This is a genomic window from Robertmurraya massiliosenegalensis JC6 (genome assembly GCF_000311725.1).
In the GTDB taxonomy this organism is placed as follows: Bacteria; Bacillota; Bacilli; order Bacillales; family Cytobacillaceae; genus Robertmurraya; species Robertmurraya massiliosenegalensis.
This window is the reverse complement of sequence record NZ_HE978511.1, coordinates 927,868-985,538: the sequence shown is the minus strand read 5'-3', so window position 1 is coordinate 985,538 and position 57,671 is coordinate 927,868. Positions and strand designations below refer to the sequence as shown.

General features: G+C 38.3%; 51 protein-coding genes (1 of these 51 running past the window's edge). 34 read left to right on the top strand and 17 right to left on the bottom strand.

What is annotated here, in order from left to right:
• The 4 genes from BMSHG_RS04980 to BMSHG_RS04965 all read right to left on the bottom strand — a co-directional run.
• Positions 1–66, bottom strand: partial view of a M20 family metallopeptidase gene (locus BMSHG_RS04980; protein ID WP_019153343.1) — the start only. 1,128 nt of this gene lie to the left of the window's left edge; 66 of the gene's 1,194 nt are visible here — the first part of the coding sequence; its start codon is at positions 64–66; its stop codon lies off the left edge, out of view.
• 119 nt (positions 67–185) lie between these two features.
• Positions 186–647: a hypothetical protein gene (locus tag BMSHG_RS04975; RefSeq protein ID WP_019153342.1), complete on the bottom strand. Its 462-nt coding sequence runs from the start codon at positions 645–647 to the stop codon at positions 186–188.
• 269 nt (positions 648–916) lie between these two features.
• Complete coding sequence (locus BMSHG_RS04970; protein ID WP_019153341.1) at positions 917–1,969, bottom strand: lactonase family protein; 1,053 nt, start codon at positions 1,967–1,969, stop codon at positions 917–919.
• A 147-nt stretch (positions 1,970–2,116) separates the two neighbouring features.
• On the bottom strand, positions 2,117–3,514 hold the full coding sequence (locus tag BMSHG_RS04965; RefSeq protein ID WP_019153340.1) for a hypothetical protein: 1,398 nt from the start codon (positions 3,512–3,514) through the stop codon (positions 2,117–2,119).
• A gap of 380 nt (positions 3,515–3,894) precedes the next feature.
• On the opposite strand from BMSHG_RS04965, the gene liaF reads away from it, so the two are divergent.
• From liaF to BMSHG_RS04905, 11 genes are all read left to right on the top strand, one after another.
• On the top strand, positions 3,895–4,680 hold the full coding sequence (liaF, locus tag BMSHG_RS04960; RefSeq protein WP_019153339.1) for a cell wall-active antibiotics response protein LiaF: 786 nt from the start codon (positions 3,895–3,897) through the stop codon (positions 4,678–4,680).
• A gap of 11 nt (positions 4,681–4,691) precedes the next feature.
• A complete protein-coding gene (locus BMSHG_RS04955) occupies positions 4,692–5,738 on the top strand; it encodes a sensor histidine kinase (protein WP_019153338.1) in 1,047 nt (348 codons plus the stop codon).
• Between the two features lie 3 nt (positions 5,739–5,741).
• Positions 5,742–6,380, top strand: a complete 639-nt coding sequence (locus tag BMSHG_RS04950; RefSeq protein WP_019153337.1) for a response regulator — start codon at positions 5,742–5,744, stop codon at positions 6,378–6,380.
• 525 nt (positions 6,381–6,905) lie between these two features.
• The gene (locus tag BMSHG_RS04940; RefSeq protein WP_019153335.1) at positions 6,906–8,657 is read left to right on the top strand and encodes an ABC transporter ATP-binding protein; all 1,752 of its coding nucleotides are present in this window, start codon (positions 6,906–6,908) and stop codon (positions 8,655–8,657) included.
• The gene (locus BMSHG_RS04935; RefSeq protein ID WP_019153334.1) at positions 8,638–10,452 is read left to right on the top strand and encodes an ABC transporter ATP-binding protein; all 1,815 of its coding nucleotides are present in this window, start codon (positions 8,638–8,640) and stop codon (positions 10,450–10,452) included. The genes BMSHG_RS04940 and BMSHG_RS04935 overlap by 20 nt, the downstream gene beginning before the upstream one ends.
• A gap of 136 nt (positions 10,453–10,588) precedes the next feature.
• Positions 10,589–11,635, top strand: a complete 1,047-nt coding sequence (gene hemE, locus BMSHG_RS04930; protein WP_019153333.1) for a uroporphyrinogen decarboxylase — start codon at positions 10,589–10,591, stop codon at positions 11,633–11,635.
• A gap of 36 nt (positions 11,636–11,671) precedes the next feature.
• Complete coding sequence (gene hemH, locus BMSHG_RS04925) at positions 11,672–12,604, top strand: ferrochelatase (RefSeq protein WP_019153332.1); 933 nt, start codon at positions 11,672–11,674, stop codon at positions 12,602–12,604.
• A gap of 61 nt (positions 12,605–12,665) precedes the next feature.
• Positions 12,666–14,078: a protoporphyrinogen oxidase gene (hemY, locus tag BMSHG_RS04920; protein ID WP_019153331.1), complete on the top strand. Its 1,413-nt coding sequence runs from the start codon at positions 12,666–12,668 to the stop codon at positions 14,076–14,078.
• A 264-nt stretch (positions 14,079–14,342) separates the two neighbouring features.
• A complete protein-coding gene (locus BMSHG_RS04915; RefSeq protein WP_019153330.1) occupies positions 14,343–15,545 on the top strand; it encodes an MDR family MFS transporter in 1,203 nt (400 codons plus the stop codon).
• Positions 15,546–15,622: 77 nt separating this feature from the next.
• Positions 15,623–16,195 (top strand): TetR/AcrR family transcriptional regulator, encoded by a 573-nt coding sequence (locus BMSHG_RS04910; RefSeq protein WP_019153329.1) that lies wholly within the window; start codon positions 15,623–15,625, stop codon positions 16,193–16,195.
• Positions 16,196–16,262: 67 nt separating this feature from the next.
• Positions 16,263–18,419: a YhgE/Pip domain-containing protein gene (locus tag BMSHG_RS04905; RefSeq protein ID WP_019153328.1), complete on the top strand. Its 2,157-nt coding sequence runs from the start codon at positions 16,263–16,265 to the stop codon at positions 18,417–18,419.
• Positions 18,420–18,507: 88 nt separating this feature from the next.
• On the opposite strand, the gene yhfH is transcribed toward BMSHG_RS04905, so the two are convergent.
• Positions 18,508–18,642: a protein YhfH gene (gene yhfH, locus BMSHG_RS27375; protein ID WP_019153327.1), complete on the bottom strand. Its 135-nt coding sequence runs from the start codon at positions 18,640–18,642 to the stop codon at positions 18,508–18,510.
• Between the two features lie 142 nt (positions 18,643–18,784).
• Between yhfH and BMSHG_RS04895 the strand changes: the two genes are divergently transcribed.
• The 6 genes from BMSHG_RS04895 (at position 18,785) to BMSHG_RS04870 (ending at position 25,479) form a co-directional block, all read left to right on the top strand.
• Positions 18,785–19,519, top strand: coding sequence for an MBL fold metallo-hydrolase (locus tag BMSHG_RS04895; RefSeq protein WP_019153326.1), 735 nt, complete (start codon positions 18,785–18,787; stop codon positions 19,517–19,519).
• A gap of 15 nt (positions 19,520–19,534) precedes the next feature.
• Positions 19,535–20,524, top strand: a complete 990-nt coding sequence (locus tag BMSHG_RS04890; RefSeq protein WP_019153325.1) for a lipoate--protein ligase — start codon at positions 19,535–19,537, stop codon at positions 20,522–20,524.
• Positions 20,525–20,825: 301 nt separating this feature from the next.
• Positions 20,826–22,379, top strand: coding sequence for a fatty acid--CoA ligase family protein (locus BMSHG_RS04885; protein WP_019153324.1), 1,554 nt, complete (start codon positions 20,826–20,828; stop codon positions 22,377–22,379).
• Between the two features lie 215 nt (positions 22,380–22,594).
• Positions 22,595–23,596, top strand: coding sequence for an ABC transporter substrate-binding protein (locus tag BMSHG_RS04880; RefSeq protein ID WP_019153323.1), 1,002 nt, complete (start codon positions 22,595–22,597; stop codon positions 23,594–23,596).
• 85 nt (positions 23,597–23,681) lie between these two features.
• Complete coding sequence (locus BMSHG_RS04875; RefSeq protein WP_019153322.1) at positions 23,682–24,710, top strand: ABC transporter permease; 1,029 nt, start codon at positions 23,682–23,684, stop codon at positions 24,708–24,710.
• Positions 24,685–25,479 carry an ABC transporter ATP-binding protein gene (locus tag BMSHG_RS04870; protein ID WP_026073332.1) on the top strand — a complete coding sequence of 265 codons (795 nt, stop codon included), beginning with the start codon at positions 24,685–24,687 and terminating at the stop codon, positions 25,477–25,479. Before BMSHG_RS04875 ends, BMSHG_RS04870 begins: the two co-directional genes overlap by 26 nt.
• 50 nt (positions 25,480–25,529) lie before the next feature.
• Here BMSHG_RS04870 and BMSHG_RS04865 read toward each other — a convergent pair whose 3' ends face one another.
• Positions 25,530–26,081 (bottom strand): helix-turn-helix domain-containing protein, encoded by a 552-nt coding sequence (locus tag BMSHG_RS04865; RefSeq protein WP_019153320.1) that lies wholly within the window; start codon positions 26,079–26,081, stop codon positions 25,530–25,532.
• A gap of 104 nt (positions 26,082–26,185) precedes the next feature.
• Here BMSHG_RS04865 and BMSHG_RS04860 point away from each other — a divergent pair, with 104 nt between their 5' ends.
• From BMSHG_RS04860 to BMSHG_RS04850, 3 genes are all read left to right on the top strand, one after another.
• Positions 26,186–26,917, top strand: a complete 732-nt coding sequence (locus BMSHG_RS04860) for an AzlC family ABC transporter permease (protein WP_019153319.1) — start codon at positions 26,186–26,188, stop codon at positions 26,915–26,917.
• Entirely contained in the window at positions 26,907–27,212 is a 306-nt protein-coding gene (locus tag BMSHG_RS04855) for an AzlD domain-containing protein (protein ID WP_019153318.1), read from the top strand. The genes BMSHG_RS04860 and BMSHG_RS04855 overlap by 11 nt, the downstream gene beginning before the upstream one ends.
• A gap of 158 nt (positions 27,213–27,370) precedes the next feature.
• On the top strand, positions 27,371–28,651 hold the full coding sequence (locus BMSHG_RS04850) for a M48 family metallopeptidase (RefSeq protein WP_019153317.1): 1,281 nt from the start codon (positions 27,371–27,373) through the stop codon (positions 28,649–28,651).
• A gap of 222 nt (positions 28,652–28,873) precedes the next feature.
• Here BMSHG_RS04850 and BMSHG_RS04845 read toward each other — a convergent pair whose 3' ends face one another.
• Positions 28,874–29,110, bottom strand: a complete 237-nt coding sequence (locus BMSHG_RS04845) for an IDEAL domain-containing protein (RefSeq protein WP_019153316.1) — start codon at positions 29,108–29,110, stop codon at positions 28,874–28,876.
• 275 nt (positions 29,111–29,385) lie between these two features.
• On the opposite strand from BMSHG_RS04845, the gene BMSHG_RS04840 reads away from it, so the two are divergent.
• Entirely contained in the window at positions 29,386–29,940 is a 555-nt protein-coding gene (locus BMSHG_RS04840) for a competence protein ComK (protein ID WP_019153315.1), read from the top strand.
• Positions 29,941–29,953: 13 nt separating this feature from the next.
• On the opposite strand, the gene BMSHG_RS04835 is transcribed toward BMSHG_RS04840, so the two are convergent.
• Entirely contained in the window at positions 29,954–30,313 is a 360-nt protein-coding gene (locus BMSHG_RS04835) for a hypothetical protein (RefSeq protein WP_019153314.1), read from the bottom strand.
• Between the two features lie 183 nt (positions 30,314–30,496).
• Between BMSHG_RS04835 and BMSHG_RS04830 the strand changes: the two genes are divergently transcribed.
• From BMSHG_RS04830 to lepB, 4 genes are all read left to right on the top strand, one after another.
• Positions 30,497–32,476 carry a S9 family peptidase gene (locus tag BMSHG_RS04830; protein ID WP_019153313.1) on the top strand — a complete coding sequence of 660 codons (1,980 nt, stop codon included), beginning with the start codon at positions 30,497–30,499 and terminating at the stop codon, positions 32,474–32,476.
• A 337-nt stretch (positions 32,477–32,813) separates the two neighbouring features.
• Entirely contained in the window at positions 32,814–33,749 is a 936-nt protein-coding gene (locus tag BMSHG_RS04825) for an LCP family protein (protein WP_019153312.1), read from the top strand.
• A gap of 15 nt (positions 33,750–33,764) precedes the next feature.
• Complete coding sequence (locus BMSHG_RS04820; RefSeq protein ID WP_019153311.1) at positions 33,765–34,382, top strand: TVP38/TMEM64 family protein; 618 nt, start codon at positions 33,765–33,767, stop codon at positions 34,380–34,382.
• Positions 34,383–34,420: 38 nt separating this feature from the next.
• Entirely contained in the window at positions 34,421–34,975 is a 555-nt protein-coding gene (gene lepB, locus BMSHG_RS04815) for a signal peptidase I (RefSeq protein ID WP_019153310.1), read from the top strand.
• A gap of 47 nt (positions 34,976–35,022) precedes the next feature.
• Here lepB and BMSHG_RS25715 read toward each other — a convergent pair whose 3' ends face one another.
• Together BMSHG_RS25715 and BMSHG_RS04805 are read right to left on the bottom strand one after the other, a co-directional pair.
• Positions 35,023–36,183, bottom strand: coding sequence for an MFS transporter (locus tag BMSHG_RS25715; RefSeq protein ID WP_019153309.1), 1,161 nt, complete (start codon positions 36,181–36,183; stop codon positions 35,023–35,025).
• A 69-nt stretch (positions 36,184–36,252) separates the two neighbouring features.
• Entirely contained in the window at positions 36,253–36,726 is a 474-nt protein-coding gene (locus tag BMSHG_RS04805) for a hypothetical protein (RefSeq protein WP_019153308.1), read from the bottom strand.
• A gap of 91 nt (positions 36,727–36,817) precedes the next feature.
• Between BMSHG_RS04805 and BMSHG_RS04800 the strand changes: the two genes are divergently transcribed.
• From BMSHG_RS04800 to addA, 3 genes are all read left to right on the top strand, one after another.
• Positions 36,818–37,012, top strand: coding sequence for a YwbE family protein (locus BMSHG_RS04800; RefSeq protein ID WP_019153307.1), 195 nt, complete (start codon positions 36,818–36,820; stop codon positions 37,010–37,012).
• Between the two features lie 501 nt (positions 37,013–37,513).
• On the top strand, positions 37,514–41,005 hold the full coding sequence (gene addB / locus BMSHG_RS04795) for a helicase-exonuclease AddAB subunit AddB (RefSeq protein WP_019153306.1): 3,492 nt from the start codon (positions 37,514–37,516) through the stop codon (positions 41,003–41,005).
• A complete protein-coding gene (gene addA / locus BMSHG_RS04790) occupies positions 40,989–44,729 on the top strand; it encodes a helicase-exonuclease AddAB subunit AddA (protein WP_019153305.1) in 3,741 nt (1,246 codons plus the stop codon). Before addB ends, addA begins: the two co-directional genes overlap by 17 nt.
• 87 nt (positions 44,730–44,816) lie before the next feature.
• On the opposite strand, the gene BMSHG_RS04785 is transcribed toward addA, so the two are convergent.
• The 6 genes from BMSHG_RS04785 to BMSHG_RS04760 all read right to left on the bottom strand — a co-directional run bounded on the left by BMSHG_RS04785 (position 44,817) and on the right by BMSHG_RS04760 (position 46,924).
• On the bottom strand, positions 44,817–45,035 hold the full coding sequence (locus BMSHG_RS04785; RefSeq protein ID WP_019153304.1) for a spore germination protein: 219 nt from the start codon (positions 45,033–45,035) through the stop codon (positions 44,817–44,819).
• A gap of 219 nt (positions 45,036–45,254) precedes the next feature.
• Positions 45,255–45,632 carry a spore germination protein GerPE gene (locus BMSHG_RS04780; RefSeq protein ID WP_019153303.1) on the bottom strand — a complete coding sequence of 126 codons (378 nt, stop codon included), beginning with the start codon at positions 45,630–45,632 and terminating at the stop codon, positions 45,255–45,257.
• Between the two features lie 7 nt (positions 45,633–45,639).
• Complete coding sequence (locus BMSHG_RS04775) at positions 45,640–45,819, bottom strand: hypothetical protein (protein ID WP_019153302.1); 180 nt, start codon at positions 45,817–45,819, stop codon at positions 45,640–45,642.
• Positions 45,820–45,823: 4 nt separating this feature from the next.
• A complete protein-coding gene (gene gerPC / locus BMSHG_RS04770) occupies positions 45,824–46,438 on the bottom strand; it encodes a spore germination protein GerPC (RefSeq protein WP_019153301.1) in 615 nt (204 codons plus the stop codon).
• Positions 46,435–46,677 (bottom strand): spore germination protein GerPB, encoded by a 243-nt coding sequence (locus tag BMSHG_RS04765; RefSeq protein WP_019153300.1) that lies wholly within the window; start codon positions 46,675–46,677, stop codon positions 46,435–46,437. Before BMSHG_RS04765 ends, gerPC begins: the two co-directional genes overlap by 4 nt.
• A gap of 25 nt (positions 46,678–46,702) precedes the next feature.
• Positions 46,703–46,924 (bottom strand): spore germination protein, encoded by a 222-nt coding sequence (locus BMSHG_RS04760; protein ID WP_019153299.1) that lies wholly within the window; start codon positions 46,922–46,924, stop codon positions 46,703–46,705.
• 162 nt (positions 46,925–47,086) lie between these two features.
• Between BMSHG_RS04760 and BMSHG_RS04755 the strand changes: the two genes are divergently transcribed.
• The 5 genes from BMSHG_RS04755 to BMSHG_RS04735 all read left to right on the top strand — a co-directional run bounded on the left by BMSHG_RS04755 (position 47,087) and on the right by BMSHG_RS04735 (position 54,330).
• Positions 47,087–48,679 (top strand): long-chain-fatty-acid--CoA ligase, encoded by a 1,593-nt coding sequence (locus tag BMSHG_RS04755; protein ID WP_019153298.1) that lies wholly within the window; start codon positions 47,087–47,089, stop codon positions 48,677–48,679.
• Positions 48,680–48,792: 113 nt separating this feature from the next.
• A complete protein-coding gene (locus tag BMSHG_RS04750) occupies positions 48,793–49,965 on the top strand; it encodes a DUF418 domain-containing protein (protein WP_019153297.1) in 1,173 nt (390 codons plus the stop codon).
• A 17-nt stretch (positions 49,966–49,982) separates the two neighbouring features.
• Positions 49,983–50,843 carry a fumarylacetoacetate hydrolase family protein gene (locus tag BMSHG_RS04745; protein WP_019153296.1) on the top strand — a complete coding sequence of 287 codons (861 nt, stop codon included), beginning with the start codon at positions 49,983–49,985 and terminating at the stop codon, positions 50,841–50,843.
• Between the two features lie 81 nt (positions 50,844–50,924).
• Positions 50,925–51,272 (top strand): YisL family protein, encoded by a 348-nt coding sequence (locus BMSHG_RS04740; protein ID WP_019153295.1) that lies wholly within the window; start codon positions 50,925–50,927, stop codon positions 51,270–51,272.
• Between the two features lie 157 nt (positions 51,273–51,429).
• Positions 51,430–54,330 (top strand): bifunctional diguanylate cyclase/phosphodiesterase, encoded by a 2,901-nt coding sequence (locus BMSHG_RS04735; RefSeq protein ID WP_019153294.1) that lies wholly within the window; start codon positions 51,430–51,432, stop codon positions 54,328–54,330.
• A gap of 33 nt (positions 54,331–54,363) precedes the next feature.
• On the opposite strand, the gene BMSHG_RS04730 is transcribed toward BMSHG_RS04735, so the two are convergent.
• Positions 54,364–54,927, bottom strand: coding sequence for a DUF2777 domain-containing protein (locus tag BMSHG_RS04730; RefSeq protein WP_019153293.1), 564 nt, complete (start codon positions 54,925–54,927; stop codon positions 54,364–54,366).
• Between the two features lie 269 nt (positions 54,928–55,196).
• Here BMSHG_RS04730 and asnB point away from each other — a divergent pair, with 269 nt between their 5' ends.
• Entirely contained in the window at positions 55,197–57,047 is a 1,851-nt protein-coding gene (asnB, locus tag BMSHG_RS04725) for an asparagine synthase (glutamine-hydrolyzing) (RefSeq protein WP_019153292.1), read from the top strand.
• Positions 57,048–57,671 lie beyond the last annotated feature (624 nt).

Below are 57,671 nucleotides of genomic sequence, written 5' to 3'. Positions count from 1 at the left end.
ATAGCGTCTAATCGAGACCATTTCGTCATAATAACCTTCTAGCTTTGAAAATAACTCATTGATCATTCTCAACACTCCTTGTTAAATAAAAATTTTGTCTATTTTGATAATTATAACAGAAGTTTTCAAAGAAGGCTTACGATTTATTTTGGGGCACGAAAAAAAGGAAGCGTAGCTTTGCTTCCTTATCTATTTCTCCATTTATCAACGAAGTACTGCACTAAATATAAGATATAAACTTTGTAGTGTAAGTAGAGAAAGAATTGAGTGCGGCTAAAGTGATAGAGACCGACAATTTTAAACTTTTTTAACAAGCCCATACCGACAAACGCAAAAAGAGCATTTGCTACCGCATTAATCATGACAAATTTTACAAAGCTACCTCGTGAAATTTTAAATATCCACATGGATAAGGGCATGTAAATTCCAAGATCAAAGGGAAGTTCGTCTCTAAAAAATTTTCTCGGTTTTGAGTAGAATTTCCACCATTTCTTATGATGTCCATACCAATGATTTACCGTCTCAAAAATCGCGATTGTCACTCCTGAAACAGCATACCGCTTAAAATCACGCTTACCAAAAAATAATAAAGACAACCATGGGATGATGAGGATAACAAGGTTAAATATTTTGTGTTTTGATGTCATGAATGTTTACACCTCAATCTTATATAATCTCTATACTTTTAGTCGATTTCACAATGTGCGAAGGTAAATTAAAAAACGAATATTTTAGCATTACGTAGCGAAAGTCCTAGCAAACGCTACTATTTATAATGTTTCGAGTATATCGTTTGTTTTTTAACTTGAGAAGTACACTATGAAATTGATTCACTTTATAAAGTATCCAATAAATGACTAAATTAAGCAGAGGTGAAACGTATGACTGAAAATAAAAAAAGGATGAGCGATATCGCTCATCCCACATCATTTAAAAACTTCACACAAACAGGGTCGGGAACGTTAATATCTGATTGTATAAGTGTTAGTTTTCCTGTCTGGGCGTCCCTAGAAAATAATACGAGATTGCTTGATTCTTGATTCGAAGCAACGATGAACTTCTCAGAAGGATCAAGGACAAAATCTCTCGGCCAATTTCCCTCAGTACTTGTATGTTCAACAAAGGTGAGCGTTCCATTTTCTTCATTTACTTTGAAGATAGCTATCGTATTATGGCCGCGGTTTCCTGCATATATAAACTTTCCATCAGAGGAAATGTGGATCGCACTTCCTTGATTATTTTCAGAAAAGCTTTCAGGTAGTGTAGATTTATACTCAATTTCAGTAAAACTGGCGTCCATATCATTGTAAGCTAGAACGATCACTTCTGAGCTGAATTCAGTCATCACATAAGCGAACTTTTGAGTCGGATGGAACACAATGTGACGAGGACCGCTTCCTGATTTTACAGTTAGTTGATTGATTTCTTTTAAGACACCGTTTGAAACTTCATAGCTAAAGATTTTATCAGCCCCTAACTCCACTGCAATGACAAACTTTTCATCTGGAGTGAAGGCAGAGTAATGGGTGTGAGGTTTGTCCTGACGTGGATCTGGACCAGAACCATGGTGTTCCACAACAGAAGTAGCAGGAAGAATGGTTCCATCTTCATTTATTAAATAGGATTCAATCGTCCCTTTATGATAATTGGCTGAGAAGACGTTTCTATTTTCCTTACCAACACTTACATGACATGGAGGTGATCCTGCCGTCGTTACTTTATTTAAATGAGTAAGCTTTCCAGTTTGGGGATCAAGTGAAAGGGCACCCACTCCACCTTCATCTCCATCTTTAACAACCGAGTATATGAATTGATTATTTTCGCTTACAGTTAAATAAGTGGGATTCTCCAATTCTGCAGCTACTTGAACATCCATTATTTTAGAAAGGGAGGTATCTAATGTAAAAGAATAGATTCCTTTACTATCACCTTTCGTATATGTACCAACAAATCCAGTATATTTTGTCATATGTATTCCTCCATCTCCTGAAATCATCGCTTTACTATTTTTACCATCACCACAAATAACATACGGCTTGCTACTCATTAGTGTACTAAATTGCAAACGAACCGTACAGTAACAGACCTCCAACTTTATTGGAGGCCTGCCTTTTGTCTATATTAAAAACATCGCTACGATTGTCGTCACAACAAGTCCGATGGTGACTGGTAATAAATTTCTTCGCGCTAGTTCAAATGGGTCAACATTACAGATGGCAGCTGCAGGAATCAGCGCCCAAGGAACTAAAGTTCCACCGCCAACCCAAATTGCGGCAATTTGGCCAAGCGCAGTTAAGGTGGCAGCACCTGCACCGATCGAATGGGCAAATAGATTGGCAATCGAGCCAGCGAGAGAGATGCCTGAAAAACCTGAACCATCTAATCCTGTTATGGCACCAACGGTTACTAATGTGATGGCTCCGATTTCTTTGCTTAAAGGGACAATCGATGCGAGAGCTATCCCTAAATCATTGACAATTCCTTCTGAACTACTAGGTAAAAACTCGCCGATAATGGTATAAAATCCAGCGTCACCTAAGTAAAAGAAAGCAGCAATTGGTATGACTGGGACGAACACTTTGAACCCAAATTGAAACCCTTCCACTAAAAAAGCGGTAGTTTTCTCTAGGCCTTTATTTTTATGACTAACGAGGGTGATCATGAGAAGGATAAATATTGCAGTTCCTCCTACAAGTGCTGTCGCATCTCCTCCAGATAAGTCAAGAGCAAACATTGCTGCTACATCCAAAAGAAACAGTAAAGGGACAAATAGGGCAAAAAAGCGTTTTTGGTTCGTGCTCAACAGGTTTTCTTTTTCGTCTTGTGATGCTTGTTCTTGAATTTTAGTGTCCGTTTCAACTGTTAATTTTCCGCTTCTCATATCTCTTTTTAAAAAGAAAAAGGCAGCAATCGTAGTCACCACACCCATGACAGCAACTAAAGGAATACTGGCTTGGATCACTTCGCTAACAGGTAACCCAGCAGCATCTGCTGTCAGTTTTGGTGCAGCTTGAATGATAAAGTCTCCAGATAAAGCAATTCCGTGTCCAAATAAGTTCATTGCCATGGCAACGCCAAGAGCTGGTAAGCCGACCCTCAATGCAACCGGAAGTAAGACAGCACCTAAAAGTGCGACCGCTGGAGAAGGCCAAAAAAACCAAGAAATCACCATCATTAAAATACCGATCGTCCAATAAGCAAGCGCAGGAGTACGGATGAATTTTGCAAAGGGTGAAATCATGACATCATTTATTCCTGTGGACGTAAGCGTTTTGCTCATTGCGACAATGATCGAGATGACAAGAATGGTGGGAAGAAGCTCAGTTATCGCATAGATAAAGCTTGTAAAAATACTGCTGACAGAAGTGCTAATAGAACCTGTAGCAGTTATCGCAATAAGAAAGATTCCAACAATACAAACGAGTGTTGTATCACGCCGCATGATCATAAATCCAATAATCACGAATATGACCAAGACGTAAATCCAATGTAGCGCCGTTAATTCAACGCCCATTTTCATTCCTCCTAATGATCAGTTAATTGGGCATTTGCCCTGAATGTCTTAACAGAATATGTTGGAAAATGAAATGAGTGCGAAGGAGCATAAAAAAGAACTCCGCCTCTAGACGGAGAAAAAAACATCTATAGATTGTTTTTATTAATCCAGTTTTCGTATAGATTGTGGTTATATGTAAAAACCGAGAGGTCGGTTTTTGCCCTTATATCACGGTTATGGCTATACATGAAGTTTCGCTTCTTAAATCAGGCATTTTGTTTCTTAATTATTTTCCAAAAGCAACAATGTTTGTGAAAGGAGCCTTATTTATAAAAAAATAGTAAACTAATAATTAAGATTACTTGAGAATTACATGGTAGAAGGGGAAGGGAAAACTTGTGAAGTATAAATCCATCAATCAAACTTTATTTGCCTTATTTTTACTAGCGCTAGGAGTTGTTCTCCTATTAATCAACATTGGTGTCATTTCCATGGAAATAAAAGAAATTTTTGTCGTTTTTTATCCTTTTTTTCTTTTTATCATTGGTTTAAGCATGTTATTAAAAAATCTCCTGCGTAGAGGAAGAAAGAAATTCACTTTTAGCACGCTATTGCTATTATTCTCTTCCCTATTAATTTTGGATAGATTTGAAGTCATTACCTTTGCATTCAAGGATGTTTGGAAGCTATGGCCTGTGTTGCTCATTCTTGTTTCCCTATCCCTATTATTTAAGAAAAGTATATTGAAAATTGGTATAGACTTATCATCGAAAGATAAGGAGTTCAAGAAAGACAGTGGAATCGAATTTATAAAAACACGGAAAACGAATAGTTTGATCGGGAGTATCAGCTATAAAGAGAGCAATTGGTCATTAGAGCCAATTGAACTTAGCAATTCAATTGGAGATTACTTCATTGATTTTAGTAAAGCATTCATCCCTGATCGGGAAACTCCCATTATCATAAATGGATGGATTGGGGATGTGAAAATGATTATTCCTGAAAATATTCCAGTAAATATTAAGGTCGATTGTTTTATTGGCGACATTCGGATTTTTGATATAAAGGATGATTCAATAAATAGAGGAATGAACTATAAATCACATGACTATGATGAAGCAATAAAAAAATTAAAGATCGTAATCGAAGTGCAGATTGGTTCTATCCGAATTGACAAGGTGTAGGGGCGAAAGTGATGAAAAAATTAACGAGTATTCGATTTTCATTTTTACAAAGTTTTTTGATGATGGCTTTTATAAACACATTAATTCTGTTTGTTGGATTTCAAATATTGCTGTTTAATCAAGACTTTGTAACGTTAACGATTGAAATGACCTTTTGGTTTTCGTTCATTTCTTTTATCATCTTTTTACTTGTTGGTGCTTATTTCGCCTTTCGCTCAAGCTCTGTTCTTAAAGAAAGATTGACCGATATCCTTCTTTTTATTTCTTCTTTAAGAAGTGGAAAGGTTTCTGGACGCATCAAAGGGAACGAACATGAAAAGGATGAAATCGGGGTCATCTCAGAAGAACTAAACCATTTAGCCGACTATATTGAAGAACAAAGGCATTCATTGCAAAGGCTGGCAGACACGAAAACATCATTGGCACAGTCAGCACATGCTGCAGTCGTGATGGAAGAAAGACAAAGACTTGCTCGAGATCTCCACGATGTTGTTAGTCAACAGTTGTTTGCTTTAAGTATGATGTCATCGGCCACTTTACGACTATTTGAGAATGATCGTGATAAGGCAAAAGTGCAGCTAGAAGAGATTTCAAAAATCGCCGCTAATGCACAAGGTGAGATGAGGGCATTGCTTCTACACTTGCGACCAATTCAGTTAAGCAATGATAGTCTTTGTGATGGAGTGATTAAGCTGATTCAAGATTTAAAAGGGAAAACGAAATTAGAATTTCAAGCTAGCATTGATGAAATCGTCCATATTTCAAAGGCAACGGAAGAACACTTATTCCGAATTATTCAAGAAGCTCTTTCAAATATTTTACGTCATGCGGAAGCATCTAAAATCACGATATCCTTAACAGAGGAAGAGAATTATATCTATCTGTATATTGCGGATAATGGCAAAGGATTTGATCCGACGATTGAGCGAGTAGCAACCTATGGGCTCAAAACGATGCGCGAACGATGTGAAGAGGTTGGTGGAGTTTTTAATATCCGTTCAAAAGAAAATGAAGGTACATATATCGATATTCGCATACCATCTACTAGGGAGGGGTAAGGAATGATCAAAGTAGCAGTTGTTGACGATCACGAAATGGTTAGAAAAGGGATTATATCTTATTTAATAACGGAACCGGAGATAGACATCGTGGGAGAAGCATGTAGTGGAAATAAAGCTGTTAAGCTTGTACGTGAAAAAAAACCAGAGGTCGTGTTGATGGACTTACTCATGGAAGATGGCACAGGAATTGACGCAACAAAAGAAATATTAAAGCATGACCCTCATTGTAAAATTATTATCATTACTAGTTTTTATGACGATGAACAGGTTTTCCCTGCCATTGAAGCTGGAGCCTTTAGCTATATGCTGAAAACAGCAACAGCAGAAGAAGTCGTTAAAGCGATTCGTAAGGCGGTTTCAGGGGAATCAGTGATTGAACCAAAAGTTGCGAACCGGATGAAGACCCGACTAAGACAAAAAGAGAAAAAGCCTCATGATGAGCTAACCGAAAGAGAATTAGAAGTGCTCATGTGTATCGGTGAAGGGATGAACAATCAAGAAATTAGCTCAGAACTATTCATTGGCATAAAAACGGTTAAAACCCATGTTAGCAATATTTTAAGTAAACTAAATGTCGCTGATCGTACCCAAGCTGCTGTCTATGCCAATCGCAATGGAGTTATTAAAAATAAACAATAGAAAAAGGCGAAATTTTGAACTTTTGACGAGAAAGCGCTCTTTATAGGGTGCTTTTTCATTGTCTTGGAATTTATACATTCCCTCGGCTTGTGGATAAATGTTCGTATAAGGATCGGTATGAAAAAATAACAGGAAAAATTCCGCTTAATGTCCAAGCATCATGAAAAAGAGCCGAAATAACAGGAGAAATTCCTGCTAATCCCTCAAAAAATGCCAAAATAAACGATTTTGCTCTCCATAAGCGGAAAATCTTCCGTTATTTTCCCTAAAAGGGACTCCAATGCGGAGATAACAGGAAAAATTCCGCTTAAGAGGGAGAGATGGTTGGAGCGAATGAGACAAACCGGAAGCTTCCTAGATTTTGTAGGAGTTTTTTTTGTGTCCCAAATTATTATCACGTTCTGTGTTTTTTAAAATGTGCACTTGTCCATTGCGTAATCGACGTACCTAAATTGTTTTTCAAATAAATGAAGCTTATAATATATCAGGTGTTATTTTTAATTATATAAAAAAGAGGCTAGTCATATGCGAGCATTAATGAATCTATTAAAATACTTAAAACCCTATCTTTTTTTTACCATCATTGGTCCGTTGTTTATGTGCATAGAGGTGGCGATGGATTTACTGCAACCGATGATTATGCAGCATATTATCGATAACGGAATTGCGGCAGACAATCAATCCTACGTAATCAAAATGAGCCTGCTCATGCTTGCTGTAGCGGTTGTTGGTTTGATCGGTGGCCTTGGCTGCTCCATTTATAGTACAAGGGCAGCAGTCAACTTTGCTACTGATATACGTCAAGATCTATTCAAAAAGGTGGAACAATTTTCTGCAGGAGAAAAAGATAAATTTGGTACAGGGAAGTTAATCACGATTGCTACGAACGACGTCACATCTGTTCAAGCAGCCACGATGATGACTTTAAGAATTCTTGTTAGAAGTCCTCTTTTATTCATTGGAAGTGTTCTTATTGTTTTTGTATCAGCAAGAGAATTCTTTCCAATCCTTCTCGTCTTAATTCCATTATTGGCCATTGTTAATTGGTATTTTATGAAGCACGCGGGATTTCTTTTTCGAAAAGTACAAGAGGCAATCGACAAAATTAATACGAAGCTCCAAGAAAATCTCGCTGGGATACGAGTCGTTAAAGCATTCGGGAGACAGGAATATGAGAAAAATAATTTTTCTCATATAAACGAAGCTCTAACAAAGATGAATATGTCTGCTAGTCAAATGATGATGGGGCTTATGCCTGTCATGTTGTTCCTTGTGAATATCGGGATTGTCGCAGCCCTATGGATGGGAGCAATTAAAGTAGAGGAAGGGACGACAAATGTAGGGGTAATCCTTGCCTTTATCAACTATTTAACGATTACATTAAATGCGTTGATTAGCAGTAGTCATGTATTAATGTCGATCTCAAGAGCAGTACCTTCAGCAGAAAGAATCAAAAGTGTGCTGGATACAGAGCTGGAGATTGCCGACCAAGAAGTTGGTAGACATATAAAGATAAAGGGGGCAGTCGAGTTTAGAGATGTCCAATTTAGCTATAGTAAAAATGGTGAGTATGTTCTAAAAGATATCTCCTTTAAAGTGAAGGAAGGAGAAACGGTTGGAATTATTGGATCGATCGGAAGTGGCAAATCGACCTTAATGAAACTATTGCCTCGTCTATATGATGTTGATGCCGGTGATATTTTTATCGATAAGAAACCTATTAAAGAATATTCACTTCAACAGTTGAGACAAGCTTTCGGATTTATTCCTCAAAGGGCAATGCTCTTTTCAGGTTCGATCGAAGAAAATCTAAAGTATGGGAAAGAGGATGCATCGCAACAAGATATAATTGAAGCAGCAGTAGCTGCTAATGCCTCTGAATTTATTGAAAAACTCGATGACCATTATCAACATCCATTATCCCAAGGGGGCAATAATCTTTCCGGAGGGCAGAAGCAAAGACTATCAATTGCAAGGGCATTTATTCGAAAGCCTTCGATTCTCATTTTGGATGATTCAACGTCTGCAGTCGATGCATTATCAGAAAAGAGCATTTTGCATGCGTTAAATCATGAATTTGCTCAATCTACGATCTTTATTATTTCTTCTAAAATTTCTTCCATTAAGAAGGCAGATCGGATTTTAGTCTTAGAAGACGGAAAAATTGTTGGAAATGGAACACATCATCAATTATTAAAGGAAAATTCCGTTTACCAAGAGATTTATTTCACACAGGGTGGAAAGGGGGATGTCGTCCATGAATCAACAAGCGACTAAGTTTTCTCCAGGAGGGCACCCAGGAGGCAGGGGGAAGTTTAAAGGACCTGTCGTAAAAGCAAAGGATCGTAAAGGAACATTAAAAAGAATTTGGATGTACATGAAGAAGGAGAAGCTTTCACTTCTATTTGCAATTGTACTAGTAATCTTAACGACTCTTTTAGGGCTAGTTGGACCGTATATGATTGGAATCGTTATTGATGAATATATCATTCCGAAAAATATTAGTGGTACGATTAAAATGGTCATGATTCTTGCTGTAGTGTATATTGTCTTTTCTATCTTAACCTGGTTCCAGTCTTATTTAATGATTAATATTTCACTTAAGACGATTCGTAAATTAAGACAGGACTTATTTAATCAATTACAAAGCTTGTCCTTGAGATTTTTTGATAAGAAAAGTCAAGGGGAGCTTATGAGCAGAGTCACAAATGATATTGATCAACTGAACAACGCATTAAGTCAGAGCGTTATTCAAATCATGTCAGCTATATTAACCGTTGCCGGAGTTCTAATTGCCATGCTGTCCTTGAATTGGTTGATGGCAATTATTACTTTATGCGTAATTCCTGTGATGATTTTTTCCACGAAAAGAATCATCAAGTATAGCAGCAGAAATTTTATTAAAAGACAGCGTGATTTAGGTGAGCTGAATGGAATCATTGAAGAATCGATCACAGGTCTTGAAGTGATCCAACTTTTCGGAAAAGAAGAAAAGGTGTACAGCAAGTTCTCGACTGTCAATGAACAACTAAGACTGTCATCAACAAAAGCCGATATTGTGTCTGGCTTTTTAGGCCCGGTTAATAACTTCATTAATAATCTTGGATTAGTCTTTATTATTGCTTCTGGTGCTCTATTAACGTTAAATGATTTGGCCAGCGTTGGAATTATTGCTGCTTTTGTGACATATTCACGGCAGTTTTTCCGTCCGATTAACCAAATGTCGAGTCTACTGAATACATTTCAAGCTGCTATTGCAGGGGCTGAAAGAGCATTTGAGATTTTGGATGAAGTGCCTGAAGTGCGAGAACAGGAAAAAGCGATTCCTGTTAAAACTTTTAAAGGGGACGTCCAATTTTCACATGTTTCTTTTGGATATGTAAAAGAGAAAATCATTTTAAAAGAGATTTCCCTTCATGCGAAAGCCGGACAAACGATTGCCATTGTTGGTCCTACAGGTTCCGGAAAAACAACAATGATCAACCTGCTCGCACGCTTTTATGATGTTGACGCGGGAAGTGTGATGATCGATGGGCGAAATATAAAAGAATATCGTTTAAAAGATCTACGCAGAAATATTGGCCTTGTACTACAGGACACCTTTCTTTTTTCAGGAACGATTATGGAAAATATTCGCTATGGAAATTTAAAAGCGACGGATGAAGAGGTTATTCGTGCTGCTAAAACAGCTTCTGCCCATCGTTTTATTAAGCATTTACCGAAGAAATATGAGACACTCTTATCTTCTGGAGGAAATAATTTAAGTCAAGGACAGAAGCAGCTTATTGCCATTGCTCGTGCTATTCTTGCGGATTCAAGTATTTTAATACTCGATGAGGCGACCTCAAGCATTGATACGAAAACGGAAATTGAAATTCAAACGGGTCTTGTCAATTTAATGAGTGGTCGGACAAGTTTTGTCATTGCCCATCGTTTAAAAACGATTGAGAATGCCGATGTCATATTGGTCATTCAGAATGGAGAGATTATAGAAAGAGGGACGCACGAAGAGCTTCTTTCTCAAAAAGGATTCTATTATGAGTCCTATCGAAATCAATTTGAAGTGATATAGGATAAAAACGTCTATTTTTTGACAGTTCGAACGGTATTGTATACAACAGTAGTAGAAAACGCTATATTAGAATGAGTATAAAATAATCTATTCTCTTATTTAAGAATGGATGGGTTTGAAAGGTGGACTTCATTTCATGGTCAAAGCAATCAATGAAACATTTTTGAAAGCAGCAAGGGGAGAGAAAACGGATTATGTGCCTGTGTGGTATATGAGGCAGGCAGGCCGTTCACAGCCAGAATACCGGGCGATCAAGGAGAAGTACTCTCTATTTGAAATCACACATCAACCAGAGCTTTGTGCGTATGTAACAAGGCTACCTGTTGAACAGTATAATGTAGATGCTGCAATTCTTTATAAAGATATCATGACACCACTACCTGCGATTGGGGTAGATGTTGAAATAAAATCGGGTATTGGGCCCGTCATCTCAAATCCAATTCAAACTTTTGCAGATGTGGAAAAACTAGGGGAAATCAATCCAGAGAGAGATGTTCCTTATGTACTTGATACAATTAAGCTTTTAACAGAAGAACAGCTTTCCGTTCCGTTAATTGGATTTGCTGGAGCTCCCTTTACATTAGCAAGTTATATGATCGAAGGTGGACCTTCTAAAAATTATAATAAAACGAAAGCATTTATGTATTCTCAACCAGATGCATGGTTTGCTCTTATGGAAAAGCTTGGAAGTACAACCATTACATACGTAAAGTCGCAAGTGAAAGCAGGAGCAAAAGCCATACAAATTTTTGACTCTTGGGTGGGGGCTTTAAATGTAGCTGATTATCGTACGTTTATTAAACCGGTTATGAATCGTATCTTCGCAGAATTACGTAAAGAGAATGTTCCGTTGATTATGTTTGGCGTGGGAGCAAGCCATCTAGCACTTGAATGGCATGATTTACCATTAGATGTAGTGGGATTAGATTGGCGCTTACCGATAGAAGAAGCAAGAAGCTTGGGAATTAATAAGACTGTTCAAGGGAACTTAGATCCAGCGATCCTTTTAGCTCCTTGGGAAGTGATTGAGGAAAAAGCAAAAGCAATTTTGGATCAAGGGATGAAGCAACCAGGCTATATTTTTAATCTTGGGCATGGAGTATTTCCACAAGTAAATCCAGAAACTTTAAAAAAGCTTACTACTTTCATACATGAATACTCTGCAAGTAAGCAAAACATTTGATATTTAGAGACGTAAAACATGAGGTGAACAAAAGAAATGACAAAAAAACAAATGGGTTTGCTTGTTATGGCATATGGAACCCCATATAAAGAAGAAGATATTGAACGTTACTACACACATATTCGTCATGGACGTAGACCAGCAGATGAAATGCTAGAGGATTTAAAAGGGCGTTATGAAGCAATTGGGGGATTATCTCCGCTAGCTCAAACAACTAATAATCAAGCTGCGGCACTGCAAAAGCATTTAAACGAAGTTCAAGATGAAGTGGAATTTAAGCTATACATTGGTTTAAAGCATATTGAGCCGTTTATCGAGGATGCGGTCAAAAAAATGCATGAGGATGGGATTACAGAAGCGCTAAGTATTGTATTAGCTCCTCACTTCTCAACATTCAGCATCAAGTCTTACAATGGACGTGCTAAAGAAGAAGCGGAAAAGCTTGGTGGTCTTACAATTAAATCAGTGGAGAGTTGGTATAAGGAACCTAAATTCATCCAATATTGGGTGGATAAGGTGAAAGCAACATTTGAAAGCATGTCAGAGGATGAGAGAAGCCATTCAGCTTTGATTGTTTCAGCGCATAGTTTACCTGAAAAAATCCTTCAATTAGGTGACCCATATCCACACCAACTACAAGAAACAGCCGACTTAATTGCCAAAGGTGCTGGAGTAAAAAATTATTATGTAGGTTGGCAAAGTGCAGGGAATACACCAGAGCCTTGGTTAGGGCCTGATGTGCAAGATTTGACGAGAGATTTGTATAATGAACATCAATTTAAAGCATTTGTCTACACTCCTGTGGGATTTGTGGCTGAGCATTTGGAAGTATTATACGATAACGACTATGAGTGTAAGGTCATTACAGAAGAGCTTGGCGTAAGCTACTATCGCCCTGAAATGCCAAATACTGATCCATTATTTATTGATGCAATGGCTACGGCAATGCTTGATTTATTAAAGTCTTAAATCAATGATTATTGATACAGCAAACTGAGTAATCAATCAAAAGAAAAGAAGGCGATTTACTGTGTCAGAGAAAAAGAAAAGGGTTGTAATACTTGGGGGAGGTATTACGGGACTCACAACTGCTTTCTATTTACAGAAAGAAGCACGGGAGAAGAACTTACCACTAGAAGTTATACTAATTGAAGCAGCACATCGATTAGGTGGGAAAATTCAGACGGTCGTTAAAGATGGGTTTGTGATTGAAAGGGGTCCAGATTCATTTTTAGGACGGAAAAAGAGTGCTTCCAGACTTGCTGAGGAAGTAGGAATTGGGGATACACTCGTAAGCAACACAGCTGGGAAATCGTATGTACTAGCAAAAGGAAAACTCCATCCAATGCCTGGTGGTTCTATTATGGGAATTCCAACCCAAGTTGGACCATTTATTACAACTGGTTTGTTTTCTCTTACAGGAAAAATGCGAGCAGCGGCTGATTTTGTTTTACCAAAATCGGATCCTGCTCAGGATCAATCGCTTGGTCACTTCTTTAGACGTAGGCTTGGCGATGAAGTGGTAGAGAACTTAATTGAGCCATTATTATCAGGAATATATGCTGGTGATATTGACCAAATGAGTTTGATGTCAACATTTCCACAATTTTATGAGGTGGAGCAGAAGTATCGGAGTCTTGTCCTTGGAATGAAAAAAGCAACACCTGCGCCAAAGAAGAGTCCTCAGTCTAAAGGGAGTAAAAAAGGGATGTTTGTAACACCTAAAGGTGGGCTGCAAAGCTTTGTAGATGCAATTGAAGAGCGTTTAGAGTCAGGTACTGTCTTAAAAGGACAAAAGGTGGAGAATGTAAAGAAAACATCTACTGGCTATGAATTAAGCTTAAATAGTGGCGAAATTCTTTTCGCAGACAGTATTGTTTCTACAGTCCCTCATCTAGTGTTACCAACGATATTTTCTGATTACGCCTTTTTCAACTCATTTAAAGAAGTTCCATCTACATCTGTTGCCAATGTGGCATTAGCATTTCCAAAAGAAGCGATTGCGAAGGATATTGATGGTACAGGATTTGTTGTTTCGCGAAATAGTGATTTCACGATTACCGCATGTACATGGGGACATAAAAAATGGCCACATTCTTGTCCAGAAGATAAAGTGCTATTACGTTGCTTTGTTGGACGTGCTGGTGATGAAACGATCGTTGAACTGTCAGATAACGAGATCGTTAATATCGTCCTTGAAGATATGAATAAAACCATGAATATTACGATGGAACCAGAATTTGCGGTCGTATCAAGGTGGAAGAACGCCATGCCTCAATATACAGTAGGGCATAAGGAGCGACTATCTAAAGTGACAGAGCAAGTCGAACGTGAGTTGCCAGGTGTCTTCATTGCAGGTGCTTCCTTCGAAGGTCTAGGTCTACCTGACTGTATTGATCAAGGAGAAGCGGCTGTAGAGAAAGTTAAACAGTTTTTACTTTGAAAATAAGACCATTTTCGTAAGCGAATAACCACAATCATTGCGAAAATAGTGAAAAAAATAAAGACCAAATCCTTTGTAAAAATGGATTTGGTCTTTTTGTATGGAACGAATGTTCGATTTGTGGTGCACTCAAAGTAAAAATCAGGATTTCTCGACTTCCATATTATTAGTATACAGAATTATGAAAAAATAGTCTATATTTTAGCTGGAAATTCTCTTATATTTAAGGAACCTGGTCAGGAATGATGGGAAGAAGGTGACTTGATGAAGGTATTTCAATGGGATGTAAATTTGAAGATTCGTCTTTTGGGAGAAGGAATGTTTCATCTCCTCTATTGGATGTATTTTCCTTTTGTTGCGATTTATTTCAGTTCGCAATTAGGAAATTCAGTGGCTGGCTTATTAATGACAATTCCTCCACTTGTTAGCTTAATAGGAAGTCTTATCGGTGGAAGCCTAGCAGATCATTTTGGGAGAAGACCGGTGATGTTAATGGGCTCTTCTATTCAAGGCGTCATGTTTATTATGTTTGCTTTGTCCTTTTCTCCTTGGGTGGATTATCTAGCTTTTATTGGGATAAGTATCGGTGGGGCGATTTATCGACCTCCTAGTGCGGCGATGGTCGCTGATTTAGTTCCGGAAAGAGATCGACGTCAAGTCTTTGCCACATTTTCGACAGCCAATAATATAGGTGCAGTTCTCGGTCCTGCTCTTGGAGCAATATTCTTTTTTCAATACCGCTCCGAGCTCTTATGGACATGCTCTTTCATCCTTCTTACTTACACGGTGGTGATTTATTTTATCGTTAATGAAACGAAATTGGATATGCAAGAGAATCCAAAGATTGGGGAAATATTGAACAATCAATGGGGGGATTACAGAACGATTTTACGTGATAAAATATTCGCACTTTACATAGCAGCGGGCGTCTTTGCCATCGTGACGATCATGCAGTTGGATCTTTATTTGCCATACTATGTGATCAACTATGTTCCTAGCCAACCATTTCTGAATTTTTCTTTCACAAGTGAAAGCATTTTTGGCTGGATGTTAGGCTTAAACGGGCTCTTATTTGTATTATTTATTTTACCTGTTACGAAATGGTTGAAAAATTGGCGGGAAAGAGATGTATTTATCCTTTCTTCTTTCTTATCAGGTGTTGGCATGTTTGCCTTAGGATTGAATACGAATATTTGGTATTTGTTTATCGTTACCATTATGTTTACCTTTGGTGAAATTGTTCGTTCACCAGTCATGGAGAGTTTTGTGAGTCACTATGCTCCACCGGAATCAGTGGGAAAGTATATGGCAGCCAATAGTTTACAGTTTACGATTGGGAGATTTCTTGCTCCGATCACGTTGTTTTTATCTACATGGCTAAGTCCCATTATGATATTACTACTCCTTCTACTCTCTTCTCTCATAAGTATCTTTCTATACTTGCGGGTATTTATAATTTTTCGTTGACAAATGATTTGAATGGAGTAAAATAGCAATTGTACTTAATGACTAAATTGGACATTTGGTCAAAAAGGAGTGATGAAATGGTCATAGACAGAAGGAAAATGATTGTTGATGCTGCAACGAAATCCTTTTCACAATTTGGTTTTAAAGCGACAACGATGGATCAAGTGGCGAAGATCGCCAATGTTGGAAAGGGAACGATCTATACTTTCTTTAAAACAAAGGAAGAGCTCTTTGATGAGATTACAAACAGTCTAATTAAAGAGATGAAGATTGCTGCGCAGGATTCCATAGACAGCTCGTTAACTTTTCAAGAAAACGTTCATCGGGCACTTTATCGCATCTTGGAATTTCGCCTCGAGCATCAGCTCACAATTAAGCTTTTTCAGGAAGGCAAAGAGATGCGTACCCCGGCTGTCATGGACGTCATGGAGCGAATCGAAAAAGCTATCTTGAATTTCATTAAAGAGAAAATTGAGAAGGCAATTGATAAAGGGGAAATAAACCGATGTGATCCTGAGCTGACTTCTTTCGTCATGTTAAAGCTATACATCGCTCTTATTTTTGACTGGGAAAAAAATCACGAGCCATTGGAAAAGGAAAGAATTGCGAAGGTCTTAGAGCAATATATCTTTGAAGGGTTATCCAAATAGATAATCCTTGATTTTTTTACAGAAATGACTAAATGAACAAAATGGTCAATTATTTTGGAGGTTGGGGATGAGAAATTTAATGAAAGCAGAATTAAGTTCTTTATTTAAAAATAAAAAGCTCTTAATTCCGGTGATTGCAATATTATTTATTCCAATTTTATATAGTGGAATGTTTCTATGGGCTTTTTGGGACCCATATGAACATCTAGCTGATCTTCCTGTCGCAATTGTAAATGAAGATACGGGAGCGATTTATGGGGAAAAGGATTTGAAGCTAGGGGAAGAGCTTGTTGATAAGTTAAAGGATAGTGAAGAATTTAAGTTTGACTTTCTTGGCAAAGAAGTGGCATACAAAGGATTAGAGAAACAAGACTATTATTTGCTTGTAGAAATTCCTGCGGATTTTTCAACAAATGCAACAACTTTGATGGATGATGATCCACAAAAGCTAGAACTAAAATATGTTCCGAATGAAAGCTATAATTTCCTTGCTGCACAAATTGGTGGAACAGCAATTGAGAAAATTAAAGCTTCTATATCGGAAAAAATCACAGAGACGTACGCAGAAACTGTGTTTTCAAGCATTGATGAGTTAGCATCTGGTCTTGAGCAAGCAAGTGATGGTGCAGGGAAAATTTATGATGGTTCAGTTGAATTAAAAAATGGTACGAACGAGTTGTACACTCACTTAGCAGAATTGGCTAGTAAATCAATTACTTTTAATGAAGGAATGAAAAGTGCTGATTCTGGTTCTGCTGAGTTGTCAACGGGTATCCAATCATTAAATAAAGGGTTGGGTGAATTAGAAAAAGGTCATACAACGTTATCGACTGCCTCAGAGGAATTGACAGCAGGCAATAAAGAGCTTGCCAAAGGAATTTCTGAAGCAAAAGCCGGAATTGCTGAAATGGATCAGAAACTGCCTGAACTAACAACAGGTACCAAACAACTTGCTTCTGGAGCAGAGAATTTATCAGGATCATTAGATGCATGGAAAACAGAAGCAGAAACTGTGAGTGGTGGAATGATGTTGCTCCAACAGAACCTTGAAGGAGTTATCTCTATGATGGACCCTACTCAACAGAAGGAATTAGAGGGACTTTTAAATAAGTTAACAGTAGGAACCTCAGAATTGGCGGCGGCTGCAGGTCAAATATCAACTGGAGCTGGAGATCTTTCTAGTAACCTTAATCTCTTAACGGAGAAGCAAACAGAGTTACAAGCAGGTGTTCATAAACTAGCTGAAGGAAGTAATGCGCTCGAAGAAGGTGCGACTAAGCTTGTTGAAGGACATGAGCAATTCCAATCAGGTATGGACACATTCGCCCAGAAATTCTCAGAAGCGAAAGTGGGAGCGAATCAATTAGCCGATGGAGCATCGACTTTATCTGGTGGACTTCATGAGTTAAGCGCTGGAACCGATAAAATTACGACAGGTGCTGGACAATTAGAAGAAGGTGCTAAAGAGCTAGCAGATGGTACATTGGAGCTTTCAGATGGAAGCGATGAATTAGCTGGTAAATTAACTGAAGGAGCTCTAGAAGCATCATCTGTTAATGCCAATGATAAAACGTTTAATATGATGGCCAATCCAGTGGAAATTCAAGATGAGAAAATCAATGAAGTACCAAATTATGGTACAGGGTTTGCACCATACTTTTTATCACTTGGGTTATTCGTTGGTGCCCTATTACTCTCCATCGTTTTCCCATTGCGAGAACCAGCTGCTGTTCCGAAAAATGCATGGTCTTGGTTTACGAGTAAATTTGCGATTCTTTCCGGAATTGGTATTATTCAAGGGCTAATTGCGGCGGCCGTATTAATGGGAGCATTAGGATTAGAGGTGAAAAATATTCCGTTATTCTTGTTGTTTGTCATCGTGACAAGTCTAACTTTTGTTGCCTTAATCCAGTTCTTTGTAACAGCTTTTGGCGATCCAGGAAGGTTCATTGCCATTTTAATTTTAATTTTCCAATTGACAACAAGTGCTGGAACTTTCCCGTTAGAACTAATTCCAGGGTTCCTGCAACACTTTAATGCTTTCTTGCCAATGACGTACACAGTTCAAGGTTTGAAGGCGGTCATCTCAAGTGGAGATTACGCATTTATGTGGCAAAATTTATTTGTTTTAATCGGATTTATGATGTTATTTATTGTTGGGAGTCTTGGATATTTCCGCTTTAAGCATAAACGTCAATTTGAAATCCTTACAAAAGCGGAGTAAAAAAAGAGCCAGTTGTCAAAAAGACAACTGGCTTTTAAATTTGGAAGGGAATATGGAACAAAATGCGGGGTGCATTTTGAAAGAAACCTTATAAATTTGTAACACCTAGACAATGATCACATTTATTGCTATAACACTCGTGTTGTTCCTCGATTTTCGCTCCACAGTCACTGCACTCTTTGGCTGGCAAATTACTGAAAAATTCAACGATGCTTTCAATCATGTTAATAGCCTCCTTGGATTTAGGTGTTTGAAACAGGTTTGTTATTAATATAAGTGTATTATAACAGTTTGTGCGTGTCAATACAGTTTTTTTATTATTTTTAAAATATCTTATATAATGGCAGTTAGAGGAGGTAGATTTGATGAAGTTGACGATTATTGGCTTTTGGGGTGGTTATCCAAAAGTAAATGAAGCAAGTACAGGCTATTTATTGGAGCACGATGGATTTAAATTATTGGTCGATTGCGGGAGTGGCGTCTTAGCCAAACTGCAAAACGTTATCGAACCGGAGGAGCTTGATGCAGTTCTTATTTCTCATTATCATGCTGATCACATTGCTGATATAGGTGTATTACAGCATGCTCGTTTAATTAAAGGATTTTTAGGAGAAAAACCAGCAACACTTCCGATCTATGGTCACCAGTTTGACGAAGCGGAATTCAATAAACTAACCCATACAGGAGTTACCGAAGGAATCGTCTATGGCCCGCAAAAAACTTTAAATGTAGGACCTTTTAAGGTACAATTTTTAAGGACCAATCACCCGGTTCCATGCTTTGCGATGAGAATTGAAGCGGACGGAAAGACACTTGTTTATACAGCTGATACTTCCTATAAGAGCGAGTTTATTTCTTTTTCAGCGGATGCTGATTTGCTGCTTGCTGAATGTAACTTTTTTAAAGAGCAAGATGGAAAAAATGCAGGACATATGAATAGTATCGATGTAGGAAATCTAGCGAAAGCTGCAAATGTCAAGGAAGTGATTCTGACCCATTTGCCTCAATATGGAGAGCTAGAAAAACTTGTTAGTGAAGCAGGAGAAATCTATTCTGGACCTGTTTCATTAGCTGAATTCGGGAAGATGGTAACCTTATAAGGAGTTGACAAGAAATTGTTGTTCATCGATAACAAGGGGATTACTGATCCTCAAATCAACCTAGCTATTGAAGAATATGCTTTGAAAAATTTAGACATTAATGAGACGTATTTGCTTTTTTACATAAATGGTCCATCCATTATCATTGGGAAAAATCAAAACACAATTGAAGAAATTAATACAGAGTATGTTGAAGCAAACGGCATTAAGGTCGTTCGAAGACTTTCTGGTGGTGGAGCTGTTTATCATGATTTGGGAAACTTAAACTTCAGTTTTATCACGAAGGATGACGGACAATCCTTTCATAACTTTAAAAAGTTTACGGAGCCGGTTGTACAAGCATTACATAAGCTTGGCGTAAATGCGGAGCTTAGCGGAAGAAATGATATTTTGGTAGAAGGAAGAAAAATATCTGGGAATGCACAATTCTCTACACGTGGAAGAATGTTCAGTCACGGAACCCTTATGCTTGATTCGGAAATCGACAATGTCGTCGCAGCACTGAAGGTGAAGAAGGATAAAATTGAATCAAAAGGGATTAAATCAATTCGTAGTAGGGTTGCAAATATCTCGGAGTTTCTCACTGAAAAAATTTCGATCGAGGATTTTCGTGCTTTATTGCTTGAGTATATTTTTGACGGAAAAGAGAATATAGAAGAGTACGTATTAACAGAGACAGATTGGGAAAACATCTATCAACTTTCAAAGGAACGTTATCAAAATTGGGACTGGAATTATGGGAAATCACCTAAATTTAATCTTCAACATTCCCATCGTTTCCCTGTTGGAAGCATTGATGTGCGCTTAGAGGTCAATAAAGGGTTGATCGAGAATTGCAAGATTTTTGGTGACTTCTTTGGTGTAGGGGATGTCGCTGATATTGAACAAAAACTGAGTGGAATTCGCTATGAAAAAGCGGAGATCGCAAAGGCATTAGAAGATGTTGATATTAAGCATTATTTTGGGAATATAACAAAAGAAGAATTTAGCCAATTAATTTACTAACGATGTCTTTCAGGCATCGTTTTTTTCTGCAAAAACATTTTTTACTGTTTAACATATGGAAATATGTAAAATAAAAGAGTAAATTTCTATTCTAATATTTTAAAAATTCGATAATGTATGCGTTTTCTATTGAAGGAAATATTTTCTTCTACTATAATATATGTGAGATTTATTAAAAATTTGTGAACATTTCTCAAATTGATACGGTTTATGGATAGCAACATGAAGATACACTGCTCCTAGTTATTCTATGAAGTTTTTTTCGGGAAATTCTTCACATTAAACAAAGGGGATGGAGTAGATGAACTTATCTTCTCAACTGCATGAAACAGCGAAAAGATTGCCTCAAAAGCCAGCCTATTATTTTATGGATCAGTCAAGTACATATGCTGAGCTAGACGGAGCGATCACAAAGTTTGCATCGGGATTGGAAAAGCTAGGGGTAAAAAAAGGAGATCATGTAGGACTGTTACTTGGGAACTCACCGTTTTTTGTCATTGGCATGTACGGAGCATTGCGACTAGGTGCAACTGTCATTCCGATCAATCCAATTTATACACCTGACGAAATCGGCTATATTTTAAAAAATGGGGACGTTACAACAGTGATTGCCCTTGATTTGTTAGTGCCATTAGCAGAGAAAATGCATCTTGCACTTCCAAGTGTCAGAAACTATATTGTTTGCGAAACTCCACAGGGGAAAGCATCAGATGTAGATGTGACTCAATTATCTGTATATCCGAAATTGAAATCGTTTACAGAAGTCGTTGCTTTAGGAGAATTAAGCTTTCAAGGGCCTGAGTTAGACGAAGAAGATGTAGCAATCATTCTATATACCTCAGGAACAACAGGAAAACCAAAAGGGGCTATGTTAACACATCATAATCTTTACTCAAATGCAAGAGATGTGGGCATGTATCTTCATATGAATGAAGACGATCGTGTTATTACGACACTCCCAATGTTCCATGTTTTTTGCTTAACCGTTTGTTTGAACGCTCCTTTGCTAAGTGGTGCTACCATTCTCATTGATCCAAAGTTCAGTCCAAAGGAAATTTTTAGATTGGCAAAAAAATATGAACCGACTGTATTTGCTGGCGTTCCAACGATGTACAATTTCTTATATCAATTTACAGAGGGAGATCCGAAAGATTTGCAGTCTCTAAGACTATGCATCTCTGGAGGAGCAGCGATGCCAGTAGCTTTATTAAATAGTTTCGAGGAAAGATTTAATGTTGTTATTTCTGAAGGCTATGGTCTTTCTGAAGCAGCACCTGTCACATGCTTTAATCCGTTAGATCGACCAAGAAAAGCTGGCTCCATCGGGCAATCGATCGTTCATGTGGAAAATAAAGTAGTGAATGAGCTTGGAGAAGAGGTACCTGCCGGACAATCTGGAGAATTAATTGTTCATGGTCCAAATGTTATGAAGGGTTATTACAAAATGCCAGAGGAAACAGCAGCAACGATTCGCGATGGCTGGCTCTATACAGGGGATATGGCCACGATGGATGAGGATGGTTATTTTTACATTGTCGACCGGAAAAAAGATTTAATCATCGTAGGCGGTTATAATGTTTATCCACGTGAGGTGGAAGAAGTGTTATATAATCATCCAGAAATTGTCGAAGTAGCCGTCATCGGTGTTCCTGACCCGAACCAAGGAGAAGCGGTTAAGGCGTACGTTGTTACGAATCATCCAGCTTTAAAGGAAGAGGCAATCATCAGCTATGCCCGAGAGCATTTAGCAAAGTATAAGACACCAACCTCGATTGAATTTCTCGAAGAGCTACCGAAAAATACAACAGGGAAGATTTTAAGAAGAGCCCTTAAAGAGCAAGTATTGAATAGATAAAGTGGAAAAAAGTTCAATCCCTAAGTGGATTGGACTTTTTCTTTGCTAATAAAATAAATGAAGAAATTATTTTCGAAAAATTTTTAACTTTATGGAAAAAGACTTGAAATACGATAGAAGGTGATTATATAATTCTAGTTAAATATTATTATTTAGCACATAAAAGCATAAAAGCTAAAAAGCACAAAAGTATAAGAAAATGGGGGAACATTACAATGTTGAAAAAGTTGAAATCGGTAGCTGCTGTTGGCATGCTCGGAGCACTTATTTTGAGTGGATGTGGTTCTTCAGAAGAATCTAATGGGGGAGAAGGAGGAAGTGGGGATTCTGAAAAAACATATAAAATTGGAGTTACCCAAATTGTCGCTCATCCTTCTCTTGATGCTGCAACGGCTGGATTTAAAAAAGCAATTGAGGAAGCGGGATTAAAAGTTGAATATGATGATCAAAATGCACAAGGAGAAATTACAAATGCACAAACAATTGCCACAAACTTTGTGGGCGATCAAGTGGATTTGATTTTTGCTAATGCAACACCAACGGCACAAAGTGCTTTAAATGCAACGACTGATATTCCGATTGTGTTTACATCTGTCACAGATCCGATTGGAGCAGAGTTAATTGCATCTTTTGAAGAGCCAGGAGGCAATGTGACAGGAACAAGTGATATGTATCCAGATGCTATTCCAAGTACGGTTAAGTTCATTGTTGAAGATTACGGAGCAAAATCAATTGGAACGATTTATAACACAGGTGAACAAAATTCAACTGTACAGATTGAAGAAATGAAAACGGCATTAGAAGGTACAGATGTTGAATTAGTGGAAAGATCGGTGGCGACTTCAGCAGATGTAAAACAAGCAGCGGAGTCTTTAATTGGAAAGGTAGATGCTATTTACATCATTACCGATAATACTGTAGTATCGGCGCTTGATGCTGTCATCCAAGTATCAAATGAACATGATATTCCACTATTCGTCGGTGAAACAGACTCCGTTGAAAAAGGAGCATTTGCTGCATTTGGTATCTCTTATGAAGCAATTGGCTATGAAGCTGGAAAAATGGCGGTTCAAATTTTAAAAGGTGAAAAGACTGCAGCTGAAATACCTGCACAATATCCAACAGAGGTTAATCTTGTGATCAACAAGAAAGCTGCAGAAGAAATGAACGTTGAATTGAAAGAAGAATGGAATGATATTGCTCAATTTTTAGAGTAAGTAAGTCAGTAACTTGAAGGGCTTCTATAAATTGGAGAAGCCCTGAAGTTTTTTCATGTAGAGCACTCATTGAAAGGAAGATTTTATGTTTACTGCTATCTTTGGTTCTGTTGAAGCCGGTGCAATGTATGCCCTTATGGCTTTGGGAGTTTATCTATCATTTAGAATACTAGATTTTCCTGATCTGACGGTGGATGGAAGCTTTGTAACGGGAGCTTCAGTAGCGGCTGTTCTCATTATTGGAGGAACAAATCCTCTTCTCGCAACATTATTGGCGACGATTGCAGGCTTTTTTGCTGGATGTATAACAGGTCTTCTCCATACAAAGGGGAAAATTAATCCTTTGCTTTCAGGAATTTTAATGATGATTGCTTTATATTCAATTAATCTGAGAATTATGGGGAAATCGAATATCTCCATGTTGAATCAAGATACACTTATCACACAAATGACCGATTTTTGGAAGAGTTTAAAAATCGATGATGCGATGCAATCATTATTTCATTCTATCGGACTTTCAAACTTTATTCCAAAAACATGGGGCATCCTAATCATTATGCTTATTCTTGCGTTTGTCGTGAAGGTATTAATCGACCGCTTCTTAAAAACTGATATTGGCTTAGCCATTCGCGCAACTGGTGATAATGAAACGATGATTCGTAGCTTTTCGGCAAATACGGATCATTTGAAGGTTCTTGGCCTAGGTCTTTCAAATGCACTCGTTGCGTTATCTGGTGCCTTAGTCGGTCAGTATAGCGGTTTCAGTGATGTAGGGATGGGAATTGGAATGATCGTGATCGGACTCGCATCTGTTATTATCGGGGAGGCTGTTTTTGGGGCGAAGACGATTGTGAGAGCCACATTCGCTGTCATCGGTGGAGCGATTTTATACCGAATCATTGTCTCCCTCGCTTTAAGGGTTGAGTTTTTGGAGACAGGGGATATGAAGCTCATTACAGCCTTTATTGTGGTGGCTGCCCTCGTCATTCCGAAACTCATCGACTTACAAAGAGAAAAGCAAAAAAAGAAAAGACGTTTACTAGCATCAAAACAAAAAATAAATGCGAAAGAGAAGAGTGGTGAAAGCCTTGCTGCAATTAAATCAGATTTATAAAGTATTTAATGAAGGAACGCCTGATGAAAAGAAGGCTCTCGACCATGTCAATCTCGTCCTTGAGCAAGGCGATTTCGTAACCGTGATCGGAAGCAATGGCGCTGGCAAATCGACGTTAATGAATATGATCTCTGGTAAGCTTATACCTGATCTTGGACTCGTGAAAATTGATGGCAAAGATGTCACGACGGAAAAAGAACATAGGCGTTCAAAATTAATCGGTCGTGTCTTTCAGGATCCAATGGCAGGTACAGCCCCATCGATGACGATTGAAGAAAACTTAGCACTTGCCTATGCACGAACAAGAACACGTGGTCTACGTAGTGGTGTATCGAAAAAGACAAGGGGATTTTTTAAAGAAAAGCTCGAGATTCTACACCTAGGATTAGAAAATCGTCTTGAGGCAAAGGTCGGCCTTCTTTCAGGTGGGGAACGCCAAGCTCTATCTTTATTAATGGCTACTTTTACCGAACCGAAAATTTTACTATTAGATGAACATACTGCAGCGCTTGATCCATCTCGGGCAGAGCTGATTACGAACTTAACGAAGGAAATTGTTGCAGAGTTTAAGCTGACGACTTTAATGGTTACGCATAATATGGAGCAAGCATTGGAGCTTGGAAATCGACTCATTATGATGGATAAGGGACAAATTATTTTTCAAGCGAATGAAGGGCAAAAGCAGCAGTTAACGGTTGAAAAACTGCTTGAGGAGTTCCAGCGTATTCGCGGAGAAAAAATGAGCAATGATAGAGCGGTATTAATTTAATCTCATGAGATGAAGTGCTGTTAAGACTCTTGTGACAGCACTTCGTTACGTCATGGATAGTGCATGACCAATTGGTAGGTTGTGAGTTCGTTTGTGTTGTTTTTATACGTATGAGTTTTATTGGCAAGGAAGCGAATGGAGTCACCTCGTACGAGATGGAGGCTTTCCTCGCCGATTGATAATTCGAGTTCGCCATTGATTATTGTGATATATTCTTCAAGTCCTTCATTATGCTTCTCCGACACATGAGTGCATCCAGCTTCAATCTCCACGGTGAAAATTTCAAACTTTTTTCGGGGATCAAATGGGAAAATGGAATAGACTCGATAGTTGCCATCGCTCTCGGTCACGGGAATGATACTCCCATGTTTGACGACCATAATGTTTGAGGATTCCTCTTGAATTAAAGAAGAGAAGGAAATTTGTAGCCCCCTCGCAATTTTCCATAAAGTTGAAACGGTCGGGTTCGAATCGCCTCTTTCAATTTGACCGAGCATTGCCTTGCTAACTCCTGTTAATTCTGCAACATGATCTAAACTGTAACCACGATTTTTTCGGATACTCCTTAAATTATCTCCAATATTTTTTTGAATATTTTCCATTTTTCCTCCTATGCTATTGTATAATATAACGCACGTATGTATAATATACTTTATCAATTTCGAAGATTTTATGCAACAAATTGGAGAGCAGGAGGTTGGAAAGTATGTCAGAAATGGCGTTAAATAAATCAGGAACTGAATTCCGCAGAGGCTTTCAAGCAGGGATTACGATTGCAATTGGTTATTTTCCAGTAGCTTTAACATTTGGTCTATTAGCGAAAACGACTGGGCTATCGCTTGGAGAGACACTTTTAATGAGTCTAGTCGTTTATGCAGGAGCGGCTCAATACATATCTCTAAGTCTATTAACTTTAGGAACTGGTCCATTTGAAATTGTTTTAACGACGTTTATTGTGAACATCCGTCATTTTTTGATGTCTGCCTCCTTAAATGAAAAAAGTGAAGAGGAGCCACCATTAATAAAGGCGGGCTATGCATTTGGGATTACTGATGAGACATTTTCGGTTGCTGCTGTAAAAGAAGGCACTGTTTCAGCTGGCTACATGTTTGGTCTCAACATGATTGCCTATTTGAGCTGGGGTGTTTTTTCTGGAGTTGGCTTTATCGTAGGCTCAAGCCTACCAAAAACGTTTCAAGAAGGAATGTCAGTAGCTCTTTATGCCATGTTTGTTGGACTGCTAGTACCTTCTATGAAAAAGGGAATGAAAGTGGTCTATTTGGCTGTTTTAGCCGCTATATTTAATACCATTTTTACTGTCACAAATGCTTTATCAACAGGCTGGGCGATTGTTGTCGCAACGCTTCTGTCTGCGGTCATAGTGGAATGGATTGTATTTGTTAAGGGGAAACAAAGGGGGATAAAGAATGAAAAGTGAGATCGTATGGATGATTATTGGCATGGGAGTTGTCACTTTCATTCCGAGGATGCTGCCATTTGTCCTTTTTCGTGGGAAGGAGTTGCCTGAATTTTTACAAGGCGTTTTAAGAAACGTCCCTTATGCAACATTAGGAGCACTGATTTTTCCAGGAATCCTTTTTATACAAGAGGATATTTGGTATGGAGTGCTGGGAGCGGTTGTGGCGTTTGGGATTGCCTTCCTCGGTGCTAATGTGATTGTTGTCGTCTTAGGTTCGATTGCTGTTCTATCGCTCTATTCTTTATTTTTTTAGGCGGAAAAATGTTATTCCTTTACAGGCTGTTTAACGTATGATTTGAAAATTTTGAGATGATAATAGGAAAGTCTCGGTTCTAAATGTTATTTTTGCTACTAAAATGATAATAGAGGGGTTGTACTAATAACGGTTATACAACGTGAAGGGGGAGTGTCATGGCGAGAAAAATCGGTCTATATGGAATCATTGCCTATATTCTCTATGGCCTGTTTTTTTATTGGTATTTGTTCTATTTTGCTGATGCGAGCTTGCCATTTGAATATGAAGGGACAAAAGCGGATCCGGCAACATTTTTAAATGGACGAGAGCTCATGTTAAGCGAAGAGTATTCGAAAATAAGGAACTTATTATTTTTCTTGAGCACGCCTTTTGAATGGCTCTTTTACTTATTTGTTCTTTTGGCAGGACTTTCTGGTGCCATTAAGAAATGGGCAGGACAGTCTTCAAAGTATAAAATTGTTCAGACTGCCATCTATACGATTTGGTTAACTTTTTTTGCTTTTGTAGCTACTTTTCCATTAAGTTATATTAGCTATTCTTTGTCAAAATCGTATAATATTTCAACCCAAACATTCTCGTCATGGATGAAGGACGAGTTGATTGATTTCTGGATTAATTTTGGAACGATGTTCATTATTGTTGCTGTTCTTTATTGGCTTATGAAGAAAAGCCAAAAGAGATGGTGGCTGTATGCATGGTTAATGTCGGTTCCTTTTACTCTTTTCATGATGTTCCTACAGCCTGTCGTGATTGATCCTTTATACAATGATTTTTATCCACTAAAGGATAAAGCGTTAGAACAGAAAATTTTAGCGCTTGCAAGTGAGGCAAATATTCCTTCAGAGCATGTATTTGAAGTGAATATGGCAGAGAAGACGAATGCGCTAAATGCATATGTGACCGGAATTGGTTCAAATTCTCGTATTGTACTATGGGATACAACCTTAAATCGCTTAAACGATGACCAAATTTTATTTATTATGGCTCATGAAATGGCCCATTATGTGGAAAAGCATCTTTATATCGGGATAGCAGGGTACATGCTGTTATCTTTACTAGGTTTGTATTTGGTCCATCGCTTCATGCATTTGATTGTGAACAGATGGGGAGAGGCATTGAAAATTCCTTCTGTGCATGATATCCGCTCTTTCCCACTTTTTCTCATGCTGTTGTCGATGCTAATGTTCGTTTCAAGCCCATTCTCCAATCTTGTTTCTAGGTATCAGGAGACGAGGGCCGATCGTTATGCGATTGAAATGACAGGCAACTCAGAGGCGGCGATTGGGACTTTTCAGGAATTAAGCAGGGCAGGGCTTAGCCAAGTGAATCCGCCGCTGTTAGTGAAAATCTTCCGCTACGGCCATCCAACGATGCTAGAACGAATTACGATGATTGAAGAGTATGAGCTTAAGAAGCGAAATCAGAGCGAGGATTAAAGAATGGGGCTGTCCGAATTGTGGTGTATTTATTCGGACAGCCTTTTAATGTAAGGGATCTGATGAGTTCAAATCTATTGCGTATTCGGACAGTCTTGTGAGGAAAGGTTCTGACGAGTCCGAATCCGCACATTTTTTTTGATGTGAAACCCAAAAAGGCGCACTTCTTTTTGAAAACAAAAAAAACCCGCTACTCATTTTAGCGGGGAATTGAAATAAATATTAAGTTCCGAACCTTTCGTTGAGCTCTATATACTGTGTAGAGAGCTTCAGGAAGGTTTTTTTATCTTTCTTATCAATGGCCTGATCGATTTGTAAGGACAATTTTTCCTTTTCAGATTTTAACAGTGCTTCAGATAAAATCATATCGACGTATAAGTTTACCATGAATGCTTCTTTTGCCCTTTTGGGATTCATTGCACCGGATTTCATTAACTCTGTGTAAGATTTTTCTTTCATCGAAATCACCTCTGATGCCTTTTTGATATTATATAGGATTTCTGTATAGTTATCAACTGAATTTTTTAAAAATTTAGAAAAATATTCCTCGCAGGAAATTATGACTAATTTTTGAACATTTTGGTAATTTATAGAAAAGCGATGAATTGAAGGTTATGATGAAAATGGATAGGTTGTTTGCACTGGAATGCACCTGCTGAGATAGGGATTTGGACCTAGCTCCAAGCTTAGCATATCGTTTTAGTGCCAGAGATTTAATTGAAGGAGATGAAATAATGGAAAATGAAAGGTTAATTATTGAGGAGTATGAAATCAACTCTTCCACTGCGATTGTGATGCCAATGGAATACGGGACGAAAATTTTTTCGAGAGTTTACGAGCTTGAGGAGGAAACGATTTCTCCATTTAAACCCTTTGATCTGGTAAAAGAAAGCTGTTATGGTTTTGGTTCTAATTATGAAGGAAGGAAAGCAGCAACCAAGAAACTCATCGGGGCCACTCATAAAGTCCCCATAGCGATTTCCCCACTTATCTACCTTTTCCCAACAGCATCGCCTGAAAATCCTCAATGTGCATGGGTGGCACACGATCATGTTCTTGATTACAAAAAAGGAAAAATTAACGGGACAACGATTGTTAAATTTCAAAACAATCGCTATATTCTCCTCCACATTTCAACTCGTTCTTTTGAAAATCAGTTAATTCGTACGATGATGTTAAAGTCAAAGCTTTCAAAAAACGATGATGAATTAATTCCGAGAGCGGTTTATGCGAACAAGTTACGAAAGCAGCGAGCCGCTGCTGAAGATTCTGAACAGTATAGCTGGTAAGTCGTACTGTATACTAGATACTGAGATGCGTCAAATAGAACTCTAGTAGTTCTTGAACTTTGTTACGAATTCTTGGGTTGAAATAATTATGTTGTTCCTCATAGCCTTTGTAGAGAAACGTATACATAGTAAACGCCTCATCTCTTTTTAATTCAAATACTTTTAGATTGTTTTGTTTCATATATTTTTTTACTTGCGCTAATTCCGTTTGGATGGTCTTCATCGATTTTTCAATGAGATTTAAATAGGGCTGTTTAAGCTTAAAGGGACCTTGATTAATAATCGTTAAATCTCGATTTAAAATGGTGAGGACCATGGGCAAGTATATCGCCTTCTCAATGATATCCCGATCTTCTTCAGGGATTCTAGTCATACATCAATCACCCTTTTCAAACGTATGTTCGTATTTATTTTATATAAAGTATATGCATTTGGCAAGAACGTATGTACGAATCTGGTTTATTTTTATTATTTGTAAAAAAATGAAGATAAAAAGAAGGAGTATTTATTTCAATTATCGAAATAAATAAAAGATTGAAATATGGAGGGGATTAAAATGTCGAAAAGGTATTTAAAAGCGGAAGACTTATACGAATTGAAATCAGCTGCAGACCCACGCTTAAGTACAAATGGAAAAGATCTTGTATATGTGGAGACGAGTATTTCAGAAGAAAAAGATGAGTATGTATCTAATCTTTTTTACATAAATATTGAAGAAAAAAAAGCTCCAGTTCAATGGACTTATGGAGATCATCGCAATCATTCGCCGCGCTGGTCACCTACAGAGGATGAGCTTGCCTTTGTTTCAAATCGTAGTGGAAAAAATCAAATTTATGTTATACATGTAGATGGCGGAGAAGCACGCCAAATGACAAATTCTATTTATGGTGCATCTAATCCAGTCTGGTCACCAGATGGAAAGAAAATCGCCTTCAACATATCTTTAACTGCAGATGGAACATTAGAAGATGGGGAAAAGAAAGAAGAAAAAAAATTAGTTCCACTTGAAGTGGATAAAATGAAATATAAATCAGATTCTGCTGGTTTTTGGAACGGAAAATATTCACAAATTGCCATTGTTGATATAGCTACAGGGAAAGTGGAACTAGTAACAGAAGGTAAGCGTGATTATCAACTACAAGGCTGGTCACCAGATGGGAAATCGCTAGCGGTATCAGCTGACTTCAGTGAGAATTTAGATTTCTCCTTTATAAATGATATATATTTACTTGATTTACATACGAAGGAATTTGAAAAAATCACACCAAGCACAGGATTCTTCGGTGGGGTTACATGGTCTCCAAATGGAAAGTATATTGGACTTCTTGGCCATGAAAGGGAATTTGAGAATGCAACATTAATGAAAATTTGGGTGTATGATACAGAACAAAAGGAACTAACTTGCCTCACAGCGGAATCGGATTTATTAATTGGTGATTTTGCGATTGGTGATTTTCAACAAGGAGCGGTTTCACCAGGATTACTTTGGGCAAAAGATAATGAGAGCTTCTATTTCCTAGCTTCTGATCATGGGAATACGGTTGTTTATTATGGCTCCTTAAAAGGAGAGATATATCCTGCATTACTAGATAAACAGCATGTCTACGGTATAACAACTGGCGGAGCAATAAATCGAGCAGTTGTGGCGATTAGTAAGCCGACATTACAAGGTGAATTATTTTTACTCGACGTTCCAACAGGAGAACTTACTCAATTAACGAATGTAAATAACGAGTATGCTAATGAAGTAACATTAGCAGAAGTAGAGGAAATTGAATTCAAATCAAAGGATGATTGGGATCTTCATGGCTGGTTAATGAAGCCGGCCCATTTTGAAGAAGGGAAGAAATATCCACTTATTCTTGAAATTCATGGTGGGCCGCATGCGATGTACGCAAATTCCTACTTCCACGAATTTCAAATGCTTGCAGCAGAAGGATATGCCGTCCTTTTCATCAATCCAAGAGGCAGCCATGGTTACGGACAAAAATTTGTCGATGCGGTACGTGGAGATTACGGTGGCAGAGATTACGCAGATTTAATGGAAGCAGTCGATTATGCATTAGAAAAATACAATTTTATTGATGAAAATCGATTAGGGGTAACAGGTGGAAGCTATGGTGGCTTCATGACGAACTGGATTGTAGGCCATACAAATCGCTTCAAAGCAGCAGTCACCCAACGTTCGATCTCCAACTGGATTAGCTTTTATGGGGTCAGCGATATCGGCTACTATTTCAATGCATGGCAAATTAAGAGTGAGCTTGAAGATGTAGAAACATTATGGAAGCATTCCCCACTTGCATACATTGGCAACGTAGAAACACCGCTTCTCATTTTGCATAGTGAAAAAGATTTCCGGTGCCCAATTGAACAAGCTGAGCAATTATATATTGCCTTAAAACATCGCAAGAAGGAAACAAAATTTGTTCGCTTCCCAGAATCTAATCACGAATTATCGCGAAGTGGAAAACCAAGTTTAAGAATTGCTCGATTAAATTACATTTTAAATTGGTTTAAAGAGTATATTAAATAATGAAGAACAATTAACCGCAAAGCATCATGTTTTGCGGTTCTTTCATTCTCTTTATCGATTCTTGCAACCATCCTAGCTAATTAAAATAGAAAATATTACCGATTTTTGATACTCTTAAATAAAGATGGTAGTGGAGCATGGTCTATCTGAAAGGCTCCTTTCGCATACATTGTTTATTTTCTTTCGAAAAAAACTTGTTGTCTGGGTTTTTACAAATCACCACAATCTATACGAAAACAGCAATCTGAAAAGAACATATTTTAATTATGAAACTTCTTAGAAGAAAAGAGTGTCTAATATAGTAGAAATTTGTTGATTGATGGGACTGGTTTATTAGATGAGATATGAAAAACAAAAGCAAAAGAAAAAAAGAAAATGGCGGGTTATCCTGCTACTCCTTTTATTATTAATTGCAGTACCACTTGGATACACTTATTTTCAATATCAGCAAGGAGTGTCCCAGTCTTCTGAAAAGGCCGAGGGGAATCCGATTTTACAAGAGGAATACGAGTTTAATGGGAAACAGGACGAATATGGTGGAACGAATGTCCTTTTACTAGGGAGTGATTCTCGTGGAGAAGAACAAGCGCGGACCGACACGATTATGATTGCTAGATACCATCCAGATAAAGGTACATATAAGCTAATCTCCGTTATGAGAGATTCTTTTGTTGACATACCTGGGTATCGCAAAAACAGAATAAATGCAGCCTTTGCCCTTGGGGGTCCAGAACTCCTCAGGGAAACGCTCAAAGAAAACTTCGACATAGATATTCAATACTATGCGATTGTAGATTTTGAAGGATTTGTTCAACTAATAGATGAAGCTTTTCCAAACGGTGTCGAAGTCGATGTTGAAAAGAAAATGTCACAAAATATTGGCGTGACGCTACAGCCAGGCCTTCAACACTTAGATGGAGAGCATTTACTTGGCTATGTTCGTTTTCGTCATGATGCTATAGGAGATTTTGGGAGAGTAGAGCGTCAGCAAAAAGTGGTCAAGGAAATTGGTTCACAGCTTACAAACATTCAAACGATCTCCAAGCTGCCAAAACTAATTGGGGTCGTCACACCGTTTATCAATACGAACATGGATACAGGAGATATGTTGTATATTGGAAAGGACTTCCTCTCCAAAGAGAATCGTAACATTGATACGCTCACCATCCCAGTTGATCAATCATGGGAAAATGCGAATGTCAACGGGGCGGAAGTATTGTCTATTGATACAGAAAAAAATAAAGAAGCAATTCACGAATTCCTTGCAGAATAAAAAGGGAGATACTTAATGGACGTCGAAGTATTAAAAGAATGGATAACCTTAGAAAATATTATGGAAATCATAGAAAAGTACCGATCCTTCGGGCCAATACCAGGAATTTTATTACCAATGGTCGAAGCATTTATTCCTTTCTTACCATTAGTTCTGTTTGTGATGGCAAATGCAAATGCTTTTGGATTGTGGTTTGGATTCCTATTCTCATGGATAGGAGCATCAGTGGGGGCATATCTTGTATTTCTATTAATAAGGCGTTTTGGACAGAAACGATTCTTTGCCTTTTTAAAGAGAAACCCCAAGGTGCAAAAGCTAACAGCATGGGTGGAAAGGCATGGGTTTGGCCCACTATTTTTGTTATTATGCTTTCCTTTTACCCCATCAGCTGTTGTCAATATCGTCGCTGGTTTATCGAAAATAAGCATTTATCAATACATGCTTGCAGTATTTACGGGGAAAATGGTGATGGTTTTTATGATCAGCTTTGTCGGTCATGATATCCGCTCCCTTATTACACAGCCTACAAGAACTGCGATAGTAGGAGTTGTTATTTTTATCCTTTGGCTAGTTGGAAAACAAATAGAGATTCGCTTAAACAATGGCGTTAAAAAGGAAAGACAACGCACATAAGAATGTGTATGACAAACAATGGGATGGGGGAGATCGCTTTGTTAGAAGATGTGAAAAAAGAAGGGTTAGAATGGATGAAAGCAATCGGGATCGGCTTAATTATTTTTGTTTTCATACGTGCTTTTTTCTTTTCGAATTATGTCGTGGAAGGGGAATCCATGATGCCAACTCTCCAGGATGGAAATAAGTTGATTGTGAACAAAATCGGTTTTCAAATGGAAGATTTAGACCGGTTTGATGTCATTGTTTTTCATGCTAACGAGGAAGAAGACTTTGTAAAGCGGATCATTGGTTTACCTGGAGACACGTTAGAGTATAAGGATGACCAGCTTTATGTGAATGGGAAAAAGGTAGATGAACCGTATTTAGATAAATATCGCTATCAAGGGCTAGCGAGAAGGCTTACAGAAGATTTTACGTTACTTGAAAAAACTGGTGAAGAAGTTGTCCCAGAAGGAAAGCTATTTGTGTTAGGGGATAATCGTTTAGGAAGTTGGGATAGTCGCCAATTCGGCTTTATTTCAGTCGAGCAAGTAGTAGGCAAGGTGAATTTACGTTATTGGCCGCTTGATCATATGGACGTTTCTTTTTAAACATAATCTTACATAAAAAATCGAGCTTTCATTTCAGCTCGATTTTTTTATGCATTCATTTTAACCTGTTTTTTCTCTTGTATTAAATCTTGCGTTAGAAACGTTCCTAGAATAAAGTTAATGACAAATAGTCCCACAAGTAGTAGGAGCACGAGTTGGAAATTTAAGAGCAATACAACAGGTGAAGCAATGCTTGCGCCTGCTAAAAGAACAAAGGAATACAGTGTGAGTGCTTTTGCTCGATGAACGCCTCCTAAAGTACCGATCAATGTAATGATCGTGGGAATGAGCAGGGAGATCGATGCGACAAATAAAATTGACAAAAGCATTAACGCAAATAGGCTATGAAATATACTCATCGAAATCAAGCTGCTGATGCCAATGATAAACCCAGTAAACATCGTGCGTTCTACGCCGAATTTCTCAATCATTTTTCCGGTAAACAAGGAAAGAATCGCTCCTGTCAGCCCCACTGCACGTAAACTAAAAAGTTGCTCAGATGCGCCATTCAAAAAACGCCCAATAGCATCATATAGGGAAACGAAGGAAAATAGTAGAGTGAAGGTGATCCCGTAGCATTTGATGATGGACTTATTCATAAGTAAGGAAGTCATAATGGAAACAACAGACCGATTTTCCCGTAATGGCAATTTTGACGTTGGTAAAATAAGTACACTAAGAACAGAAAGGACAAAATAACAACTTGCAAAAAAATAGTAGACCATATTCCATGTGAACAGAGTTGTAATTGTCGAGCTAAGCAATTGACCAAGGATTCCGGCCACCAGAAAACCGGTATTAATAAAGACAAGAAGCAGTGTCCTTTTTCTTTCTGAATAAAGATCAAACGCTAAAGCAAAGGCAGCTGGGGCAAAGCTGCCAAGTGTTAAGCCCTGAAGACAACGGGCAAAGTAAAGGCTGAACGTCCCATCTACCAATCCGACCATTAGGGTTGAACAAGTCGCTGCAATCATTCCGACAATGATAACGTTTCTTCGCCCGAATCGATCGGAAGCCGGTCCGAAATAAAGGAGACCGATTGCATAAAAGAGGGAAAATAAACTTCCTGCAAGGACGACATGACTTTCATGAATGTGTAAACTTTTAGAAACGTTTTCATAGATAGGTATCAGTGTATAAATATTACTGGCCACAAAGATTCCGGTGATGGTCAGTAAGACAGCCGTTAATTTTAATCGAATTTCCACTACAATCACCACCTACCCTACAATATGCTATGTTGAAGGATTAGGTAGGTTGTTTCAAAGAGAGGGATGCTATTTTAATGTAAATCCTTCTTCTTTTAAATATTGTGCAGCTTCATTATAGGAAGGGAAGGTTCCATCAAGATTTAATCCAGCATAGACGTTCCACATCTCATCTTCATATACGAGAATGAGCGTGAAATGCTCGTCATTAATCCAATACTCTTCTTCTTCCGATTCACCAACGATAGCTGATTCGACCGTTGATCTCGGAGCTAGTGATTGAATCGCTTGTTCGATAATCTTTCGTAGCTCTTGTGCTGAAAAATCACGAATATTGACCATTCCTTTATGGTCTGGGTTGTAATCTTCAAGGAATTGTGCATAAACAAAACCGTTCCCGTTAGGATGTAAATGATAGACCACACTCTTTTTCTCAAATAGACTTTCTTCATAATGGAAATTAACGCGTCCAAGCGATACATTGTGACGTGTTAATTGAGGGAAGGATTCACAAATCTGCAGTTTTTCTTCAAATGATAACATGGTGCCTCCACTAAAATTGGATTTTGAATTCGATTCATTATACCATTAGTAGTATGGTTAACAAAGACAGTGGAAATACGAGGTGCAAAACATGACGGAAGGCAGTTATCGTAAGAATATTCATACAGGACTAGAAGTTGAAATTGTCCTAAAAAAGGACCAACGAACGGGAAAATTAACAAAAGGAATTGTGAAAGACATATTGACCAATTCCACCTATCATCCCCATGGAATTAAGGTGCGATTGATGGATGGACAAGTGGGAAGAGTGCAGAAGCTGAACTAAATGTTTCAGCTTCTATTGTGTTTTTTAGGAATTTATAAATTCCCTCGATTTCATGTTCGAATAAACGGTAGGAATATCGGCATGAAAAAATAACAGGAAAAATTCCGCTTAATGAGCAACCATCATGAAAAAGAGCCAAAATAACAGGAAAAATTCCTGCTATTCCCTCGAAAAATGCCAAAATCAACGCTTTTGCCCTTCATAAGCGGAAAATCTTCCGTTATTTCTCCTAAAAGGGAGTCCATCGAGGAGATAACAGGAAAAATTCCGCTTAAGGGTGAGAGATGGTTGGATCGACTGACAAACCGGAAGCTTCCTACATTTTGTAGGAGCTTTGTTCATAACCCCCGTGCTGGATGAATAAAGTGTATTAAAAGGACAAGCCAAAAATATGTAAAAAGTGTCAGTCTTTGAAAGACGAAAAACCCCTTAAATTTATGGTAAGATGTGAGTAGACTTCATAAGTGAAATAGCAGAGTGGGGTTTTTGGGAGGGTAAGAAATGTCTATAAGACTTTTAATCGGTAGATCAGGTACAGGGAAAACAACCTTTTGCATAAATGAGATGCAGGAAAAAATGAAACATGATCCAAATGGGGATCCGATCATTTACTTAGTCCCTGAGCAAATGACATTTCTATCAGAATATAAATTAATTTCAACCCCTGATTTAGGTGGGATGATTCGAACTCAAGTTTATAGCTTTTCTCGCTTAGCCTGGAGAATCCTTCAGGAAACTGGTGGAATAAGCCGTTATCATATCAATAGCGTCGGTGTTAGCATGCTGATTCGAAAAATTATTGAAGATAAAAAGGAAGAATTAAAGCTATTCGAAAAAGCAGCAGATAAAAACGGTTTTATTGTGCAAATGGAGATGTTGTTAACCGAGTTTAAACGATATCTTGTTAAACCGGAAGAATTAGCGACAAACGCAGTCGCAAATGACTCAAATGAAAAAGTATTGCAGGACAAGCTGCATGATTTAGAAATCATATACCAAGCATTTGAAGATGCCATGTTTGATAAATATATAGATTCAGAGGATTATTTGAAATTGTTAGGGGAGCAAATAGCGTCATCGACTTATTTGCAAAACGCTAGTATATATATCGATGGATTCTATAGCTTTACCCCACAGGAGTACATGATTATCGAACAGTTAATGAAGCACTGCAAGGAGATTACGGTATCCTTAACTTTAGACAGGCCATTTCATCATGAAGCTCCAGATGAGCTTCATCTTTTTCGTATGTCGGGAGAAACGTGCCAGACCTTATACGAAATGGCTAAGGTAGAAGGACTACAGGTAGAAGAAATCTTATTTCAGGAACAATTTAGATTAGCTCACGATTCGCTGCAGCATGTAGAAACCTTTTTTGACCATCGTCCTTCAGTTTCTTATGAAGGGACACCACTGGTGCACTTAGCACAAGCGGTCAATCGAAGAGCGGAAGTGGAAGGAATTGCTCGAACAATCCGCAAGCTAGCGAGAGAAGAGGATTATCGCTATCGTGACATCGCCATTTTATTAAGGAATGGTCAGGAGTATCACGATCTCATCGAAAATATATTCACTGATTATGAGATTCCCGTGTTCATCGACCAAAAAAGAACGATGCTGAACCATCCTTTAGTGGAATTGATTCGCTCAAGTCTAGAAGTGATTAATGGCTTTTGGAGATATGAACCTGTTTTTCGTGCTGTCAAAACCGAACTTCTTTTTCCAGAAAAAGCAAACCCCCACAGGCTTCGAGCGAAAATGGATCAGCTTGAAAATTATGTGCTTGAACATGGAATTCAAGGGGGTAAGTGGACGAAAAAGGAACGTTGGAAGTATCGTCGCTTTAAAGGATTAGAGTTAGAAAACGTTGCGCAGACGGATGTGGAAAAGGAAAGAGAAGATGAGTTGCATCAATTGAGGACGATGATCTCTGATCCCATTCTGCGCCTAACTAGGCGATTGAAAAAAGCAGTGACTGGAAGAGAGCTTTGTGGAGCTTTATATCAATTTTTAGAAGAACTTGATATTCCAGCAAAATTAGAAAACTGGAAATTAAAAGAGGAAGAAGCAGGGAATTTAATTCAAGCACGGGAGCATGACCAAGCTTGGAACGGAATCATTGATCTGCTTGATCAATTTGTGGAAATGCTAGGAGAAGAGGAGATTCCCTTGAAAAAGTTTGCTGCTATTCTTGATGCAGGGATGGAATCACTCCGTTTTTCGCTTGTGCCACCTGCTATCGATCAAGTACTAGTAGCAGATTTAGAGAAATCAAGATTGACAGATATTAAGATTGCGTTTGTGATTGGATTAAATGAAGGAGTGCTTCCTGCGAAGTTTTCTGAGGATGGCCTTTTTGCGGATGAGGAGCGGGAGAGATTAGTGACTCGAGGAATCGAGATTGCTCCTAGCAGTCGAAAGAAATTATTAGATGAGGAATTTCTCGCTTATAATGCCTTTACGACCGCATCGGATCGTATATATGTGAGCTATCCTTTGGCGAATGATGATGGGAAAGCATTAATGCCTTCATTGTATATTCATAGGCTCATAGAAATGTTCCCACAAATTCAGTCTCAGCAATATATTCAAGAAATCTCAGAGCTTTCTGAACTGGAACAACTAGAATATATTTCCCATGAAGAAACAGGCTTATCTCTTTTAACCACACAACTACAGCTGAAAAAGAGAAACTACCCGATATATGAAATGTGGTGGGATCTGTACAATTTTTATGTGACCAATCCAAATTGGAGCGCGCGGGCAAAAAAAGTTCTTCAAAGCTTGAATTTTAAAAATGAGTCCACCCAGCTTTCAGAGGATACGAGTAAAGAATTGTATTCTGACGTCATTCAAGGCAGTGTTTCGCGAATGGAGTTATTTTCCTCTTGTCCATTTTCCCATTTTGCACAACACGGTTTGAAGCTGAGGGAACGACAAGTTTTTCGTTTAGAAGCACCAGATATTGGGGAATTATTCCATGGTGCCCTCAAATACATCGTGGAAACGGTGATGGTTGGGGAAAAGTCATGGGATAGTATGACACAGAAGGAGATTGAAAAGCTAGCAAAGGAAGCGGTTGAACTTTTAGCACCTAAACTGCAGCATGAAATTTTGTTAAGCTCGAATCGTCATCATTATATAAAAAGAAAATTAGAAGAGATTATTAAAAGAGCATCGCTCGTCTTGCAAGAGCATGCAAAGGCGAGTGGCTTTGCCCCTGTTGGTCTTGAACTTGGTTTTGGACCAAAGCAGAAGCTGCCACCTTTAAAATTCTCCTTGCGAAACGGAACAAAGATGGAGCTCATCGGTCGAATTGACCGAGTGGATAAGGCTGAGGATGAGAAAGGTGTATTCCTTAGAATTATGGATTACAAGTCGAGTGCAAAAGATGTGAACTTAAATGAAGTGTATTACGGATTAGCCTTGCAAATGCTAACCTATCTCGATATTGTGATAACGAACTCAAAAGTGTTGATTGGGAAAGAAGCAGACCCCGCTGGAGTACTTTACTTCCATGTTCACAATCCCCTTGTCAATACGAGTAAGATGCTAACTCTAGATGAGCTAGATGATCAGTTGTTTAAGAAATTTAAAATGAACGGCTTAGTGTTAGGAGAAGAGAAGATAATCCGCATGATGGATAGAACGATTGAAACAGGTGATTCTTCCATTATTGCAGCAGGAATTAAGAAGGATGGGACACTGACGAAGCGTTCAAAGGTGGCAAGTATTGATGAATTTGATCAGTTAAGGCGTTATGTTCGTCATTTCTATGTGAAAACAGGAAATGCGATTGCAGGTGGGGATGTGCAAATTTCCCCATATAAGCTAAAAGATCGCAAGCCATGTACATTTTGCTCCTTTAAATCGGTTTGTCAATTTGATGAATCGTTAGAAGCGAATGATTATCGTAATCTTCCAGCCCATTCGAAAGAAGACATTTTACAGATGATGAGAAAGGAGGAGGGAAACGATGAAGATACCAACTAAACCGCTTGATGCAACCTGGACTGATGATCAGTGGAAGGCGATATGGGCAAGTGGTCAGGATATCCTCGTTGCAGCGGCTGCTGGTTCAGGAAAGACGGCCGTTCTAGTTGAACGAATGATTAATAAGATTATTTCAACGGAAGATCCGATAGATGTGGACCAACTATTAGTCGTCACTTTTACAAACGCCTCTGCCGCAGAAATGAGACATCGAATTGGAGAAGCATTAGAAAAAGCGATTAATGCCAATCCTTCCTCCAAGCATCTTCGCAAACAGCTAAGTCTGTTGAATCGAGCATCGATTTCGACACTCCATTCTTTTTGCTTAGAGGTGATTCGTAAATATTATTATCAGATTGATGTTGATCCAGGCTTTCGTATTGCTGATGAAACGGAAGCGCAGTTATTAAGGGATGAAGTAATGGAGGAGCTTTTTGAAGAAGAGTATGGCAAAAAGGGAAATGAGCCATTTTTCGAGTTAGTTGATACGTTTTCAAATGATCGGAGTGATGTCGCTCTTCAAGACATCATTCGTGAAATCTATGATTTTGCCCAATCGAATCCAGCTCCAAGTGCCTATTTGCAATCGATGAAGGAAATGTACGCTGTAAATGAAGAAATGACGATTGAAGAACTGCCGTTTGTCGATGTGCTCCTGTTTGATATCGAGCTTCAATTAAAGGGGGCGAAGGACTTACTAGAAAGCGGCTTACAATTAACGAAGCTACCAGGGGGACCTGCCCCGAGAGCAGAGAACTTCATTGACGATATTCGAATCGTTGACAGCCTTCTTGAAGCAAAACAAATATCGTGGGACGAGCTCTATTTACGAATGCAGGCAGAATCCTTTTCAAGAGCAAAAACGTGCCGTGGTGATGAGTATGATAAAGAACTTCTTGATAAAGGGCAAAAGCTACGTGATAAGGCGAAAAAAATCGTTCAAACCGTTAAAGATGAGCTGTTTTCTAGAAAGCCAGCAAGCTTTATCCGTGATATAAAAGAAATGGCTCCCCATATTCACACCCTCGTTCAGCTAGTGGAAAGCTTTGCTGGCCGCTTTGCGGAAGTGAAAAAGGAAAAAGGATTAGTCGATTTTGCCGATTTAGAGCATTTGTGCTTGCAAATTTTGTCAGATAAAGAGGGGAAACTTACTCCTTCCGATGCTGCGCTTTCGTATCGCAATCAGTTTAAAGAAGTGTTTGTTGATGAATATCAGGATACGAATATGGTGCAGGAAGCCATTCTCCAGCTCGTTACGAAAGAAGGGGAAGAGCATGGAAATATGTTCATGGTAGGGGATGTGAAGCAGTCCATCTACCGCTTTCGTCTTGCTGAACCGAATTTATTTTTAGGAAAATACTTACGCTTTACTTCAGATGGTGAAGGTACGGGATTGAAAATTGATCTGGCGCGGAATTTCCGTAGTCGCAAGGAAGTATTAGACGGGACGAACTTTCTTTTTAAACAGCTGATGGGAAAAACGGTTGGTGAAATTGACTATGATGAAGCGGCAGAACTCGTACAAGGTGCCAGCTATCCAGAAACGGAGCATCCGATCGAATGGATCTTGATCGAGCAAGAGGGTAAAGATGATTCCGATGCGGATGATGATGGGTCGAGCGAGCTCCAATTTGATGCAGCTGAACTTGAGAAATCGCAATTAGAAGCTCGAGTGATGGCCAGAAAAATTAAAGAAATGATTGCCGAGAGAAAAGAAATTTACAACGGAAAAACAAAATCGACTCGACCAATGATGTATCGAGATGTCGTAATTCTTCTTCGCTCAATGACGTGGGCACCACAAATTATGGAGGAGTTTAAAGAAGCAGGGATTCCTATCTATGCGAATCTTTCAACTGGATACTTTGAGGCGACAGAAGTCTCCATTATGATGTCTCTTTTGAAAATAATTGATAATCCGTATCAAGACATTCCATTGGCAGCTGTCCTCCGCTCTCCTATCGTAGGCTTGGATGAGGAAGAGCTTGCTCAAGTAAGGATTCAAAAGAAACATGGTTCCTTCTATGAAGCGTTGGAGTTCTTTTGCCAGCAACGAGCAGCAGAGGCAACAGAAGCGATCCAAAGTAAGCTAATGCCTTTTATGGAAGGTCTTCTAAGTTGGAGAAAGAAAGCGAGACAAGGAGCCTTAGCTGAGTTAATTTGGCAATTGTACAGAGATACGAAATTTTACGATTTTGTCGGTGGACTTCCAGGTGGAAAGCAACGTCAAGCCAATTTGCGTGCTTTGTATGATCGAGCAAAACAGTATGAAAGTACTTCGTTTCGAGGGTTGTTCCGTTTTCTACGCTTTATTGAGAGAATGACTGATCGTGGAGATGACCTCGGGGCCGCTCGTGCTTTAGGTGAACAGGAAGATGTTGTTCGAATGATGACGATTCATAGCAGTAAAGGCTTGGAGTTTCCCGTTGTATTTATTGCAGGAACAGCACGCCAATTTAATATGATGGATTTGCGCAAGGCACAGATGCTTGATAAGGACCTCGGTTTTGCGACTAAGTATATTAATGCAAAGAAGAGAATTTCCTATCCATCCCTTCCACAGCTTGCTTTTAAGCGAAAAAAGAAACTAGAAATGCTGGCCGAGGAAATGAGGGTGCTCTACGTTGCACTCACCCGGGCTAAGGAAAAATTATTTTTACTATCGTCTGTGAAAGAATTAGATAAAAAGCTAGTTGAGTGGTCTAAGGAGTTAGCAAATCGAGAATGGTTGTTAAAGGAATACGATCGAGCTTCAGCCAAAAGCTATTTAGATTGGATCGGACCTGCTTTAATTAGACATCAAGATGGGGCAGTGCTTCGTGATGATGTAAGTCTTGACTCCCTTGTTCCCACAGAAATTAGTAGCCATCCTTCTTCTTGGAAAATAGAAGTATGGAAGGCGAATGACTTAATAGGAAATGAAGAAGAGCAAACGGGTGCAAAAGACGATCTAATGGAGCGTGTTGAAAAAGGACTGCCAGTTGATGTCCAGTCCGACTGGAAAGAGCGAATTGAAGACCAGTTACGTTGGCAATATGAATTTAAAAGTGCCTCAGATCATCGTTCCAAACAATCGGTTTCTGAGATGAAACGTCAATGGGAAATGATTGACGAAGAAAGTGGGAAAGATTTGCTCACATTTTCAAAGCCTGTTTTCAATCGACCTCGTTTTATGCAAGAAAAAACGATTACACCAGCTGAAAGAGGAACTGCAATGCATATGGTCATGCAGCATGTGAATCTGGAAAGAGCGATTACAGTAGATTCAGTTTCTGCTCAACTTGATGAGATGGTGGTAAAAGAGCTACTCACTGAAGAACAGAAACAAGTAGTCGATGTAGAACAAATTGTGAAATTTTTTGATTCAGAGCTAGGGATGCGAATGCTAGAGGCACATTCTCTGCAACGAGAAGTTCCGTTCAGTGCTGCTTTTTTAGCTTCCACAGTTTATTCCGACTGGAAGAGTGGAAATGAACCGATTCTTGTTCAAGGGATTATCGACTGTGTATTTGAGGATGAAGCAGGTTTAGTGCTAGTCGATTACAAAACAGATAGAATTCATGATCGCTACAAAGGCGGCTTTGAACAAGCGAAGCCAATCCTTGAAGAACGGTACCGCGTCCAACTCAATCTTTATACACAAGCATTAGAACAAATTATGAAGAAGCAAGTAGTGGAGCGCTATTTATTTTTCTTTGATGGCGGGCATGTTTTGAAGATATGATTTGAATGAAAAGTCCTCATGCACAATTAGCAAGCATGAGGACTTTTCGATTTGGAGGTGTACAAATCAATGTTTGAGAAAAGAACTTTAATTATTGCCGGCTAATGGCTGATCGACAAGATTCGTATCTAATGTGTTGCTAGCGCTAATCAGATTATTTGTAATGATAAAACCACCCGTGTTCCCAGCTCCAGAGCCTGACATTGATTTTGAGGCACTTTTTGGAGAAATAAAGAGGGAATCTCCAAATTGAAGGACTCCCCCACCTAAATTGATTACTTGAACAGGTCCTACAATTGCAGGCATACCAAACACCCTTTTCTTTATGGAATAAACATTTCATTTGCAAATTTAATGGTGCACGTTAAGGTGAAAAACGAACATAGTCAAGATAAATGAGCTGATTCACCCACGATATAGTAACAAGCACATTTAAGTTATTTTTTTCGTTTTTTAATGGATCGTCGTATATTATGAAATCGATTTAAATGCCTATTAAAATAGTATGTTTTTTAAACAATAATGTTACTGGCCACGATCATGAAGATGGCGAATATGCTTAATTCTTGATTCCATATAGACATTTTTCGTATTTCCAATATGAACAATTGAAGAAGTCGAAACCCCGGTTATATCAATAAAGCCCACCTTGATGATTGGATTTATTGTAAAAGTTTCAAAGGAAACCTCTTCGAATATAGGTTCCATTGGGATCGTTTCTGTAAAAATATCAAAATTGGTAAATTTCATTTCGTTGCCAAAGAAAATTTCATGTTCACGTTGAACAGCAATGGCACGAGAAAATGCCTGAATTTGAGAAGAGTCTCCGATTTCAAGGGTGGAAACGATTGATAAGGAGTTAATGGTAATTCGCTCAACAGAAGAGGTCCTTTTGTTCAACATGTCGTCATTACCCCTGAGGATTCAATGGTACATAGGGACCGATAATGAGAGATTCTGCAGGTGTATCAAAAATAGAAGAAAGTTGAATGGTTTCGGCATCTCCAATTAAAACAAGAGAGGAGCTTGAAACGGCCTCCACTTGCATAGTACCTATCTTAAATTCTCCATTATGAACTTGTAAATTCATGTGATTATTCATCCTTTCGAGTAGAAGCGTTAGGGAGATTGCTTAAAAAGGCAAAAACGGCGTTCCCTATATCTTTTTTCATTTGTTCAAAAATACCATCAGTCATTTTTTGTGAAGCTTCGTCGCTACGTTCTTTCTCAGGAATTTGTGCAAGATAGTGATCAATGCGAGCAGGTAGCTGTTTTTTTAGGTCATTTTTAATAAAATCATGATAAGAATCATCTACTTTTATTTGCAATTGTTCTTCATATTCTTTAATTAGAGAAGGTAAATCTTTATCCAAGTACTCTTCAACTCGTTGTTCTAGATCTCTTAGTGGCTTCCACTTTTTTTTCATAGAAGGATTGGTCGCAAGCTGTTTGTTCTGAACTTCGAAATCCTCTATTCCTTCTAAGTCAGATGGATTTAAGCCAATATTTAAAGTGCCTTCTAATGTTTCAACCTTCAATTGATCAAATTTATATTCGATTGTTCCTACATGTATAGGGGGTTTCGAGCGAACGTCCTTTAATTCATCTGTTAAATTCTTGACCTTTTTTTCTAACGCAACAATTCTTTTTTCCTGTGCCTCTACAAAGTGATGGAGTTTCTCCAAATACGAATAAAATTCGCTGTTCATATCGTCCCACCGCCTCCTGCTGGAGGTGCTAAGGGTACGGAAGGAACATGTAGATAGTCTGATTCAATTTCCTCTGGCTTAAGCGGTTCTGGAGCAGGTTCTGTAAAGCCACCAGTATTATACAAATGACTGGATGGTTTAATAATCCCAGCACTTCCAATTTGAAGTACACAGGAATTAGCAAGACTCCCTACTCTAAAATTATTTATGACAATCGATTGTTGAATGTAAAAATTCATAGAATCACACCTTAATAGAGTTCTCCTAATTATTGAAAAGAATACTTTGATCAGCAACATCCTGATCGAACGTATTGGTTGAGCTATAGTTATTATGAACCTCTAAAACATCTCCCGTATTAAATGAGCCTGCACCTGCAAAGGTTTTTACAGAGGCAATGGGCATGATTTTGTAGACATCCCCAATATTAAAGACAGAGCTTGTTCCGATAGCATTGACTTGGGCAATCCCAACAATAGCTGGCATATGCAACATCCTTTGTAATTAAGTTTCCTTCCTTATCCTATGTACTTTATGGGCAAATGTGAGAAAAAAGCCCAATATAAAAATAGACGTCGTCTCATCCAACAGAACATGCTAAAATAAAATCAATTAAGAATATTTAGAAAAAGGAAAGGGGATTCAATGATGTATGTGCCATTAGTGTTGCCTCAATTTTTAGATCGTGCCGTTCAGTTGTATGGAGATAAACAGGCGATCATTTGTGATGAAAGAGTTTTTACATATCGACAGCTAAATGAAAGGGTCCAAAGATTATCACATGGTCTTCAGAAGTTGGGAATTCAAAAAGGGGACCGGGTTGCTTATTTAGCTCCCAATTCTGTTGAAATGCTCGAAGGGTTTTACGGTGTATTTCAGCTTGGTGGAATTATGGTCCCGTTAAATATACGTTTAAAACCAGATGATTACTTATTTATATTAAATCACAGTGAGTCTAAAGTGTTGTTTGTTGATCAAAATTTATATGACCTTATTGTGCCAATTAAGGACAAATTGCAAACTGTTGAGAAAATTATTGTTCATTATAAGGATGATACAACGGAAGAGTTAGGCTATGACGATTGGCTTTCTGAACAAAATTCAGCTCGTTTTTCCCGCGTTGAAATTGATGAGAATGATGTGTGCAGCCTTCTCTATACAAGTGGCACAACTGGAAATCCAAAAGGGGTTATGCTCACCCATCGTAATAATTATTTACATGCTCTTAGCTCAATGCATCATCTGAAGGTGACAGATGAGGACGTTCTCTTACATGTCTTGCCCATGTTCCATGTAAATGGATGGGGATCTCCTTTTTACTACACGGCAAATGGGGCGACCCAAGTTTGCTCTCGAAAAACGACACCAGAAACGATTTTTGCCGCATTAGAAAAGCATAAGGTAACGGTTATGCATATGGCTCCTACAGTGTTAAACTCACTGCTTCAATACTATGAAAAACATTCACCTAAATTGGAACAGTCGATTAGAGTTGTCATTGCTGGATCAGCTCCACCGCCGGCCTTTGTTACAAGAGTAGAAAAAGAACTCGGCTGGGGATTTATTCAAGTATACGGAATGACAGAATCGTCTCCACTCAGCTTAATATCGATGATCCGTTCCCATTTAAAGGAGCAGCCACTTCAAGAACAATACCGATTCAAATCGAAAGCGGGAATATCGATGATTGGCAATGAAGTGAAAGTCATCTCTGAGCAAGGAAAAGCAGTCGCCCATAATAGCAAAGAAATTGGTGAAGTAATCGTTAGAAGCAATGGAGTCATGCTAGGATATTGGAAGAATGAAGAGGCGACAATGGAAACGATTAAAAATGGGTGGCTTCATACAGGCGATATGGCGACCGTTGATGAATATGGTCATATTGATATCGTCGATCGGAAAAAAGATGTCATTATTAGCGGTGGTGAAAATATATCCTCGATTGAGGTAGAAGGAGTCCTGTACGATCATCCAGATGTGTTAGAAGCAGCTGTCATTGCCGTTCCTCATGAAAAATGGGGTGAGACTCCACATGCTTTTGTCGTTCTTAGAGATGGGAAAAGTGTATCTGAAGAAGATTTAATTGCTTTTTCAAGGGGGAAATTAGCCCATTTTAAAGCGATTACAGGCGTAAGTTTTGTTTCAGAATTGCCTAAGACGGCATCAGGGAAAATCCAGAAAGTCGTTTTACGAAATAATTTTTGGGAATCAACAGGAAAAGGTGGGAAATTTGTAAACTAGTAGAATGATCATTTAATGGGCTCCTTTAAGCTAGTAAAGCGCGTGAATAATTGCATGTCCATATCTTTCCATTTATAATTTGAAGTACATGACGAAGATAAAAGGGAGCCATTATGTATACTTTAGAAAAAGATAGAATTATATCTTTAGATATGATGAGGGGATTTTCTATATTAGGGATATTTCTTGTTAACATGCTATCCTTTCATTCCCCGATGCTTTATTTAGACCCCGCAACTTGGTGGGATTCTCCGCTAGATAAAGGGACATATGTCTTGATTGATATTTTTGTACAAGGAAGTTTTTATCCTTTATTTTCCTTACTATTTGGATATGGTTTAGTTTTATTATATGAGAGAACGCTGAAAAAAGGAGTGGCATTTTACCCACTTGTAACAAGGCGGTTAATGATGCTCCTTCTAATCGGAATGATCCATGCTTTTCTCATCTGGCATGGGGATATTTTGATCAATTATGCGATCTTTGGGTTTTTCTTGCTTCTTTTCTTAAAAGTATCAGGAAAATGGATGCTTATGATAGGGGGATTATTGTGGGTTATCCCCAATTTCCTTATATCAATTCTGTTTATCATTTCCACCTTGCTTGTTCCAGAAATAGATGGCTCTTCGATATATGACACAGCAATGGCTGAGCAATCTATCGCAGTGTATCAAACTGGCAGTTTTGTAGATATTTTTACACAAAGATGGAACGATTGGTATTTGGTCAATAACGTGGATAATGGAATATTTATGCTGTTTTCGATTTTTGCCTTCTTTTTAATCGGAGGAGGTGCGGCCAAGTTAAAATGGATAGAACGGGCTAAAGAATTACGGACTCCATTCATGCAGAGCCTTTTCCTCTTTATCATAATCGGACTGTTTTTTAAAGTTAGTCCATATTTGTTTCATGGTGGACTCACCTTTGAATACATCCAGGATTCTTTTGGTGGGCCAATGCTTGCGGTTGCTTATGCAGTAGGGATTGCGTTACTAGCAGATACGATAAAAGGAAGAAAATTATTAGGCTTTTTAGCACCTGTCGGAAAAATGTCAATGAGCAATTACTTATTACAATCTATCGTCTCGACGCTATTATTCTATTCTTACGGACTAGGATTTTACAATCAAATATCCGCTTTTACAGGGACAGTTCTCGTCTTTTTCATTTTTGCCTTGCAAGTTATTGTTAGTTCGTATTGGCTGAAAACGCATCAGTTTGGTCCAGTGGAATGGTTATGGAGAAGCATCACATATCAGAAAATACAGAGATGGAAGAAACCATAATAAGAGGAGATGATGGTATGAAATTTGTTACAGCACAAGATTCACAAGGGATTTTCGTAGGGGTTATGGATGAAGGAGAGAGTCGTGTTCTTCCATTAAATCGTGAAGAAACACTTGAAGAATGCATTGCAACAGAGGGCTTTTTTGAGCAGGCAATGGTTAGATTTCAGGAATCTACAGATGAACAGTTTATCAATATAGAAGAGGTCTCTCTTTTAGCTCCAATTCCGAGACCGAAGAAAAATATTTTTTGTGTTGGGAAAAACTATGAGGAACATGCAATTGAAATGGGGAGTAAGGACGATATTCCCGAACATATCATGGTTTTTACAAAAGCCCCTACAACAGTGATTGGACCAAATGAGTCCGTGTTACCTCATGAAGATATTACTTCTCAACTTGATTATGAGGGTGAATTAGCGGTTGTAATCGGCAAAAAAGGTAGAAAGATTAAGAAAGAAGATGCGTTAAACTATGTATTTGGTTATACGATTGTTAATGATGTAACAGCTCGAGATCTACAAGCGAAACATAAGCAATTTTTTATCGGTAAAAGCTTGGATACTTCTTGTCCGATGGGCCCATGGATTGTTCATTCATCCGCAATTGATAATCCAAATCAACTAAGTATCGAAACACGTATTAATGATGAAGTGAGACAGAAGTCCAATACAGAGAATTTTATTTTCCCAATTGAAGAAATCATCTCTGTTCTTTCGCAAGGATTAACGTTGGAACCAGGGGATATTATTGCGACCGGAACGCCTTCTGGTGTTGGAAAGGGCTTTAAACCACCTCGTTTTCTAAAAGCTGGAGACAAAATGGAAGTGACTGTCGAGAAAATTGGGACACTGGTGAATCAAATACAGGAAGATTGATGACTTGGACCCTTCTCGTTTACAATTTCCAGTATAAATATGTTAAGATATTCTGGAAGTTATCCTTTAGGAGGCAAGTACATGTCCATACATATGCATATTACGGCTTGGGCTTTGACATTAGTCCTATTTTTAGTAGCGTTTGGGCTTCAAAAAGCGGGGAAAGAAAAGGGACAAAAAATTGTCCATATGATTTTACGTCTGTTTTATTTAATTACCTTTGCGACTGGTGGAATGTTCGTTCATTATTTAATTTCATCCTATTTAGTCGAGACGATTTTGAAAATTGTATTTGGAATTCTCGTTCTTGGTTTTATGGAAATGGTTCTAGTACGAACAAAAAAAGGCAAGAAAACATCTATTTTCTGGCTATTATTAATCGTCTCTGTGGCGGCTGTCCTTTATTTAGGCTACAGCTTACCAATGTAATTTAATGAAAAAACAGCAAATTATCGACAAATTCTGAAAAAAGCTGCCAAAATGGTAGCTTTTTCTTTATTTTTAATTTATCCTTCCTCTTAAATATGTTATTTTAAAAGGGACTATTTATTTATAGGTAGTATAGAAAACGTCCCAGGTGGTTTCTATGATAAAAACTTTTTCGTATGTGTATAAAAATGCAACTGAATTAACAAGATTTATAGAATATAACGGATTATACGAATATCCCAACATTTTTATACAGGTCTTTGCAAATTTAAAGGACAGAGAAGAAGTTGGATTTATTCAAAGATACTTGCATGAGGAACTTCCATTGGCCCATATTTTAGGATGTTCGGCATCAGCTTCCATCGTACATGGTGAAACGCTTCAAGAAAACATTAGTATCAGTTTTACTGTTTTCGAGAAGACTGAACTTCATTCCTCAATATTTCGATTTGATGATTATTCCAACATTGAAGAGTTGGGAAGAATGATTTCCAATAAGATCGTCAGCTTTGATACGAGAGCAGTCATTTTGTTCTCGACTAATCATGCTGGTTATTTACCAGACCTCTTAAATGGCCTTCATGATAGCAGCCCTGACATAGCAATTGCTGGTGGTGTTGCAGAAGGGGATTCGACTTGTCGTGAAGGCTTTGTTTTTTATGGAGAAAACCAAAGCGATGATGGGATTGTGGCGATTTCACTAAACAACGAAGATTTACATATTGATACTTTTGTGAATGATAAGCTTCAAAAAATCGGCAAATCTTTTACGATTACAAAGGCAAGCAAAAATACGATCTATGCTATTGATAAGAAAAAACCACTTCAAATTTTAAAACATTACTTAGGCCATGACTTTATAAATGATTTTGATAGATTAAAAGAAGAATTTATCTTTATGTTAAATACTAAAGGGGATACAAAGCCGATTCGGATTTCGCAAATCCTTGATAATGGTGCAATTGAAATGAATCATCCGCTTTCACAAGGAGACACGATTGTTTTTGCCTATCCTGATTTACGGGCAAGCGTGGAAGAGTCAGTTCGAGAAATGAACGAATTAGGGAGACGAAATGTAGAAGCGATTTTTACATATAATTGTTTTTCGAGGAGAAGGGTTTTACACGGATTTGCAGATGAAGAGTTACGAATTCTTCATTCACTCGCACCAACAAGTGGATTTTATGCAAACGGAGAAATTGCCTATGAAAATGGAAAAGCAAAATTAGCACATCAATCCTTTACTTTTTTGACTCTAACTGAAAACAAGGTTCAAAAAAAGAAAAAGACTCGGCCCATCCAGTACAGAATTTCTGAGCCATTAAAAACGGTGGCTACTTTAACGCATTTAATGAGAGCTTCACAAGCGGATATCGAACAATTAAATGGCGAACTCCGGGTCTCTGAGCAATACCATCGTTCTCTGTTTAATAACAATGCAGATATTGTTTATTCTACCGATTTATCAGGGAATTTCACCAGTGTGAACCCAGCTTTTGAGATGATGTTTGGTTATAAGGAGGAAGAACTTCTCGGAAAACCAGCACTAAAATATATTAATAGGGAAGATATTCCGCGCGTTCGCATGCATTTTTTCCGAGCAATAAAAGGGAAAGAGCAATATTACAATATTGAAATTAACTCGAAAGATGGAGACAAGAATCTTTTTCATTTAAAAAATATTCCGATCACGATTAATGGCGAATGTGTTGGAATATATGGGATTGGACGTAATATTACAGAGCAAAAGAAAATTGAGGATAAAATTGTTCAGCTTGCGTATTATGATCAAGATACCGGACTTCCGAATCGAATAAAATTTACGGAAAAGCTCGGTGAAACATTGCAAAGAGCAAAAAAGAAAAGACGTCAAATCGCAGTGCTAGCAATTGATCTCGACCGCTTCAAAATGATCAATGATAGTTTAGGACATGATGCGGGCGATGAAATTTTAAAAGAAATTAGTGATAGAATTCAAGAAGCGATCCCAAGTGGTGCCTATTTAGGTCGATTTAGCGGCGATAAATTTAATTTACTACTTTCCAAAAATGTCGACATGGAACAAATTATTAAAGTGGCTAAGTCGATTCTTCGCAAGGTGACAGAGCCTATTCATTTTTCTGAAAAGGAATTCTATATTACGGCAAGCATCGGAATTAGTCTTTATCCGAGTGACGGGAAAGACGAAATTACATTATTGAAAAATGCGGATATTGCAATGAATCGTGGCAAATATCCAGGTGGAAACCGAATTACCCTTTATTCTAAGAAAATGAATGAAGAAGCCTTTAAGCGCCTAGAATTAGAAAGCTATTTACGAAAAGCCTTACAAAAGGGTGAATTTTTTCTTTGTTATCAACCATTAATCGATTTAAATACAGGGAAGTTATTTGGAAGTGAGGCGCTTATTCGTTGGAACCATCCAGTTCTTGGGTTGGTATCTCCAGGCGATTTTATCCCATTAGCAGAAGAAACGGGTTTAATTGAAGAAATCGGAAGTTGGGTTTTAAAAACAGCTTGTAAACAGAATAAAAAATGGCAGGAATTAGGATTAAAAGAGTTAACCGTTTCTGTCAATGTGTCGGCGAATCAGTTTCAGCAAACAAAATTTGTTAAAGAAGTAAAAAGGGCGTTAGCGGATGCTCGGCTAGAACCGAAGTATTTAACGCTTGAATTAACGGAAAGTACAATGCTCCGCAATATTGATCATAGTATAGAAGTGATGAAATCATTGCAGGAGCTAGGTGTTCGTGTCTCGGTTGATGATTTTGGGACGGGCTATTCCTCATTAAGTTATTTAAAAGATCTTCCAATCAACACGTTGAAAATTGACCGTTCCTTCATCAATAACTTAAGTCTTGAGACAACAGATATCGCCATTGTCAAAGCCATTATTACGATGGGGCATGGACTAGCCGTGAAGGTCGTCGCTGAGGGCGTTGAAACGGAGGAACAAATTAAGCTTCTTAAAGATTTAAAATGTCATTACGCCCAAGGTTTCTATCTTCATCGACCACTGACAACTGATGATTTTGAAAAAGCGTTAGTAACGTCATAAGAAAAAAGCGTCTTCATTCGGACGCTTTTTTTTTTACGAAGATAATTTCTCGATAATCGTTCTTTTGCCATTGTTTAAAGTAAATTCGAAGCGATCATTTTTCTTTTCATAATAGCAAAAGTGGTGTTGGATGCTACAAATGTCTTCTTGATTGTCGAAAATAATAAAATTGACACCCTCTTTACGTTCTTCTCCTTTGAGAAAAGTAAGATGATTATAACAGTAAATACAATCATAAACTGAGAAGTGTAGAGAATTTAAATGGGTGATGAATTGATAAAAGGCATCATCTGAGATCTCCTCTAATAACCGTTCTAATGAATAGATGAGGTTTTTCCGTATCCGAAGTGTGTCATTGCTTTTTAGAAGAAGAGTCTCATCAGCTAAGGTCATTTTTCCGTCTTCAATCAATACTCCTTTTCTCCAGCGAGAATGACGTAACACTTCGAGTTCCTGATGCAAATATTCTTCTAGTAAGGAAGCTTCTTCAGATTCATTTTCAAAAAAGACCCACTGGTCATTAATAAACTCAATTGTCCCCTCAATATAGGCACGAATTTGGAACTCAATTAGTTTAGATCGTTGCTGTCTATTCATCGTTAACCTCCAAAGATAATAACTGCAGTCTGCTCATATGATGTAATAAGGTAAGGCCCTTTGATATGTTCAAAAAGGATCTTCTCAACATCCTTTCTAGACATTTTCAATTTATTTTAAACTTGAAAGGGCCCTTCTTTTCAAAACTGTCTTAATTAGGACAATTAACCATTTTAAGAGCCCAGCATATGATGTTTACACGTACATGGTGAAATGCTGCTTAAAGAATCAACAAAAGACACACGTTCAGCTTAGAAAGGATGATGACAATGTGTGGAATTACCGGATGGGTTGATTTTCAACGAAACATATCAAGTGAAAAAGAAACAGTTCTAAAAATGACGGAGACTCTGGCAAAACGCGGTCCTGATGATACAAATATATGGACAGACACACATGTAGGTTTCGGACATAAGCGGCTAATCGTTGTCGACGCAGAGGGCGGCAAACAGCCGATGGTACGTACGAAAAATGGTCACCGTTACATTCTTTGTTACAATGGTGAGCTCTATAATACAGAGGATATTCGCAAAGAGCTCCTAATAAAAGGATATTCGTTTCAAGGTCATTCTGATACAGAAGTTCTGTTAACTGCCTATATAGAATGGGAAGAAAAATGCGTTGATTTTTTTAATGGGATATTCGCCTTTGCTGTTTGGGATGAGCGAAAACAGAAACTCTTCATTGGCAGAGATCGCTTAGGCGTCAAGCCCTTATTTTTTGCAGAATTAAACAAAGGTTTAATCTTTGGATCGGAACTAAAGGCATTGCTTGCACATCCTGATATGAAGACAGAAATTGATCGAGAGGGCTTATCTGAAATTTTTGCATTAGGACCTTCAAGATCACCTGGGAACGGCGTATTTAAAGGTGTTCGTGAATTACGACCAGCCCATGCATTAACGCTTTCAGCTAGTAACGGATTAAAAATTTGGCGTTACTGGAATGTGAAAAGTGAAAAGCACGAAGATTCAATCGACGAAACGGTTGAAAAAGTCCGCTTTTTATTTACAGATGCGGTTGAGCGCCAACTTGTATCCGATGTTCCCCTTTGTACGTTTTTATCAGGGGGAGTCGATTCAAGTGCGATTACGGCGATTGCCGCGATGGAATATGAAAAAACAGGTAAAGGGCCTCTTCACACTTATTCGATCGACTACGAGGGAAATGACCAATTTTTCAAGGCAAATGAATTCCAACCAAATTCAGATGCGGCCTATATTAAACAGATGACAGAGCAATTTAAAACAATCCATCATGATTCTGTCATTTCGCAAGAGGAACTGGCACAACATTTAAAAGAAGCGGTTCAGGTTCGGGATTTACCAGGGATGGCTGACATTGATTCATCGCTATTATGGTTTTGTCGTGAGATCAAAAAAGAGTTTGTCGTAGGTCTCTCTGGTGAATGTGCAGACGAAATTTTTGGTGGCTACCCATGGTTTCATCGTCCAGACGATCTGAAAAGAGAAGGCTTCCCGTGGATGCGTTCCATCCATGAGCGCCAAAGTCTGTTGCAGGATAAATGGCAACAAAAATTAAGCTTAAAAGAGTATATGATGGATGCGTTCAATTCGACTGTGGCGGAGACGCCGAAGCTTGATGGGGAAAGTCCACTTGAAGCGGGCCGCAGAGAACTTTTTTACTTAAATATGCTTTGGTTCATGACGACTTTACTAGATCGTAAGGATCGCATGAGCATGGGAGCAAGCCTCGAGGTGCGGGTGCCATTCGCCGATCACCGTTTGGTCGAATATGTGTGGAATATCCCGTGGGAGATGAAAATGTACGGAAACCGGGAAAAAGGCTTGTTGCGTAAAGCACTGGAAGGAATCTTACCTCATGATGTTCTTTACCGGAAAAAGAGCCCATATCCGAAAACCCACAATCCGAAATATACGAAAGAGGTTCAGAATCTGCTGGCAGACATCATGCAAAATCGCAGCTCCGTCCTCTACGAATTCTTCAATGAGGAAAAACTAAAGGCCATTATTGAATCTGAGGGTGCAGCCTTCAAAGAGCCATGGTTTGGCCAGTTAATGACAGGACCGCAGCTACTCGCTTATTTAGTACAGCTGCACTTCTGGTTTGAAGAGTACAATATTCAAATAGTGGAATAGTAAGTTGAATGTTTGAGGACAGAACACTCACAGTGGGAATGTGGGTGTTCTTTTTTTGGTGGATTGAGTTTTTGGGGTGATGAAGGGTTCATGAAACAAGAGAAGAGCGGATTTGTAGGGAAAGTATGTTTCATGAGGAGTTCATGAGACAAAAGAAGAGCGGATTTGTAGGGAAAGTATGTTTCATGCAGGGTTCATGAGACAAGAGAAGAGCGGATTTCTAGGAAAGTATGTTTCATGAGGAGTTCATGAGACAAGAGAAGAGCGGATTTGTAGGGAAAATATGTTTCATGAAGGGTTCATGAGACAAGAGAAGAGCGGATTTGTAGGGAAAATATGTTTCATGAAGGGTTCATGATACAAGAGAAGAGTGGATTTGTAGAGAAAGTAGGTTTCATGAGGGGTTCATGAGACAAGAAAAGAGTGGATTTGTAGGAAAAGTATGTTTCATGAGGGGTTCATGAGACAAGAGAAGAGCGGTTATGTAGAGAAAGTATGTTTCATGAGGGGTTCATGAAACAAGAGAAGAGCGGATTTGTAGGGAAAATATGTTTCATGAAGGGTTCATGAGACAAGAGAAGAGCGGATTTGTAGGGAAAGTATGTTTCATGAAGGAGTTCATGA

What these genes read in the sequence shown, in the direction of transcription:
- BMSHG_RS04875 (WP_019153322.1), top strand. Translation starts at nt 23,682, where the DNA reads ATGTTTACTGCTATCTTTGGTTCTGTTGAAGCCGGTGCAATGTATGCC.
- BMSHG_RS04880 (WP_019153323.1), top strand. Translation starts at nt 22,595, where the DNA reads ATGTTGAAAAAGTTGAAATCGGTAGCTGCTGTTGGCATGCTCGGAGCA.
- BMSHG_RS04780 (WP_019153303.1), bottom strand. Translation starts at nt 45,632, where the DNA reads ATGTTGAACAAAAGGACCTCTTCTGTTGAGCGAATTACCATTAACTCC.
- BMSHG_RS04885 (WP_019153324.1), top strand. Translation starts at nt 20,826, where the DNA reads ATGAACTTATCTTCTCAACTGCATGAAACAGCGAAAAGATTGCCTCAA.
- BMSHG_RS04950 (WP_019153337.1), top strand. Translation starts at nt 5,742, where the DNA reads ATGATCAAAGTAGCAGTTGTTGACGATCACGAAATGGTTAGAAAAGGG.
- BMSHG_RS04835 (WP_019153314.1), bottom strand. Translation starts at nt 30,313, where the DNA reads ATGACTAGAATCCCTGAAGAAGATCGGGATATCATTGAGAAGGCGATA.
- BMSHG_RS04765 (WP_019153300.1), bottom strand. Translation starts at nt 46,677, where the DNA reads ATGAATTTTTACATTCAACAATCGATTGTCATAAATAATTTTAGAGTA.
- BMSHG_RS04935 (WP_019153334.1), top strand. Translation starts at nt 8,638, where the DNA reads ATGAATCAACAAGCGACTAAGTTTTCTCCAGGAGGGCACCCAGGAGGC.
- BMSHG_RS04740 (WP_019153295.1), top strand. Translation starts at nt 50,925, where the DNA reads ATGTCCATACATATGCATATTACGGCTTGGGCTTTGACATTAGTCCTA.
- BMSHG_RS04845 (WP_019153316.1), bottom strand. Translation starts at nt 29,110, where the DNA reads ATGAAAGAAAAATCTTACACAGAGTTAATGAAATCCGGTGCAATGAAT.
- asnB (WP_019153292.1), top strand. Translation starts at nt 55,197, where the DNA reads ATGTGTGGAATTACCGGATGGGTTGATTTTCAACGAAACATATCAAGT.
- BMSHG_RS04825 (WP_019153312.1), top strand. Translation starts at nt 32,814, where the DNA reads ATGAGATATGAAAAACAAAAGCAAAAGAAAAAAAGAAAATGGCGGGTT.
- BMSHG_RS04910 (WP_019153329.1), top strand. Translation starts at nt 15,623, where the DNA reads ATGGTCATAGACAGAAGGAAAATGATTGTTGATGCTGCAACGAAATCC.
- yhfH (WP_019153327.1), bottom strand. Translation starts at nt 18,642, where the DNA reads ATGATTGAAAGCATCGTTGAATTTTTCAGTAATTTGCCAGCCAAAGAG.
- BMSHG_RS04955 (WP_019153338.1), top strand. Translation starts at nt 4,692, where the DNA reads ATGAAAAAATTAACGAGTATTCGATTTTCATTTTTACAAAGTTTTTTG.
- BMSHG_RS04895 (WP_019153326.1), top strand. Translation starts at nt 18,785, where the DNA reads ATGAAGTTGACGATTATTGGCTTTTGGGGTGGTTATCCAAAAGTAAAT.
- BMSHG_RS04970 (WP_019153341.1), bottom strand. Translation starts at nt 1,969, where the DNA reads ATGACAAAATATACTGGATTTGTTGGTACATATACGAAAGGTGATAGT.
- BMSHG_RS04850 (WP_019153317.1), top strand. Translation starts at nt 27,371, where the DNA reads ATGGCGAGAAAAATCGGTCTATATGGAATCATTGCCTATATTCTCTAT.
- BMSHG_RS04755 (WP_019153298.1), top strand. Translation starts at nt 47,087, where the DNA reads ATGTATGTGCCATTAGTGTTGCCTCAATTTTTAGATCGTGCCGTTCAG.
- BMSHG_RS04905 (WP_019153328.1), top strand. Translation starts at nt 16,263, where the DNA reads ATGAGAAATTTAATGAAAGCAGAATTAAGTTCTTTATTTAAAAATAAA.
- BMSHG_RS04730 (WP_019153293.1), bottom strand. Translation starts at nt 54,927, where the DNA reads ATGAATAGACAGCAACGATCTAAACTAATTGAGTTCCAAATTCGTGCC.
- BMSHG_RS04760 (WP_019153299.1), bottom strand. Translation starts at nt 46,924, where the DNA reads ATGCCAGCTATTGTTGGGATTGCCCAAGTCAATGCTATCGGAACAAGC.
- addB (WP_019153306.1), top strand. Translation starts at nt 37,514, where the DNA reads ATGTCTATAAGACTTTTAATCGGTAGATCAGGTACAGGGAAAACAACC.
- BMSHG_RS04915 (WP_019153330.1), top strand. Translation starts at nt 14,343, where the DNA reads ATGAAGGTATTTCAATGGGATGTAAATTTGAAGATTCGTCTTTTGGGA.
- BMSHG_RS04805 (WP_019153308.1), bottom strand. Translation starts at nt 36,726, where the DNA reads ATGTTATCATTTGAAGAAAAACTGCAGATTTGTGAATCCTTCCCTCAA.
- BMSHG_RS04865 (WP_019153320.1), bottom strand. Translation starts at nt 26,081, where the DNA reads ATGGAAAATATTCAAAAAAATATTGGAGATAATTTAAGGAGTATCCGA.
- BMSHG_RS04965 (WP_019153340.1), bottom strand. Translation starts at nt 3,514, where the DNA reads ATGGGCGTTGAATTAACGGCGCTACATTGGATTTACGTCTTGGTCATA.
- addA (WP_019153305.1), top strand. Translation starts at nt 40,989, where the DNA reads ATGAAGATACCAACTAAACCGCTTGATGCAACCTGGACTGATGATCAG.
- hemH (WP_019153332.1), top strand. Translation starts at nt 11,672, where the DNA reads ATGACAAAAAAACAAATGGGTTTGCTTGTTATGGCATATGGAACCCCA.
- BMSHG_RS04735 (WP_019153294.1), top strand. Translation starts at nt 51,430, where the DNA reads ATGATAAAAACTTTTTCGTATGTGTATAAAAATGCAACTGAATTAACA.
- BMSHG_RS04750 (WP_019153297.1), top strand. Translation starts at nt 48,793, where the DNA reads ATGTATACTTTAGAAAAAGATAGAATTATATCTTTAGATATGATGAGG.
- BMSHG_RS04800 (WP_019153307.1), top strand. Translation starts at nt 36,818, where the DNA reads ATGACGGAAGGCAGTTATCGTAAGAATATTCATACAGGACTAGAAGTT.
- BMSHG_RS04820 (WP_019153311.1), top strand. Translation starts at nt 33,765, where the DNA reads ATGGACGTCGAAGTATTAAAAGAATGGATAACCTTAGAAAATATTATG.
- BMSHG_RS04860 (WP_019153319.1), top strand. Translation starts at nt 26,186, where the DNA reads ATGTCAGAAATGGCGTTAAATAAATCAGGAACTGAATTCCGCAGAGGC.
- BMSHG_RS04785 (WP_019153304.1), bottom strand. Translation starts at nt 45,035, where the DNA reads ATGCCTGCAATTGTAGGACCTGTTCAAGTAATCAATTTAGGTGGGGGA.
- BMSHG_RS04975 (WP_019153342.1), bottom strand. Translation starts at nt 647, where the DNA reads ATGACATCAAAACACAAAATATTTAACCTTGTTATCCTCATCATCCCA.
- hemE (WP_019153333.1), top strand. Translation starts at nt 10,589, where the DNA reads ATGGTCAAAGCAATCAATGAAACATTTTTGAAAGCAGCAAGGGGAGAG.
- BMSHG_RS04830 (WP_019153313.1), top strand. Translation starts at nt 30,497, where the DNA reads ATGTCGAAAAGGTATTTAAAAGCGGAAGACTTATACGAATTGAAATCA.
- BMSHG_RS04745 (WP_019153296.1), top strand. Translation starts at nt 49,983, where the DNA reads ATGAAATTTGTTACAGCACAAGATTCACAAGGGATTTTCGTAGGGGTT.
- BMSHG_RS04940 (WP_019153335.1), top strand. Translation starts at nt 6,906, where the DNA reads ATGCGAGCATTAATGAATCTATTAAAATACTTAAAACCCTATCTTTTT.
- BMSHG_RS04855 (WP_019153318.1), top strand. Translation starts at nt 26,907, where the DNA reads ATGAAAAGTGAGATCGTATGGATGATTATTGGCATGGGAGTTGTCACT.
- gerPC (WP_019153301.1), bottom strand. Translation starts at nt 46,438, where the DNA reads ATGAACAGCGAATTTTATTCGTATTTGGAGAAACTCCATCACTTTGTA.
- BMSHG_RS04840 (WP_019153315.1), top strand. Translation starts at nt 29,386, where the DNA reads ATGGAAAATGAAAGGTTAATTATTGAGGAGTATGAAATCAACTCTTCC.
- BMSHG_RS04775 (WP_019153302.1), bottom strand. Translation starts at nt 45,819, where the DNA reads ATGAATTTACAAGTTCATAATGGAGAATTTAAGATAGGTACTATGCAA.